The organism is Aeromonas sp. ANP5 (assembly GCF_963870295.1).
In the GTDB taxonomy this organism is placed as follows: domain Bacteria; phylum Pseudomonadota; class Gammaproteobacteria; order Enterobacterales; family Aeromonadaceae; genus Aeromonas; species Aeromonas veronii.
The window spans coordinates 1-56,283 of sequence record NZ_CAWMRY010000008.1 but is presented as its reverse complement, the minus strand read 5'-3'; the positions used below and the strand labels follow the sequence as shown (position 1 = coordinate 56,283).

53 protein-coding genes and 3 tRNA genes (1 of these 56 only partly in view) are annotated in these 56,283 nt (G+C 58.8%); 44 read left to right on the top strand and 12 right to left on the bottom strand.

Features of this window, described 5'->3' with window-relative positions:
- Positions 1–760, top strand: the 3' portion of a protein-coding gene (locus AACT07_RS06665; RefSeq protein WP_069526983.1) for a CoA-disulfide reductase. It extends 569 nt beyond the left edge of the window; the window shows 760 of its 1,329 coding nt (coding positions 570–1,329); its start codon lies beyond the left edge, outside the window; its stop codon occupies positions 758–760.
- Positions 761–909: 149 nt separating this feature from the next.
- On the opposite strand, the gene AACT07_RS06660 is transcribed toward AACT07_RS06665, so the two are convergent.
- On the bottom strand, positions 910–1,665 hold the full coding sequence (locus AACT07_RS06660; RefSeq protein WP_005339769.1) for an outer membrane protein assembly factor BamD: 756 nt from the start codon (positions 1,663–1,665) through the stop codon (positions 910–912).
- Between the two features lie 117 nt (positions 1,666–1,782).
- On the opposite strand from AACT07_RS06660, the gene rluD reads away from it, so the two are divergent.
- The 3 genes from rluD to clpB all read left to right on the top strand — a co-directional run bounded on the left by rluD (position 1,783) and on the right by clpB (position 6,361).
- Complete coding sequence (gene rluD, locus AACT07_RS06655; RefSeq protein WP_069526982.1) at positions 1,783–2,763, top strand: 23S rRNA pseudouridine(1911/1915/1917) synthase RluD; 981 nt, start codon at positions 1,783–1,785, stop codon at positions 2,761–2,763.
- Between the two features lie 112 nt (positions 2,764–2,875).
- A complete protein-coding gene (gene pgeF, locus AACT07_RS06650; RefSeq protein ID WP_069526981.1) occupies positions 2,876–3,613 on the top strand; it encodes a peptidoglycan editing factor PgeF in 738 nt (245 codons plus the stop codon).
- Positions 3,614–3,787: 174 nt separating this feature from the next.
- Positions 3,788–6,361, top strand: coding sequence for an ATP-dependent chaperone ClpB (clpB, locus tag AACT07_RS06645; protein WP_069526980.1), 2,574 nt, complete (start codon positions 3,788–3,790; stop codon positions 6,359–6,361).
- Between the two features lie 288 nt (positions 6,362–6,649).
- Here clpB and asnA read toward each other — a convergent pair whose 3' ends face one another.
- On the bottom strand, positions 6,650–7,642 hold the full coding sequence (gene asnA, locus AACT07_RS06640) for an aspartate--ammonia ligase (protein ID WP_069526979.1): 993 nt from the start codon (positions 7,640–7,642) through the stop codon (positions 6,650–6,652).
- 154 nt (positions 7,643–7,796) lie between these two features.
- On the opposite strand from asnA, the gene asnC reads away from it, so the two are divergent.
- Positions 7,797–8,258, top strand: a complete 462-nt coding sequence (gene asnC, locus AACT07_RS06635; RefSeq protein ID WP_005339783.1) for a transcriptional regulator AsnC — start codon at positions 7,797–7,799, stop codon at positions 8,256–8,258.
- 63 nt (positions 8,259–8,321) lie between these two features.
- On the opposite strand, the gene AACT07_RS06630 is transcribed toward asnC, so the two are convergent.
- The gene (locus AACT07_RS06630; protein WP_069526978.1) at positions 8,322–9,086 is read right to left on the bottom strand and encodes a substrate-binding periplasmic protein; all 765 of its coding nucleotides are present in this window, start codon (positions 9,084–9,086) and stop codon (positions 8,322–8,324) included.
- Between the two features lie 87 nt (positions 9,087–9,173).
- Here AACT07_RS06630 and AACT07_RS06625 point away from each other — a divergent pair, with 87 nt between their 5' ends.
- Positions 9,174–9,710 carry a DUF2301 domain-containing membrane protein gene (locus AACT07_RS06625; RefSeq protein WP_047440355.1) on the top strand — a complete coding sequence of 179 codons (537 nt, stop codon included), beginning with the start codon at positions 9,174–9,176 and terminating at the stop codon, positions 9,708–9,710.
- Here AACT07_RS06625 and AACT07_RS06620 read toward each other — a convergent pair.
- Positions 9,707–10,111 carry a CBS domain-containing protein gene (locus AACT07_RS06620; protein ID WP_069526977.1) on the bottom strand — a complete coding sequence of 135 codons (405 nt, stop codon included), beginning with the start codon at positions 10,109–10,111 and terminating at the stop codon, positions 9,707–9,709. The genes AACT07_RS06625 and AACT07_RS06620 overlap by 4 nt on opposite strands.
- A gap of 162 nt (positions 10,112–10,273) precedes the next feature.
- On the opposite strand from AACT07_RS06620, the gene AACT07_RS06615 reads away from it, so the two are divergent.
- Positions 10,274–10,978, top strand: coding sequence for an SDR family oxidoreductase (locus AACT07_RS06615; RefSeq protein ID WP_069526976.1), 705 nt, complete (start codon positions 10,274–10,276; stop codon positions 10,976–10,978).
- On the opposite strand, the gene AACT07_RS06610 is transcribed toward AACT07_RS06615, so the two are convergent.
- Positions 10,904–11,479, bottom strand: coding sequence for a 2-amino-4-hydroxy-6-hydroxymethyldihydropteridine diphosphokinase (locus AACT07_RS06610; protein WP_069526975.1), 576 nt, complete (start codon positions 11,477–11,479; stop codon positions 10,904–10,906). The genes AACT07_RS06615 and AACT07_RS06610 overlap by 75 nt on opposite strands.
- Positions 11,480–11,603: 124 nt before the next feature.
- Here AACT07_RS06610 and cydH point away from each other — a divergent pair, with 124 nt between their 5' ends.
- From cydH to AACT07_RS06590, 4 genes are all read left to right on the top strand, one after another.
- Entirely contained in the window at positions 11,604–11,696 is a 93-nt protein-coding gene (gene cydH, locus AACT07_RS06605; RefSeq protein WP_005339800.1) for a cytochrome bd-I oxidase subunit CydH, read from the top strand.
- A 103-nt stretch (positions 11,697–11,799) separates the two neighbouring features.
- On the top strand, positions 11,800–13,200 hold the full coding sequence (locus tag AACT07_RS06600) for a sensor histidine kinase (protein WP_069527025.1): 1,401 nt from the start codon (positions 11,800–11,802) through the stop codon (positions 13,198–13,200).
- Positions 13,197–13,724, top strand: a complete 528-nt coding sequence (locus tag AACT07_RS06595) for a hypothetical protein (RefSeq protein ID WP_005356347.1) — start codon at positions 13,197–13,199, stop codon at positions 13,722–13,724. The genes AACT07_RS06600 and AACT07_RS06595 overlap by 4 nt, the downstream gene beginning before the upstream one ends.
- Positions 13,721–15,001, top strand: coding sequence for a sigma 54-interacting transcriptional regulator (locus tag AACT07_RS06590; protein WP_005339807.1), 1,281 nt, complete (start codon positions 13,721–13,723; stop codon positions 14,999–15,001). The genes AACT07_RS06595 and AACT07_RS06590 overlap by 4 nt, the downstream gene beginning before the upstream one ends.
- Before the next feature lies 1 nt (position 15,002).
- Here AACT07_RS06590 and AACT07_RS06585 read toward each other — a convergent pair whose 3' ends face one another.
- Positions 15,003–15,485, bottom strand: coding sequence for a DUF1097 domain-containing protein (locus AACT07_RS06585; RefSeq protein ID WP_005339809.1), 483 nt, complete (start codon positions 15,483–15,485; stop codon positions 15,003–15,005).
- Positions 15,486–15,853: 368 nt separating this feature from the next.
- Between AACT07_RS06585 and msrP the strand changes: the two genes are divergently transcribed.
- Both msrP and msrQ read left to right on the top strand, forming a co-directional pair.
- Entirely contained in the window at positions 15,854–16,855 is a 1,002-nt protein-coding gene (msrP, locus tag AACT07_RS06580) for a protein-methionine-sulfoxide reductase catalytic subunit MsrP (protein ID WP_069526974.1), read from the top strand.
- A complete protein-coding gene (msrQ, locus tag AACT07_RS06575) occupies positions 16,846–17,472 on the top strand; it encodes a protein-methionine-sulfoxide reductase heme-binding subunit MsrQ (RefSeq protein WP_069526973.1) in 627 nt (208 codons plus the stop codon). The genes msrP and msrQ overlap by 10 nt, the downstream gene beginning before the upstream one ends.
- On the opposite strand, the gene AACT07_RS06570 is transcribed toward msrQ, so the two are convergent.
- Complete coding sequence (locus AACT07_RS06570; RefSeq protein ID WP_013724184.1) at positions 17,469–17,717, bottom strand: PepSY domain-containing protein; 249 nt, start codon at positions 17,715–17,717, stop codon at positions 17,469–17,471. The two genes, msrQ and AACT07_RS06570, sit on opposite strands and share 4 nt — an antisense overlap.
- 63 nt (positions 17,718–17,780) lie before the next feature.
- Here AACT07_RS06570 and AACT07_RS06565 point away from each other — a divergent pair, with 63 nt between their 5' ends.
- From AACT07_RS06565 to AACT07_RS06550, 4 genes are read left to right on the top strand one after another with little or no spacing between them, the layout of a single operon-like run.
- Entirely contained in the window at positions 17,781–18,119 is a 339-nt protein-coding gene (locus AACT07_RS06565) for a PepSY domain-containing protein (RefSeq protein WP_069526972.1), read from the top strand.
- Positions 18,120–18,140: 21 nt separating this feature from the next.
- Positions 18,141–18,797, top strand: a complete 657-nt coding sequence (locus AACT07_RS06560; RefSeq protein ID WP_005339826.1) for a response regulator transcription factor — start codon at positions 18,141–18,143, stop codon at positions 18,795–18,797.
- Entirely contained in the window at positions 18,794–20,143 is a 1,350-nt protein-coding gene (locus AACT07_RS06555) for a sensor histidine kinase (protein ID WP_069526971.1), read from the top strand. The genes AACT07_RS06560 and AACT07_RS06555 overlap by 4 nt, the downstream gene beginning before the upstream one ends.
- A gap of 41 nt (positions 20,144–20,184) precedes the next feature.
- Positions 20,185–20,646 carry a hypothetical protein gene (locus tag AACT07_RS06550; RefSeq protein WP_005339830.1) on the top strand — a complete coding sequence of 154 codons (462 nt, stop codon included), beginning with the start codon at positions 20,185–20,187 and terminating at the stop codon, positions 20,644–20,646.
- 85 nt (positions 20,647–20,731) lie between these two features.
- Here AACT07_RS06550 and torA read toward each other — a convergent pair whose 3' ends face one another.
- Positions 20,732–23,212, bottom strand: a complete 2,481-nt coding sequence (torA, locus tag AACT07_RS06545; protein ID WP_069526970.1) for a trimethylamine-N-oxide reductase TorA — start codon at positions 23,210–23,212, stop codon at positions 20,732–20,734.
- Between the two features lie 23 nt (positions 23,213–23,235).
- On the bottom strand, positions 23,236–24,366 hold the full coding sequence (locus AACT07_RS06540; protein WP_069526969.1) for a NapC/NirT family cytochrome c: 1,131 nt from the start codon (positions 24,364–24,366) through the stop codon (positions 23,236–23,238).
- 276 nt (positions 24,367–24,642) lie between these two features.
- Here AACT07_RS06540 and AACT07_RS06535 point away from each other — a divergent pair, with 276 nt between their 5' ends.
- The 3 genes from AACT07_RS06535 to AACT07_RS06525 all read left to right on the top strand — a co-directional run bounded on the left by AACT07_RS06535 (position 24,643) and on the right by AACT07_RS06525 (position 29,234).
- A complete protein-coding gene (locus AACT07_RS06535; protein ID WP_069526968.1) occupies positions 24,643–26,610 on the top strand; it encodes an ATP-binding protein in 1,968 nt (655 codons plus the stop codon).
- A gap of 55 nt (positions 26,611–26,665) precedes the next feature.
- Positions 26,666–27,163 (top strand): response regulator, encoded by a 498-nt coding sequence (locus tag AACT07_RS06530; protein ID WP_005341867.1) that lies wholly within the window; start codon positions 26,666–26,668, stop codon positions 27,161–27,163.
- A gap of 67 nt (positions 27,164–27,230) precedes the next feature.
- A complete protein-coding gene (locus AACT07_RS06525; protein ID WP_069526967.1) occupies positions 27,231–29,234 on the top strand; it encodes a DNA topoisomerase III in 2,004 nt (667 codons plus the stop codon).
- A 65-nt stretch (positions 29,235–29,299) separates the two neighbouring features.
- On the opposite strand, the gene AACT07_RS06520 is transcribed toward AACT07_RS06525, so the two are convergent.
- A complete protein-coding gene (locus AACT07_RS06520) occupies positions 29,300–30,655 on the bottom strand; it encodes a TrkH family potassium uptake protein (RefSeq protein WP_042082855.1) in 1,356 nt (451 codons plus the stop codon).
- A complete protein-coding gene (locus AACT07_RS06515) occupies positions 30,652–31,305 on the bottom strand; it encodes a potassium channel family protein (RefSeq protein ID WP_005339863.1) in 654 nt (217 codons plus the stop codon). Before AACT07_RS06515 ends, AACT07_RS06520 begins: the two co-directional genes overlap by 4 nt.
- 127 nt (positions 31,306–31,432) lie before the next feature.
- On the opposite strand from AACT07_RS06515, the gene murB reads away from it, so the two are divergent.
- On the top strand, positions 31,433–32,470 hold the full coding sequence (gene murB / locus AACT07_RS06510) for a UDP-N-acetylmuramate dehydrogenase (protein WP_069526966.1): 1,038 nt from the start codon (positions 31,433–31,435) through the stop codon (positions 32,468–32,470).
- The gene (gene birA / locus AACT07_RS06505) at positions 32,467–33,432 is read left to right on the top strand and encodes a bifunctional biotin--[acetyl-CoA-carboxylase] ligase/biotin operon repressor BirA (protein WP_069526965.1); all 966 of its coding nucleotides are present in this window, start codon (positions 32,467–32,469) and stop codon (positions 33,430–33,432) included. The genes murB and birA overlap by 4 nt, the downstream gene beginning before the upstream one ends.
- A gap of 81 nt (positions 33,433–33,513) precedes the next feature.
- Here the strand turns inward: birA and coaA are convergent, their stop codons facing one another.
- Positions 33,514–34,452, bottom strand: a complete 939-nt coding sequence (gene coaA / locus AACT07_RS06500) for a type I pantothenate kinase (protein WP_005339877.1) — start codon at positions 34,450–34,452, stop codon at positions 33,514–33,516.
- Positions 34,453–34,715: 263 nt separating this feature from the next.
- On the opposite strand from coaA, the gene AACT07_RS06495 reads away from it, so the two are divergent.
- The 22 genes from AACT07_RS06495 (at position 34,716) to gmhB (ending at position 56,125) form a co-directional block, all read left to right on the top strand.
- Positions 34,716–34,800 (top strand) — tRNA-Tyr (locus AACT07_RS06495).
- A gap of 38 nt (positions 34,801–34,838) precedes the next feature.
- A tRNA-Gly gene (locus AACT07_RS06490) sits at positions 34,839–34,913 on the top strand.
- Positions 34,914–35,081: 168 nt separating this feature from the next.
- Positions 35,082–36,266: an elongation factor Tu gene (gene tuf / locus AACT07_RS06485; RefSeq protein WP_005341825.1), complete on the top strand. Its 1,185-nt coding sequence runs from the start codon at positions 35,082–35,084 to the stop codon at positions 36,264–36,266.
- A 53-nt stretch (positions 36,267–36,319) separates the two neighbouring features.
- Positions 36,320–36,396: transfer RNA gene (locus tag AACT07_RS06480), tRNA-Trp, on the top strand.
- A gap of 60 nt (positions 36,397–36,456) precedes the next feature.
- Positions 36,457–36,828, top strand: a complete 372-nt coding sequence (gene secE, locus AACT07_RS06475; protein WP_069526964.1) for a preprotein translocase subunit SecE — start codon at positions 36,457–36,459, stop codon at positions 36,826–36,828.
- Between the two features lie 9 nt (positions 36,829–36,837).
- On the top strand, positions 36,838–37,389 hold the full coding sequence (gene nusG / locus AACT07_RS06470; RefSeq protein ID WP_005306318.1) for a transcription termination/antitermination protein NusG: 552 nt from the start codon (positions 36,838–36,840) through the stop codon (positions 37,387–37,389).
- Positions 37,390–37,523: 134 nt separating this feature from the next.
- Entirely contained in the window at positions 37,524–37,952 is a 429-nt protein-coding gene (gene rplK / locus AACT07_RS06465; protein WP_005339887.1) for a 50S ribosomal protein L11, read from the top strand.
- Positions 37,953–37,956: 4 nt separating this feature from the next.
- Positions 37,957–38,658: a 50S ribosomal protein L1 gene (rplA, locus tag AACT07_RS06460; RefSeq protein ID WP_005339888.1), complete on the top strand. Its 702-nt coding sequence runs from the start codon at positions 37,957–37,959 to the stop codon at positions 38,656–38,658.
- A 256-nt stretch (positions 38,659–38,914) separates the two neighbouring features.
- A complete protein-coding gene (rplJ, locus tag AACT07_RS06455) occupies positions 38,915–39,415 on the top strand; it encodes a 50S ribosomal protein L10 (RefSeq protein ID WP_005339895.1) in 501 nt (166 codons plus the stop codon).
- A gap of 51 nt (positions 39,416–39,466) precedes the next feature.
- On the top strand, positions 39,467–39,832 hold the full coding sequence (gene rplL / locus AACT07_RS06450) for a 50S ribosomal protein L7/L12 (protein ID WP_005306304.1): 366 nt from the start codon (positions 39,467–39,469) through the stop codon (positions 39,830–39,832).
- A gap of 224 nt (positions 39,833–40,056) precedes the next feature.
- Entirely contained in the window at positions 40,057–44,085 is a 4,029-nt protein-coding gene (gene rpoB, locus AACT07_RS06445) for a DNA-directed RNA polymerase subunit beta (protein ID WP_005339897.1), read from the top strand.
- Between the two features lie 91 nt (positions 44,086–44,176).
- Entirely contained in the window at positions 44,177–48,481 is a 4,305-nt protein-coding gene (gene rpoC / locus AACT07_RS06440) for a DNA-directed RNA polymerase subunit beta' (RefSeq protein ID WP_069526963.1), read from the top strand.
- A 194-nt stretch (positions 48,482–48,675) separates the two neighbouring features.
- Complete coding sequence (locus AACT07_RS06435; protein WP_064338927.1) at positions 48,676–49,392, top strand: helix-turn-helix transcriptional regulator; 717 nt, start codon at positions 48,676–48,678, stop codon at positions 49,390–49,392.
- Between the two features lie 24 nt (positions 49,393–49,416).
- Positions 49,417–49,797, top strand: coding sequence for a RidA family protein (locus AACT07_RS06430; RefSeq protein WP_005339904.1), 381 nt, complete (start codon positions 49,417–49,419; stop codon positions 49,795–49,797).
- Between the two features lie 84 nt (positions 49,798–49,881).
- Positions 49,882–50,274 (top strand): sulfurtransferase complex subunit TusD, encoded by a 393-nt coding sequence (tusD, locus tag AACT07_RS06425; RefSeq protein ID WP_069526962.1) that lies wholly within the window; start codon positions 49,882–49,884, stop codon positions 50,272–50,274.
- A gap of 8 nt (positions 50,275–50,282) precedes the next feature.
- Positions 50,283–50,642 (top strand): sulfurtransferase complex subunit TusC, encoded by a 360-nt coding sequence (gene tusC / locus AACT07_RS06420; protein ID WP_021229316.1) that lies wholly within the window; start codon positions 50,283–50,285, stop codon positions 50,640–50,642.
- Positions 50,643–50,649: 7 nt separating this feature from the next.
- A complete protein-coding gene (gene tusB, locus AACT07_RS06415) occupies positions 50,650–50,928 on the top strand; it encodes a sulfurtransferase complex subunit TusB (RefSeq protein WP_058056195.1) in 279 nt (92 codons plus the stop codon).
- 182 nt (positions 50,929–51,110) lie between these two features.
- Positions 51,111–51,485 (top strand): 30S ribosomal protein S12, encoded by a 375-nt coding sequence (gene rpsL, locus AACT07_RS06410; protein WP_005306278.1) that lies wholly within the window; start codon positions 51,111–51,113, stop codon positions 51,483–51,485.
- Between the two features lie 93 nt (positions 51,486–51,578).
- On the top strand, positions 51,579–52,049 hold the full coding sequence (gene rpsG / locus AACT07_RS06405) for a 30S ribosomal protein S7 (RefSeq protein ID WP_005339911.1): 471 nt from the start codon (positions 51,579–51,581) through the stop codon (positions 52,047–52,049).
- 75 nt (positions 52,050–52,124) lie between these two features.
- On the top strand, positions 52,125–54,230 hold the full coding sequence (gene fusA / locus AACT07_RS06400) for an elongation factor G (protein ID WP_021229318.1): 2,106 nt from the start codon (positions 52,125–52,127) through the stop codon (positions 54,228–54,230).
- 54 nt (positions 54,231–54,284) lie between these two features.
- Positions 54,285–55,469 carry an elongation factor Tu gene (tuf, locus tag AACT07_RS06395; RefSeq protein ID WP_005339879.1) on the top strand — a complete coding sequence of 395 codons (1,185 nt, stop codon included), beginning with the start codon at positions 54,285–54,287 and terminating at the stop codon, positions 55,467–55,469.
- Between the two features lie 113 nt (positions 55,470–55,582).
- Complete coding sequence (gene gmhB / locus AACT07_RS06390) at positions 55,583–56,125, top strand: D-glycero-beta-D-manno-heptose 1,7-bisphosphate 7-phosphatase (protein WP_069526961.1); 543 nt, start codon at positions 55,583–55,585, stop codon at positions 56,123–56,125.
- Positions 56,126–56,283 lie beyond the last annotated feature (158 nt).

The window sequence follows — 56,283 nt, the reverse complement described above, 5'->3', positions numbered from 1 at the left end:
GATCACCCAGCACATCGAAACCGAACTGCGCGAGCAGGGGGTCTCTCTCCATCTGGGTGAGCGAGTTGAAGCACTGCTGGGGGATGGTCGGGTGACCGGCGTGCGCACCAGCCAGGGCGAGTACGAGGCCGATATCGTGGTGGTCTGCACCGGGGTCAAGCCCAATACCGAGTTTCTGGCCGATACCGGCATCGAGCGGCTCGGTAACGGCGCCATCAAGGTGGATCGCCAGGGGCGCAGCTCGCTGGCCAACGTCTGGTCGGCCGGCGACTGTGCCAGCGTCTGGCACAGCGTGAAGCAGCAGCAGGTCTATGTACCGCTCGCCACCATCGCCAACAAGCTGGGGCGCATGGTAGGCGAGAACCTGGCGGGTGCCGAGCAGGAGTTCCCGGGCACCCTCGGCTCTGCCGCGCTCAAGGTGCTGGGGCTGGAGGCGGGCCGAGCCGGTCTTTCCGAGCAGGAAGCCAAGGCGATGGGCATCGACTATCGCACCGTGGTGATCAAGGACAAGTGCCACACCAACTACTGCCCGGGTCAGTCCGACATTCACGTCAAGCTGGTCTACGAGGCGGGCAGCAAGCGGCTGCTGGGTGGCCAGATCCTCGGTCGCAAGGGGGCGGTCCACCGCATCGACGCGCTGGCGGTGGCCATCACCATGGGGGTGACCACCGAGCAGCTCGGCATGCTGGACTTTGCCTACGCGCCGCCCTTCTCCCGCACCTGGGATGCCCTGAACGTGGCGGGTAACGTCGCGAAGTAAGCGTTGCGATGACGGACGGCGTTGGGATGGCGCCGTCACGCTGCCCCAGCTCTGCAGAGCCCCTGCGGGTAATAGCTGAGGGTAAATTGCAGCGATAAAAAAACCGATGCCAAGGCATCGGTTTTTTGTTACCGGTTTATCCGTATCACTCAGCCACGGCCGAGGCGGTTTTCCGGGTAGTTCTTGGCCAGCACTTCGCGGGCATGCTTGGCCAACTGCGGCATCTTCAGAGCGTCGTAAGACTCGACCATGATCTCCAGCGCCTTCTCGGTTTCGGCTGTGTCGGGGTAGGTTTCGACAATCAGCTTGGCCCGGTTGGCGGCCGCGACCAGTGCATCACGCTTCACGTAATACTCGGCCACGCTCAGGTCATATCGGGCCAGACGATTCTTCAGGCCAATCATGCGGGCGCGGGCATCGGCGGCATAGACGCTGTTGGGGTAGTTTTGCAGCAGAGTCTTGAAGTCCTGGAATGCTTGACGGGCATAAGCCGGGTCTTTGTCGTCACGACCGATACCGAACAGGCTCTGGAAGAAGTTGTAATCCGCCGCCATGTTGGTCAGGCCGCGCATATAGAAGACGTAATCGATATTTTTATGCGCCGGATTGAGGCGGATAAAACGGTCGATATTGGCGATCGCCTGAGCGGTATCATCCTGCTTGTAGTAGGCATAGATGAGGTCAAGCTGCACCTGGTTGGAGTAGGCGCCGAACGGGTAGCGAGAGTCCAAAGCCTCCAGCAATTCAGTGGCTTGCACGTAATTGCCAACATCCAGTTTGAGGCGTGCTTTCTGGTACAGGGTCTCCGGCGGTTCGTCGGGTACCTTGGGTTTGGTGCTGGAACAGCCTGTGATCAAGGTAGCGACCAAGGCGAGCGACATCAGCAGGTGAGACTTCTTTCCCATCAACAACATCCGGTCCATTTCCACGAAATTGGCAAAGTATCCGTTATGCTTGGCTAAAAGAAAAGCTAGAATACTCGGATTATTTCGAATTGATACCCCCCGCTCAAGAGACCATACATGAGCCAGCATATTGAACTGACAGGCGAATTCCAGGATCACCAATTCGGGCAGCGACTCGACCAGGCCCTGGCCGAATTGTTTCCAGACTACTCCCGCACCCGCATCAAGGAGTGGATTTTACAGGACAGAGTGACCCTGGACGGTCAGGTTGCCAACACCCCGCGCGAGAAGATTCTGGCCGGGCAGCAGGTGCATGTGAATGTCGAGCTGGAAGATGATACTCGCTGGGATGCCCAGGATATCGAGCTCAACATCGTTTATGAAGATGAACACATTCTGGTGATCGACAAACCGGCCGGTCTGGTGGTTCACCCGGGCGCAGGTACGCCGGATGGCACCATCCTCAACGCCCTGCTGCACCGCTACCCCGGCATTGCCGAGGTGCCCCGCGCCGGTATCGTGCACCGTCTGGATAAAGACACCACAGGTTTGATGGTGGTTGCCAAAACCGTACCCGCCCAGACCCATCTGGTGGAAGCGTTGCAGGCGCGCCAGATCACCCGTGAGTACGAAGCGATCGCCATCGGTCACATGACCGCAGGTGGCACCGTCGATGCGCCCATCGGCCGTCACCCGTCCCAGCGTACCCATATGGCCGTGGTGCCCAATGGTCGTCCTTCTGTGACCCACTACCGGGTGCACGAGAAGTTCCGTGGCCACACCCGTCTGCGTCTGCGTCTGGAGACCGGCCGTACCCACCAGATCCGTGTCCACATGGCGCACATCAAACACCCGCTGGTGGGCGATCCCGCTTACGGTGGCCGTCTGCGCCCGCTGCGCAACGCGACCCCCGAGCTGACCCAGGCACTGCGTAACTTCAACCGTCAGGCGCTGCATGCCACCATGCTGCAACTGGCTCACCCCATCACGGGGGAAGTGATGCAGTGGCACTCAGCTACACCACAAGACATGGTGGAGCTGATGGAAGTGCTGCGCGCGGATACCCTCGCCAATCCGGATGATCTGGTCTGGAACTGATGTGATAGGGCCTGCTGCGTCGGTTTCTGGCGTCATCCGGCCCGAATAGATGCCAATCGGGGTTCCCTTGCAGGAGCCCCGTTTTTATATCGGTGAATTGAAGGAGTCACAGATGAAATGGATCGAACCCGACTGGCCAGCCCCGGCGAGTGTCAGGGCGTTGTCGACCACCCGGGATAGCGGCGTCAGTGAAGGGGTCTTTGCCGGTCTCAATCTGGGGGCCCACGTGGGTGACGAACCGGCGCGAGTCGAGTCTAACCGCGCCCGCTTGCAGCAGGCGGCCGCCATCCCGGGGTCCCTCAACTGGCTTAATCAGGTGCATGGCACCGTGGTTCATCCGGTCAGCAGCCATTATCAGCAGGCGCCGGATGCTGATGCCGCCTGCGCCCATGAGGCGGAGCTGGCCTGCATCGTGATGACTGCTGACTGTCTGCCGGTGCTGTTTTGCGATCGGGCAGGCACAGTGGTGGCCGCCGCCCACGCTGGCTGGCGTGGACTGAAAGAGGGCGTGCTGGAGGCGAGCATCGCCGCCATGGGCTGCGAGCCGGGCGAGATCCTGGCCTGGCTGGGCCCAGCCATTGGCCCCACTGCATTTGAAGTGGGGGGAGAGGTGCGCGAGGCCTTTATGGCTGAGCAGGCTGAAGCGGTCGCGGCTTTCGTGCCTTCCGCCAACGACGGCAAATGGTTGGCGGATATCTACCAGCTGGCGCGGTTGCGCCTCGCCCGTGCCGGCGTTACCGCCGTCTATGGCGGCGAATACTGTACCTTCAGCGACAGCGAGCAGTTCTACTCTTATCGTCGCAACGGCCAGACCGGCCGGATGGCCTCCATCATCTGGTTGGCGTCCTGATGAAGCTCCCCGCCCTGCATCTGGCAAGGGCGGGGATCCTGCTCTCGCCCCCTCTTGCAGAAAAAATAACCAGTCCATGCCCTTGAAATAGCCCGTACGGGCCTCATCTTTCATCTCAGAAAGTTATGTTGTTTGCCGCGCAAGCGGCGTCTGCCTGTTTGAAGGGGGAGTGCAATGCGCCTCGATCGCCTTACCAGCAAATTCCAGATTGCTATTTCCGATGCCCAGTCTCTTGCGCTGGGTCGTGACCACCAATTCATCGAACCCGTTCACCTGATGACCGCGTTGGTCAATCAGGATGGCGGCTCCATCCGTCCGTTGCTCACCCTGACCGGGATGGATATCAACGCTCTGCGCTCCCGTCTCGGTGAGGAGCTGGATCGTCTGCCGCGCGTCAGCGGCGTGGAAGGGGACGTGCAGCTCTCCAACGGCCTCGGCCGCCTGCTCAACGTCTGCGACAAACTGGCCCAGCAGCGCAAGGATCAGTTCATCTCCTCCGAACTGTTCGTGCTGGCTGCCCTCGACGACAAGGGGACGCTGGGTGAGCTGCTGCGCGCCCAGGGGCTGACCAAGGAGAAACTCGAAGCGGCCATCGACAAGGTGCGTGGCGGCAAGAAGGTGGAGGATGCCAACGCCGAGGAGAACCGCCAGGCGCTGGAGAAGTACACCATCGATCTGACCGAGCGGGCCGAAATCGGCAAGCTCGACCCGGTGATTGGCCGCGATGACGAGATCCGCCGTACCATTCAGGTGCTGCAACGCCGCACCAAGAACAACCCGGTGCTGATCGGTGCCCCCGGTGTCGGTAAAACCGCCATCGTCGAGGGGTTGGCTCAGCGCATCATCAATGGCGAAGTGCCGGAAGGGCTGAAGAACAAGCGGGTGCTGTCGCTGGACATGGGGGCGCTGGTGGCCGGTGCCAAGTATCGCGGTGAGTTTGAAGAGCGGCTCAAAGCCGTGCTGAACGATCTCGCCAAGGAGGAGGGCAACGTCATCCTCTTTATCGACGAGCTGCACACCATGGTCGGCGCCGGCAAGGGCGAAGGGGCCATGGATGCGGGCAACATGCTCAAGCCTGCGCTGGCGCGGGGCGAGCTGCATTGCGTCGGTGCCACCACCCTGGACGAGTATCGCCAGTTCATCGAGAAGGATGCTGCGCTGGAGCGCCGCTTCCAGAAGGTGCTGGTGGAAGAGCCGACAGTCGAAGATACCATCGCCATCCTGCGCGGCCTGAAAGAGCGTTACGAGCTGCACCACCATGTGCAGATCACCGACCCCGCCATCGTTGCAGCGGCCCAGCTGTCCCACCGCTACATTGCGGATCGCCAGCTGCCGGACAAGGCCATCGATCTCATCGACGAGGCGGCGGCCAGCATCCGGCTGCAGATCGACTCCAAGCCCGAGGCGCTCGATCGTCTCGAGCGGCGCATCATCCAGCTCAAGCTGGAGCAGCAGGCGCTGATGAAGGAGGACGATGACGCCAGCCGCAAGCGTCTGGAGCTGATCAATCAGGAGATTGGCGAAAAAGATCGGGAATACAACGAGCTGGACGAGGTGTGGAAGGCCGAGAAGGCTGCCCTCGCCGGCACCCAGCATATCAAGGCCGCGCTGGAGCAGGCCCGTCAGGATCTCGACGTGGCACGCCGCGCAGGCGACCTGGGCCGGATGTCCGAGCTGCAGTACGGCCGCATTCCCGAGCTGGAGAAACAGCTGGATCTCGCCACCCAAGCCGAGATGCAGGAGACCAGTCTGCTGCGCAACCGGGTCACCGACGTGGAGATTGCAGACGTCTTGGCACGCTGGACCGGGATTCCGGTCGCCCGCATGCTGGAAGGTGAACGCGACAAGCTGCTGCGGATGGAAGATCAGCTGCACAGCCGGGTGATTGGTCAGGAGGAGGCGGTCGATGCGGTCTCCAACGCCATTCGTCGCTCCCGTGCCGGACTCTCCGACCCGAATCGCCCCATCGGCTCCTTCCTGTTCCTGGGGCCCACCGGGGTGGGCAAGACCGAGCTGTGCAAGGCGCTGGCCGAGTTCCTGTTCGATACCCAGGATGCCATGGTGCGGATCGACATGTCCGAGTTCATGGAGAAACACAGCGTGGCCCGTTTGGTGGGGGCGCCTCCCGGATACGTGGGTTATGAAGAGGGTGGTTATCTGACCGAGGCGGTGCGCCGTCGTCCCTACTCGGTGATCCTGCTGGACGAGGTGGAGAAGGCGCATCCGGATGTGTTCAACATCCTGTTGCAGGTGCTTGATGATGGCCGCCTGACCGATGGTCAGGGCCGCACAGTCGATTTCCGCAACTCGGTGGTGATTATGACCTCCAACCTCGGGTCGGATCTGATTCAGGAGCACCACTCCGAGAAGGATTACGACGAGATGAAGGCCATGTTGATGGATGTGCTGACCCGCAGCTTCCGGCCGGAATTTATCAACCGGATCGACGAGACCGTGGTGTTCCATCCGCTCGGCGAGGAGCACATCAAGTCCATCGCCCGCATCCAGCTCAAGAGCCTGATGGGCCGACTGGAGGCTCAGGGCTACGAGGTGGAGGTGAGCGAAGCGCTGCTCGAGAAGCTGGTGCATGCCGGGTTCGACCCTGTCTACGGGGCGCGGCCTCTCAAACGGGCGATCCAGCAGAAGGTGGAGAACCCGCTGGCGCAGGCCCTGCTCTCCGGTCGCATCGTGCCGGGCAAAAAACTGCTGCTGGGAGCCGACAGCAACGGCCTCACCATGACCCAGTAACCGATCTCGTGTCGATGTTTGCAACGCCAGCCTTCGGGCTGGCGTTGTCATATTTGGTGGCGGGGATTCGGGCGCAAAAAAAAACGGCAATCCGAAGATTGCCGGGAGGAATGTAGTGACGCGACCTGACGTGGGTTGAGCGGGTCGCAGGGGTAAGCCCCCGATTGCGAAGCGCGGCCACTGCTGACCTCGCCTCTTACAGCCTGCCGGGGATGCGCTCGCTCAACCCCGACGGCCATCTGCCTGTTGCAATGCTGGCTGAGATGGCGCCGGCATGGCCTTCATTCGTTACAGCATGCCTTGCACGGCAGCTTTCATCTCGGCTGGCCAGACACCAACCTGTACCTGACCAATATGCTCTTTTTGCAGCAGCAGCATGGCCAGACGGGATTGGCCGATGCCACCGCCGATGGTTTGCGGCATCCGTGCGGCCAGCAGATCCTGGTGCCAGTCGTACTGCAGGCGATCCTCGTCGCCTGTGATAGCCAGCTGGCGGCGCAGCGCCTCGGCGTCGACCCGGATCCCCATGGAGGAGATCTCGAAGCTGTCTTGCAGCACCGGGTTCCACACCAGAATGTCACCGTTCAGGCCTGTCAGTCCCAGCTCGCTGTGGCTGCTCCAGTCGTCGTAGTCCGGGGCACGCACATCGTGGCGCTCGCCGTGGGAGAGGGCACCGCCGATGCCGATCAGGAACACGGCCCCCAGCTCTTTGGCGATGGCACGCTCGCGCCCCTTGGCATCGAGGTCCGGGTAACGGGCCAGCAGCTCTTCGCTGTGCAGGAACTGGATCTCGGCTGGCAGGAAGGGGGTCAGCTCATGTTCGGTGCAGACTGCGCGCTCGGTGGCCTTGATGGCGGCCCAGATGCCGCGCACGGTTTCCTGCAGATAGGCCAGATCGCGGCGCTCGCTCGGCATCACCTTCTCCCAGTCCCACTGATCCACGTAGACCGAGTGGATGGGGGTGAGCTTGTCTTCATCCGGACGCAGCGCCTTCATGTGGGTGTAGATCCCTTCGCCCGGGCCGAAGCCGAAGCGACCCAGGGTCTGGCGCTTCCACTTGGCCAGTGAATGGACCACTTCGTAGCTGTGCTCCGGCAGGGTTTTTACTTTGACCTGCACTGCATTCTCATGGCCAGAGAGGTTGTCCTGAGTGCCATCACCGACCCGGCTCAGAATGGGGGCTTGCACCTCCATCAGACCCAGTTGTTGGGCGAGTTGGCGGGAGAACATCTCTTTGACGAAGCTAATCTGCTGTTGGCTGCGAATGTAGTGCTGTTTCATGCTGAATTCCTGTTTCAAACCCCGTTGGATGTGGTGATTCTTCAACGGAATGCTAACTAAATTCAATATTCGATAATAGAAATAGGCTTTGTGTATTTTTTTTTTCAAAATAAGCCGTTCTTTAATGAGGTATCGTCAACGGGAGTACAAAAAAATGCCGGAAAATTACCGGATCGATAATCTCGATCAGGCCATCCTCACCGCTCTGATGGAGAATGCGCGGATCCCTTACGCCGAACTTGCGAAACAACTGGCGGTCAGCCCGGGCACCATCCATGTGCGGGTGGAGAAGATGAAACAGGCGGGGATCATCGAGGGGACACGGGTGCAGGTTAACCCCAAGAAGCTGGGTTACGACGTCTGCTGCTTTATCGGGATTAATCTGAAGAGTGCCAAGGATTACCCCTCGGCACTGGCCAAGCTGCAGGCGCTGGACGAGGTGGTGGAAGCCTACTACACCACCGGCCATTACAGCATCTTCATGAAGGTGATGACCCGCTCCATCGACGAGCTGCAGATAGTGCTGATCAACAAGATCCAGACCATCGACGAGATCCAGTCCACTGAAACCCTGATTTCGCTGCAGAATCCGATCCTGCGGGACGTGAAGCCTTGAGGTGGGTTGTATAAGGGGTAGGGTGTAGAGATCCATCTCCCGTGCGAAACCCTGACCCCTTGATCAGGGTTCGATATAGGGGATGGCGTACTTGTCGTAGAGGGCCTTGAGGCTGCCGTTGCGCTTCATGCGTAGCAGTTCGGCATCGTAGGCCGCCATCAGGGCGGGGGTCTGTGCATCCGCTCGTGCGCGGGCCCAGGTGTTGAAGTAGGGGCTGCTCTTGAGCGGTTTGGGCAGGTAATCGATCTTTCCCGTCAGCCCCTCCTCCTTGATCTGGGTGAAGGCGGTGACAAGCGGCATGGGCACGGTATCGATGCGTCCGGCCAGCAGTTTGCGCAGTTGCAGCTGGTTCATGGTGATCTCCTGGAACTGATAGGCCGGGTCGGTCATCGCCACTGCCAGTTCAGGGGTGTAGGAGAAATCCTTGGTCACGCCGATGCGCCAGGGTTTGAGATCGGCCAGCGTTTCGTAGCGGATCTTCATCAGGTCCGCCTTGCGCACGAAGAAGTGCCAGCTGTGGCGAAGATGGGCCTGTTGGGGATAGATGAGATAACTCTCCCGCTCTGCCTTGTAGGAGTGGGTCATCACCAGATCGCAGGCGCCGGTTTCGGCATTGCGGGTGAGGCGGGCACCGGAGTCGGCCAGCTCGATCCGAAAGGGCGTCTCCAGCTTGTCGAAGATGGCGGTGACGATGTCGATATCGAGTCCGCGGGGTTTCTGATCGGCATCGAGATACTTGAGCGGGGGCTCCATGGTGCCGCAGATCACCAGCTCTTTGGCGGGCAATCCGAGTGGAAACAGCAACCAAAACAGGGGGATCACACGCAAACTACGTCTCCTGAGCCCGTTTGAAGATATTCCAAGACCTGATTCCAGTATATTGGATGGCACCTGATCCGTTAGAAGCGACTGTTTATGGCAAATCCTGAAATCGAGAGCCCGCTGGACGGGATCGACAAGTTGACCGTCTCGCTCTACCGCCTTGGCTTGAGTGCGGCAGCCTTGTTGCTGCTTTGCCGCGGTGCGGCGCTGCTGAGCGGGATGGCACTGCTCCCGTCGGCACAATGGTTGATGTCACTTGCAGTGGCAAGCGCAATCTGCGGCTTCTCGCTGCATATCTACGACAAGCGGATTCGCCTGATTCTGCAGGGGTTTGGTTGGGGCGCACTGGCCCTGGCTGCGGTAGGGGCGCCGGATGCGCTGGTGCTGGGAGCTGCGTTGGCGACCCTCTCCGGGCTGGCGTTCAAGGAGCAGTTTTGCTTCGCCATTCCCGGCATCAAGCTGGTGCCCATTTTGTTGCCGGCGTTATGGCTGCTGGAGTGGTTGCGGGTGGAGTGGGCCGCCGCATTGGTGGCGCTGGTCTGCGGCGCCCTGTTGACCTTGCTGGCGCTGGCCAAGTGGCGGATGCCCCTGCACTTCGATATCGGTGACAAGGGGCGTTACCAGATCTAGGTCTGCTGGCACACCTTCATATGCTGGTTGAGGGCTTGCATCACCTGACGGCGGCTGATGATGCCGATCACCTTGCCCTGTTGCAGCACCGGGTAGATCTTGGGCTTGGCATCGGCCATCTGGCGAGCCAGCTCCAGAATGCTCTCATCCGGCCCGACCGAGAGGGGCGAGCGGTTCATCAGATCCTCCACCCGGGTGCGGGTATCGCAGTGGTAGCTGCCGGTGAGCAGGCTGGGGATGCAGTCTTGTTCGGAAAGAAAGCCGATCAGCCGTTTCTGCTCATCCAGCACCGGCAGGCCGCCAAGACCCGATTGATGCAGGCGATCCAGCGCTTCTGCCAGGCCGAGTCCGGCAGTGAGGGAGTGGGTCAGGCGACCCATGTGGTGGTGTACTTTCAGCATGGCGGTGACTCCGCAAGAGGGGGATACCGCCACTATGACGCGGGTGGGTGGCCCGCGACCAATGGCTTGTGCCGCAGGGATTGATAGGCACAAGCCATCGGCGGTGATCCGCTGGCAGGCGGGCTTCGTTCATGCAAGACCATGAAAGGGAAAGGAGATCGTATGCGTGCATTGGTTACGGGCTGCGGCCGTCGACTCGGATTTTATCTCTGTGAACAGCTGGTGGCAGCGGGCTGGCAGGTGACGGGCAGTTATCGCAGCGAGCGGCCGGAGCTGGCCACGCTGGCGGCACTGGGGGTCGAGCTGGTGCAGGCGGATTTTGGTCGGGAAGAGGACGTTGGCAAGCTGATCGATGTGCTGGCTGCCCATCAGGATCTGGCGCTGGTGATCCACAATGCTTCGGCCTTCGAGCCGCAGGCAACTGATCCGGCGGCGCAACTGGCCCAGTTCGAGCAGTTCTACCGGGTACACATGGCGGCCCCCTTCCAGCTCAACCGGGCGCTGGCCCCCCGGCTGGCCAGCAATCCCAACGCCAGCATCATTCATATCACCGATATCTATATTCATGCCCCGGCCCCCCGTTTTGCCAGCTATGTGGCCACCAAGGCGGGAGCCCATTCGCTGGCCATGAGTTTTGCACGGGAGCTGGCGCCTGCGGTGCGAGTCAACACCATAGAGCCGGGCCCCATTCTGTTTCTCGACGAGCATGACGAGGCATGGCGCCAGCAGGTGTTGGCGAAAACACCGCTGGCGCGGGAGGGGGGACTTGAGCCCATCTGGCAGGCGGTGCAGTTACTGATGGGGAACAGTTATATGACGGGGGCCTGCATCAAGGTAGATGGCGGGCGCGCGCTGGCCACTCTCTGAAGATTTGCCAAGCACCAGCGGCTCCAGCCCGACCTGCCGGGTCAGCAAGCCCTTGCCGGGTTTGAGCTTGCCCGACGGGGCGGGGAGCGTCACTTGCAGCGCCACCTTGGGGTCATGCACCTCGCCATGGCCATAGAGCTCGGCCAGCAGCTCCGCCAGATAGGAATCGACCTCTGCCGAGGCAAAGTCACCGCTCCTGTTGCTGGCCAGAATATCGATGTCGAGCGGCCGATCGTGCACCTTGCAGAGCGGATCGTTGCGATCCCGGCCGTGCGCCACCTCGAGGGTGACAAAGTGCTGCTTGAGGCGGGTGGCATCGAGCGGGCTCTCCACCACCAGCAGGCAGTTGAGAAAGTCGTGGCTGGAGTGCATTCCCACCGGCTTGGTGCGGATCACCGAACTCAGCCGCAGGGGGCCGACGTTCGCAAACAGCTCGGCCAGCACCCGGCTGACATGGATGTGCGGGTCAAGATTGGAACCAATGCTACACAGATAGAACATGCTCACCTTCCCTGGGTTGGGCTCATCTGAAATGTATACGCAGCTCACGGTTATCGGATTAACTATGGCTTAACATTGTCTTATCTATTGTGATCCGGCACTGATTGGCAGAAAGGAGGTTTGCATGAGTGTGGAGCTGAAATGGGCGCTGTTGACCGCCTCGGGCGCGCTGGCGATGATCATGATTATCTGTCTGGCCTCTGTCGCGTTGGCGTGAATCACCACAATCCAGATAATACAAACCGGCCTGTTGGCCGGTTTTGTTTTTTGGGGCGGTGCGGCTATGCTGGCGCACCGGTGAGAATGCAAGAGAAGAGATGATGACCAAGGTTCGCCCACGCTCCCTGCTGCAGGTGGTATTGATGGGATTTGTGCTGGTGTTGATGCCGCTGGGCGGCATGATCTGGCACAACAGCACCTCCCTTGCCCACCTCAGTCAGCTCACCAGCGACGAGATGGAGCGGGCGGTCAAGGATACCCGCCGCGCTACCCTGCTGACGGCGCAAGCCATCGATATCGAACGCACCTTGCGCCGTTTCGCGGTGCTGGGGGATCGCCGCAGTCTCACCAGCTACCAGCAGCAACTCGACGGGTATCGGGTGTTGCTGGCGGAACACCGCAACTCCATCACCGACGGCCAGCTCTACAGCGGGCTCGATCAGGGGCTGGCCTGGCTCGATAGCCTGCAGGATGCCGCGTTGGCCCGGGCGGCGGCAGCGGGGGACAAGCTCGAGCAGTTCAACGATGCTAACAAGCAGCTCGAAATAGTTACCCGCAGCCGGGTTGACGAACACATGGATCGGGTGCAGTTCACCATCGCCGGACTGACCAGCGAGCTCTGGTGGGTGAGCGGTGCGGTGGCGGCGCTCAGCCTGCTGATGGTCTTTATCTTCACCTACCTCATCATCCACCCGGTACGACAGATTGAGTCGCGCATCTTGAGTCTGGGTGCCGGGGTCGAACCCGATCCCAAGCCGGTTGACGGCCCTGCCGAGCTGGTATTGCTGGGGGAGCGGATCGTCTGGCTGTACGACAAACTCAAGGAGCTGGAGCTGCAGAAATACCAGTTCCTGCGCCATGTTTCCCACGAGCTCAAGACCCCGCTGGCGGTGCTGCGGGAGGGGACGGATCTGCTCTGCGAGCAGCTGGTCGGGCCTTTGACGCCGGATCAGCTGGAGATCTGCCAGATGCTCGACGAGAACAGTCGGCGTTTGCAGACCCTGATCGAGCGGCTGCTCGACTTCAACCGGCTCAGTCAGCAGGAGGCCTTCGAACTGGAGCCCGTCCCCCTGCTGCCGATGTTGTCGGAACTTTCTGCCGAGTACCGGCTGGCATTGGAGTCCAAGCAGATCCGTGTACACTTGCCGACCGTGCCGGTTACCCTGTGGGCGGAGCCCTACCGGCTACGACTGATCCTCGATAACCTCTTCTCCAACGCCGTCAGTTACGGCGCCAGCGGAGGCAATATCTGGATCAGGGCAGGGCAGGATGAACAGATAAGCTGGCTGGAAGTGGCCAACGAGGGGCCCAAGATCCCCGTGGCCGATCAGCAACGCATTTTTGAACCCTTCGAGCAGGGCAGCACTGTGCGGCAAGGTCTCTTGAAAGGCTCGGGCATGGGCCTCTCCATCGCCCGCGAGTCTGCCAACAGCCTGGGGGGGGAACTGGTTCTGGTAGAGGATGAACAGGCGGATGTCTGTTTCAGGTTGACGTTGAAATGAGGACTATGAAGATACAACGCGTATTTCCAGCTCTGATGGCAGGGCTGCTCGCGGGTTGCTCCTTGCTGCCGCAACAGGCAGAGCGGGAGTCCTCCGATATCGCTTTTGCCAAGCGGATGGAGTTTGCCAACAAGGAGATGCAGGTGCGTCTGCAATACTCCGACTGGCTGCTGGCCAGTCACCCCCAGCAACGGGTGCAGGAGCGTCAGCGTCTGAAAGGGGCTGACGATCTGGAGAGCCGGGTCAGTCTGGCCATGGTGGACTCCCACCCCGCCGAATCGGTGGCCAATCGCACCGCCGGTCTGGCGCGCCTGAAGCAGATGTTGCCCGAACTGGGTCTCGATGCGCAGGCCTTTTTACGTAGCTGGATCGCCCTCGGCGAGCAGCTGCTGGCCCGCGACAGCCGTCGCGATGACCAGAGTCAGGAGATCCAGCGGCTGCGCCGCCAGATCGAGCAGCTGACCGCTATCGACGACCAGCTCAACCAGCGCAAGCTGAACGAGAATCGTGAGGTAATACCATGAGCCGGATCCTGTTGGTGGATGACGACGTCAGCTTGCTCAAACTGATGAGCATGCGGCTGCGCAGTCAGGGTTATGAAGTGGATACCGCCGACAGTGCGGAAGGGGCCCTCGACCGGTTGCGTCAGCAACGGGCTGATCTGGTGCTGAGCGATCTGCGGATGGCTGGCATGGACGGTCTGGCGCTGTTCGAGCGGATCCAAGCCCAGTGGCTGGGGTTGCCGGTGATCATCATGACCGCCCACGGCACCATCCCGGACGCCATTCAGGCGACCCGCTCCGGGGTCTTCAGCTTTCTGACCAAACCCATCAACAAGGATGAGCTGTTCGCCACCATCGAACATGCGTTGAGTCTGACGCGGCCGAAACAGCAGCAGGAGTGGCAGTCGCTGATCCTGACCCGCAATCCCCAGCTGGAACAGCTGCTGATCCAAGCCCATAGCATTGCGACCATGGAGGTGCCGGTGCTGATCATGGGGCCGTCAGGCTCCGGCAAGGGGGCGATGGCGCAGGCGCTGCATCAGGCCAGCCAGCGGCGCGACAAGCCGCTTCATACCATCAACTGTGCCGCCATTCCGTGGGCGTCACTCGACCTGCAGCTGTTTGGTGAAGATGGACAGTCCGGTCTGTTCGAGCAGGCCAAGGGGGCGACCCTGTTTCTCGACGAGATTGGCAGCCTCTCCGAATCCCTGCAGGCCAAGCTGCTGCAGGTGATGGAGGAGTATGGTCAGGGCACGCCGGAGGTGCGGGTACTCAGCTCCAGCCATCAGGATCTGGTCAAGGCGATGGAGGAGGGGCGCTTTCGGGAAGATCTCTTCTACCGTCTCAACGTCGCCAATATCACCTTGCCGTCTCTCAGTGCCCGCAGTGAGGATATCCCCCTGCTGGCCCGTCAGGCGCTCGATGACTACCGCAGCCGCCACAGCGACTGCGCCGCCATGGGTTTTTCGCCCGAGTCGCTGGCGATGCTGGCGGCCGCTGCCTGGCCTGGCAACGTGCGCCAGCTCTGCAACGTGGTGGAGCAGCTCGCCAGCCTCTGTTGCAGCCCGGTGATCGGGGTCTCCATGGTGGAGTCCGCCCTGAGCGGCGGTGGCGGCGGCATCCCCTCGTTCAACGAGGCGCGGGCCGAATTCGAGAAGGAGTATCTGATCCGTTTGCTGCGCACCACCGAGGGCAACGTGACCCTGGCGGCCAACATGGCGGGCAGAAACCGTACCGATTTCTACAAGTTATTGAATCGGCACGGCATTGAAGCAGCAAACTTCAAATCGAAGGGATAAATCAGGCGGGATCAACCACCGCCGGAGCGGCATCGGCTTTTTGAGTTTTATGGGAGAGCCAGAGGCCGCTCGCCTTCATCAGGTAACCGAACAAGGCGCCAATGATGAGGGAGGGCAGGATCAGCCGCCACTCGCCAGCCGCCCCGAAGGTGGCACAGCAACCGGCAAAGGTGCCGGGAATGTAGCCGAGCCACTGCTGCTTGGCCTGTACGCACATCAGGGTTGCGACCACCCCCGTCATCACATAACCCGCCACACCCGCTCCCCACAGACTGTCGCCATGGATCAGCAGCAGTGCCCACAGCATGCCACTGGTGTTGCAGAAGATGGTCTGCAGCAGCGCCTTGTAGCCACCGCTTGACGCGAAATAGCTGGTGCAGCCGAGAAAGCCGACCCAGGAGATAAGGCCGAACGCGACGGCAATCCAGCCCCAGACGGCGGAGAGAATTCCAGTGGTGATGGCGATGGCGATCAGTGGGCTCATGGGGCGACTCTTCAGTTGGCTTCGCAAAATGGGCAGCCTACCCCCGGCAATCGGGGCGGCAAGCGGGGGCCGAATTGTGTGTGATCTTCATCACCCTTTTCAACTCAGGAATACGCTTGCGCTCGCGAAAAAAATTCATTGGTGACCGGCCTGACAGTCGGCCATAGTTAGAGGCCCTGTCCTGCTCATGGAGTGAGTCTGATGGCGCCAAATGTGATCGTTCCCCTTCTGGTGTTCGTAGTCCTGTTTCTGGTCGGCACCATGGCCAAGGCACTGCCCCTGCACCACATGATGTAAATTTGTGTGAAATAAAAATCTGCCGGGGCGGGTCTTATCCATACTGCCTCACTCAGCCCCGGGAGTTTTTCATGTTGATCAAGCGTCGTACCGCCCACCCCCTTACCGAACAGGATGTCACCCCGGAAGCCGTCTATCAGGACCGCCGCCTTATTCTCAAAGGGCTGGGTCTGGGCGCAGCCACCCTGGCATTTCCCACTCAGGCCGGTGTACTCGATCTGCTGCGCGGTAAAGAGGATGCTCCCCAATTAGCCACTAGGCCGATCAACAGCAAGCCTGCGGAGCGCTCGGCCAATCTGGTGCTGACACCGGAAGAGAAGGCAACCAGTTACAACAACTTCTATGAGCTCGGAACCGACAAGTCCGACCCGGCTCGCAACGGCCATTACCTCAAGCCCGAACCCTGGACCCTCAAGGTGGAGGGGGAGGTGGCCAAGCCCTTTACCCTCGATGTGTGGGACCTCATCAACAAGAGCGAGCTGGAGGAGCGGATCTACCGACTGCGCTGTGTCGAAGCCTGGTCCATGGTGCTGCCCTGGAATGGCATCTCGCTGGCGGAGATTATCCGCCGTGCCGAGCCCACCAGTCGCGCCAAGTTTGTTGCCTTCGAAACCCTGTTTGATCCGAAACAGCTGCCGGGGCAGGCCTCCAGTTTGGGGGGCGGCATCGAGTATCCCTACGTCGAAGGGCTGCGTATCGACGAGGCGATACACCCTCTCTCTTTCCTTGCGATGGGGCTCTACGGCAAGACCCTGCCCGCCCAGAATGGCGCGCCGATCCGGTTGGTAGTGCCGTGGAAGTACGGCTTCAAGAGCATCAAGAGCATCGTCTCGATCCGGCTGGTGGAGGAGATGCCGCCGACCACCTGGAATCTGCTGGCTCCCAACGAATATGGCTTCTACGCCAACGTCAATCCGCAGGTGGATCATCCGCGCTGGAGTCAGGCCAGCGAGCGCTTTATCGGCGAGGGCGGGGTGTTTGGCGCCAAGCGTCAGCCGACCCTGATGTTCAATGGCTATGGTGACGAAGTCGCCTCGCTCTATCAGGGGATGGATCTGCGCCAATGGTACTGAGATTGAAACCAACCCATATCAGCGGCTTGCGGGCGCTGGTGCATCTGGGCTCCTTGGGTTTCCTGCTCTGGCTGGTTTTTGCCATTCCGGCAGGTCTGCTGGGGGGCGATCCGGTGCCCGAGCTTATCCACTACCTTGGCAAGGGGGCGCTCAATCTGCTGCTGCTCACCCTGCTGGTGTCGCCGCTGGCCAAGCGCTGGCGGCAGGGGCAGCTCATCAAGCTGCGCCGCCCCCTCGGGCTCTGGTGTTTTGCCTGGGCGCTGCTCCACTTCATGGCGTGGCTGGGGCTGGATCTGCAGTTTGACTGGGGCCTGATTGGCGGCGAGCTGGTCAAGCGCAGCTACATAGTGGTGGGGATGGTGGCATTGCTGCTGCTGGCCGCCCTCAGCATCACTTCGCTGCCCGCATTGCAGCGCCGCATGGGCGCCGCATGGCAGAAGCTGCACAACTGGGTCTATGCCATCGCCTTGCTGGTGCCGGTGCACTACTGGTGGTCGCTCAAGAGTGGTTGGGGGGAGCCCCTCATCTACCTGCTGCTGTCCTGCGCCCTGCTCTGGCCGAGACGGGAGAAACTGCTGCGCCCCATGCGGGGGCGCTGGAATGCAAAAGAGGCCTAATCGGCCTCTTGTTGTTTGATCTCGCCAGTGTAGGCATCGACGATGAGATGCACCTTCTGATCCTGGCGATTGAGGGTTTTGACCTCGAATTTGTCCCCTTCCAGCTCCACTTCCCGAATGTCGTGATACCCTTGCGCCAGCAGGAGTTTGACCAGCCCGGCCATGTCGAGACGGCTCTGGGCCGCCCAGCTTGTGGCACTCAACAGGCAAAGGATCAGCAGGAAACTGCGCGGGATCATATTCATTCCGGATTCATGGCTGGCAGACTATAAACGCCATTATGTTAGGTTTTTGGAGATGAATCATCCATGAATAGAGCGCTCCCTCTGCTTGGGTTATTGCTGCCGTTGCTGGCACAGGCGGTCACGCCTGATGAAGCCATGCTGCAGCAAGCTGTCCATGAGGGACGGGTTCGGCCCTTCCATGAAATGATGGAGATGGCGGCCAGATTGCCGGTGCGGGTGTTGCGGGTGGATCTGGGGGAAGAGGATGGTATCTGGCTCTATGAACTGCGAGTCATCGATCGGGAAAACAGCGTGATCAAGGTAGCCTATCGGGCCGACAACCTTGAGCTGGTGTGGGCCAAGGGCCACCATCTGGAGCGGCTGTTCGAACCGCCAAAGCCCCCGGTCGAGGATGATGAATAACCCCTGTGTGGAAGCCTGTTCATGCGAATTCTGATTGTTGAAGACGAAAAAATTCTGGCTGGCCAGCTGGCCGAACAGCTGCGCCTCTCCGGCTTTGTCACCGACCTCTGCCACGATGGCAACGAGGCCGGTTTCCTCGGTGAGACCGAACCCTATGACGCCATCATTCTCGACCTCGGCCTGCCGGGGCGCGATGGCCTGAGCGTGCTGAAAGAGTGGCGCAGCAAGGGGATCGATACCCCTGTGCTGGTGCTGACCGCCCGTGGTCAGCTGCACGAGAAGATCGAGGGGCTCAACGCCGGTGCCGATGACTACCTTACCAAGCCGTTCCAGGTGGCCGAGCTGGTAGCGCGGGTCCATGCGCTGGTGCGCCGGGCGGCGGGTAACGCCAGCTCCATTCTGGAGATTGGCGGAGTGCGGCTCGACATGGCGGCGTCGCAGGTGTGGTACGAAGGGACTCCCATCAAACTGACCGCCCACGAGTTCCGCGTGCTGGGTTATCTGATGCAGCACCGGGGCAAGGTGGTATCGCGCAGCGAGCTGATCGACCACATCTATGCTCAGGATTTTGACCGTGACTCCAATACCGTGGAGGTGTTCATCGGCCGGATCCGCAAGAAAACCAATCCAGACCTGATTGAAACAGTGCGCGGCCTCGGGTACCGGATCAACGAATGAGGCTGGTCAGAACCCTGCGGGGGCGACTGGTCGCCATCGCGCTGGTGTGGTGCGGGCTGTTTCTGTTCGCCACCGGTTTCAGTCTGCAGACCATGATGCGCAACTACTGGCAGGAGGCGGAGGCCGACGGCCTTCGCCTGCAGCTTTATGATCTGCTCTCCCGGCTGGAAGTGGCCAAAACCGGCCTGCCGGTGGTCACCGGCTCCCTCTCCGATCCCCGCTTCAATCAACCCTACTCCGGCTACTATTGGCAGCTGGAGTTGGGCCGCGATGTGGTGGGGCGCTCCCGTTCCCTATGGGATACCAACCTGAAGAGCGATGGCCTCAAGTCGGCGTTTGGCGATCCCGACCTCTTCGTCGGCAAGGGGCCCAACAAGGAGCCGCTGCTGATCATGACCCGTACCGTGCTGCTGCCAGGTTCTGATCGGGTCTTCACTCTGGTGATGGCCAAGGACAGCAGCGCCCTGACCCAAACCCTCAACAAGACCCGCATCAGCCTGTTCCTCGGCCTCGGCTTTGCCGCCGCCGGTCTGGTGCTCGGCTTCATGTTCCAGATCGTCTACGGCTTGCGGCCGCTGCACCTGCTGCGCCGTGAACTGGGGCGGGTTCACGAGGGTCATCAGGAGGGGTTCCGGTTGCGCTATCCGCTGGAGATCCAGCCGCTGGTGGAGGATATCAACCGGCTGCTGCACCACTACGGCGAGCTGCTGCAGCGGGCGCGATCCCACACCGGCAATCTGGCCCACGCCCTCAAGACGCCGCTAAGCATCATGCGCAATCAGGTGGCCCAGTTGCCGCCGGAGGATCAGGCCACCATCGGCGAGCAGCTCGACCAGATCCAGCGCCATATCGATTACCACCTCGGCAAGGCGCGGGTGACTGGCGCAGCCAAGATCCTCGGGGTCTCGACCCCGGTGCGGGCGCGGGTGGAGTATATCTGCCGCGCCTTCTCCCGCCTCTATCCGGGCAAGACGGTGGACCTGCAGGTGCCCGCCAATCTGGCGGTCGGGGTGGAGGAGCAGGATTTCGACGAGATGGTGGGCAACCTGCTGGAGAACGCCTTCAAGTGGTCTGCCAGCGAGCTGCGCATCTCCAGCGCCGAGCTGGGGGGCTGGATCACCTTGCGTATCGAGGATGACGGCCCTGGCATGAGCGAGGATCAGATTGCCAAGGCGGTGCTGCGCGGGGTGCGGCTCGACGAGAAGGTGCCGGGCTCGGGCCTGGGCCTCAATATCGTCTCCGATCTGGCGGAAGCCTATCGGGGCAGTTTCATCATGGGCCGTGCCGAACTGGGCGGTCTGGCCGCCTCCCTCTCGTTGCCCAAGGTGGCAAGAGTCGAGAGCTAGGCATAACATATGGCATTTGTTTTAGCCTGAGGAAGAGAAGCATGACCGACGATCCGTGGGCACTGTGTCACCTTGACGATTCGTTTGATGCCTCTGTGCTGGGGGTCAAGGGCGCCCAGATCCAGTGGTTTGAAGACAGGGATGGCCTGATCGCGTTCCTTCTGGAAGATTTTGTCGACTTGCTGGCCGATGTGGGCGAGCTGGACGAGGAGCAGACCGAGCAGGCGCGCGAGCGCTTCACCCTGCTGGTGGAGCAGAGCTTTGACGATCGCACCCTGATGGATGCCATCAACGATCTCGCCTCCGGCCTGCGCCGCATCGCCTGGTTGGGGCCGCTCTCGGAGCTGGCCGAGATCAGCGACGAGTTTGCCTCCGGTCTGCGCCGCTACTTCTGGAGCCAGTACGACGGGGATGAAGATGACCCGGACGCCTGGGTGCCGGAAGAGCTGTGGCCGCAGCTGGTTGAATGCGCGCAGGAGTATATGGAGGAAGGGGAGTTCTAAACCCGTCCCGACCATGCCTGCGCTTTGGCAGACAGATAAAGAAACGGCGCCTTGATGGCGCCGTTTTTATTGGGTGGCAATCGCCTTAGCCGTTGGCCGGTACCGCGTGGGCGGTGTTGGCCAGCACAGGGCCTGTGTACTTCTCGATCTGCAGCTGGGCCATGTGGCCGCAGTTGCCTTGCGCCAGACTGGACGAGCCCTCGTCGAAGGTGAGGCAGTTGACGTTGCCGTTTTTGCAGATGCTGCCCGCTTCGCCCGGCTTGGCCGGGTCATACCAGCCCCCTTCGCAGATCCGCACCACGCCTTGGCGCACATCTTCGGAGAGCAGGGCGCCCACCAGGATCTGGCCGCGCTCGTTGAAGGCACGCACCAGATCCCCCTGGGCGATGCCGCGAGCCTTGGCGTCGGCGGGATGGATCATGATCGCCTCGCGGTCTGCGATGGCGAACTTGTCCCGCAGCGGGGTGTTGTCGAGCTGGGAGTGCAGCCGCTGGGTCGGGTGGGAGGTGTTGAGGGACAGCGGATAGCGCGCCGCCACCTCGCTCTGCACCCACTCCTTGGGCTCATACCACTTGGGATGGCCGGCACAGTCGGCATAACCCATCCCCGCCACCGTGTTGGAGAAGATCTCGATCTTGCCGGACGGGGTGCCGAGCGGGTTGAGCAGCGGGTTCTCGCGAAAATCGGCGTGACGGATCCACTGGCGGTTGGCCTCGGGGATCGGGAAGCGGATGTAGTTGTTGGACTCCCAGAACATGTTGAACGGCGGCAGCGCCACGCGGGCGCCGCGGGCCTGCGCCGCCATGCCGTCGTACATCTGCTTGAGCCACAGCATCTCGTCTTTGCCTTCGGTGTACTGCTCCTGCACGCCCAGCTTGGCGGCGATGGCGCTGAAGATATCGAAGTCATTGCGGGACTCGTGCTGGGGCGGCACGCACTGGTGCATCGGGAACACATAGCGCTGGGAGTAGTCGCCCCCCATCTCCAGATCATTGCGCTCGTAGCTGGTGGTGACCGGCAGCACGATATCGGCGTGCTTGGCAGTCGCCGTCCAGTAGGGCTCGTGCACGATCACGGTCTGCGGCTTGCGCCACGCCTGCAGCAGGTTGTTGGTGTCCTGATGGTGGTGGAAGGGGTTGCCGCCCGCCACGTAGACCAGCTTGATGTCCGGATAGGTCACCTTGCGGCCGTTGAAGTCGATGGTCTTGCCCGGGTTGGCGAGACAGTCGGCGATGCGGGCCACCGGGATCGGGGCCGGGCTGTTCTTCGGTGCATTGCCGGCGGAGATCCCCGCGAGAATGCCGCCCTTGGCAGTGGGGCTGCCACCGGAGGAGTAGTGGTAGCTGAAGCCGTAGCCGCCGCCCGGCAGGCCGATCTGGCCCAGCATGGAGGCCAGCGTCACCAGCATCCAGTTCGGCTGTTCGCCGTGCTGCTGACGCTGCATCCCCCAACCGGCCATGATCATGGTGCGTTTGGCGGCCATGTCGAGAGCCAGCTGGCGGATCACCTTGGCATCGACGCCGCAGACGGTGCTCGCCCATTCGGCGCTCTTCGGTTGGCCGTCATCCTTGCCGAGCAGGTAGTTCAGGAACTTGTCGAAGCCGACGGTGTAGCGATCGAGGAAAGCCTGATCGTGCTTCTTCTCGCTGTAGAGGGTGTGGGCCACCCCCAGCATCATGGCCACATCGGTGTAGGCGTTCGGCGCAATCCACTCGGCGCCGACCAGCTTGGCGGTTTCGTTGTAGATGGGGTCGATGCTGATGACGCGGGTGCCCTTCTCCTTGAGGGCCATAAAGCCGGCCTGACCTTCGTGATCCGGCATATTCCAGCTGTTCTTCAGGGTCACTTGAGCGTTGACCCCCCACAGCACCACCAGTTCGGCGTTCTCTACCACGTTGGGCCAGGCGGTCTGCTGCTCGTACACCTCGATGGAGCCCATCACGTGGGACATGATCACCTGAGCCGCGCCGGTGGAGTAGTCACCGGCATAACCGGTAAAGCCGCCGGAGAGGTTCATCAGGCGGTGCAGCAGGGTGCGGCTGTTGTGGAACATGCCGACGCTCTTCCAGCCGTAGGAACCGGCGTGGATCGCCTGCGGGCCGAAGTCACTCTGCACCCGCTGGATTTCACCGGCCACCAGTTCGATCGCCTTGTCCCAGCTCACTCGCACCCACTCGTCGGCACCGCGTAGCTCGGGTTTGGCGCCCGGGCCGTGCTCCAGCCAACTCTTGCGTACCATGGGGTACTTGATGCGGTTCTTGGCGTGCACCTGGAACGGCGCCATGTCGATGAGATCGTTTGGCGACGGATCATCGGCCACCGGCTGAACGCGCACCATGCGGCCATCCTCGACGAGCGCCTCGAAAGCCCCCCAGTGGGCGCCGGTCAGAATGCCCTTCTGGGCGGGCACCAGAGTCGGGAATTGGCTCAATGCGGTGCTGATGGCTTGCGCCAGCGCACTCTTGGGAAAAATGCCGCCGAGCAGGGGCAGGGCTGCGCAGGCGCCGAGCCCCTTGAGCAGGTTGCGGCGGGACAGATTGGTCTTCTTGTCATTGAAAAAAGTCATAACGGTTTTCCTCTGTGCCAGCCTTAGTGGGCCGCGCTCATGTCACTGGCGTGTTTCTGGACATACTGGGTCAACATGCGAGCCTGTTCCGGGGTCAGGGAGGTACGAGATTCCATCCCCTTGATGACGCCGATCCACTGGTTGGCATTAAAGTGATCCAGCGCGGTGAGGCCGTGGCAGCCGGTACAGTTGTTGGACATCAGGGTGGAGGCGTATTGCCACAGCTTGCCCTGATCGCCGATAAGCTGGCTCTGGTCGACCCAGGCGGTCAGCTTGACCTGATGCCAGGTGAGGTTGGTGGCGCTGTCGGTTTCGCTCTGGCCGGTGACCAGCGCTTTCTTGGCGGCATCGCCGACCAGTACGCTAAGGATCCGTTTGCCCGGTGCGGCGTAGAATACTTCGCTCACACCATCCTGTTGCCAGCCTTCGATCTGCACCTTGGCGCGGCCATTTTCGTTGGCCAGCACTTCCACCTTGGTGGAGGGCATCAGGGTACCTTCGTCGGTCTTGGCTTCAGCATCAAGGAACAGCGGGGTGGTGGCGATGGCGTAGCGGGTGGTGACATTGGCCGGGGTCTGGGCCGCAGCCTGCGCCAGCTCGCTGGCACCGGCGGCAGCCAGACCGCTCATGTCAGGCATGATGTGGGCGACACCGCGGTGGCAGTCGATACAGGTCTGGCCTTCCTTGATGGCGACCGGGTGCTCGGCACGGGCATTGGGGCGCTGGGCCAGAATGTCCATCGCCTCGTAGCTGTGGCAGCTGCGGCAGGTGGCGGAGTCGTTGGCTTTCAGCTCGTCCCAGACGGATTGGGCCATCCGCAGCTTGTGGGCTTCATATTTCTCAGGCGTGTCGAGCGTGCCGATCGCCTCGTGATAGATATCCTTCACGGCGCGGATCTTGGTCCACAGGTAGGAGGTGGGGTCGCCCGGGATGTGGCAGTCGGCGCACTCGGCGCGGATCCCCTTGGTGTTCTGGAAGTGGACACTGCCCTGATACTCGGCGAGCGGAGTCTGCATGGAGTGGCAGGAGACGCAGAATTCGGTGGAGCTGGTCTTGTGCAGCACGGTTACGGTGACTCCCAGTGCCGCGACACCCAGCAGGGCCCCGAGCAGCAGGAGCCAGAACCAGGTTTTTCTTATCAGTTTTCCAATCATGGCGGCGTTTTCCTACGGTCAATAATTACCTACATAGTACTAGTCCAATAGTAGTAGTAATGATAGGGATAAGGCGTTGACCTCCATCATGGTTTATATTTTTGATTGTTGTCACATTTTGTCTTTTGTTTTGTTATTGACAGATTTGTCGAATTAAATTCAGTTGTTTTCTGTTTTATCTATTTGTGCACTTTCCGCGACAGCTGTTAGCCCCCTCGCAAAACCCCACAAGATTCGCTGATATAGTGAGCAGTGAGCCTCAACGGAGTGTCGCTGATGAGCCCTTTCTCACTGCTGTGTGTCGCCGCCAAAGTGCAACTGCTGGCCGAATTCGAACAGGAGTTGGCTCCGCTGCTCGGCCATTTCGCGTTGGTGGTGGTGGTCGGTCAGGGGTCGGCGGAGCTGGCCTTGGACGAGCTGGATCGCAAGGGGCAGCCACCCGCCGTGGTGGTGTGTGACAGCGAGCTGGGGGATGGGAGAGGGGCCGATTTTCTGATCAGCCTCGGCAGTCGTCACGAGGCGTGCCGCAAGATCCTGCTGGGCAGCCAGCCGGAGATGAAATCAATCATCGAGGCGGTCAACCTCGGTCGTCTCGACTACTACCTGCAACGCCCCTGGCGCGATGGCAGCCTGCGCCGGGCGGTGATCGAGCAGGCGAGCCACTTTGTATTGCAGCGTCCCGAGGCGGATCTGCTGAGCTATGCCGCCGTGCTCGACAACCAGAAGCTGCTGCGAGCCCATGTCGATCGCCAGTTGGCAGCCTATCGGCAGGGCTTTATGGATTACACCCACTGCAGCGATGAAGAGCTGTCGCGGGTGGTGATCGACGGTCTCTACCAGTTTTTCGAGGGCAATGACGAGGAGCGGGTCTGCCGCCACTACAGCCCGGGCCATGTGCTGACCCGCGAGGGGGAGCCCAACAGCTTCCTCTGGTTTATCGCCAAGGGGGAGGTGGTGCTGCGCAAGCGGGACGAGCAGGGGATCGATCAGGAGGTGGTGCACTACCGTACCGGCTCGCTGGTGGGGGGCATGTCCTTTGTGACTGGCGAACCCGCCTTCACCACCGGCGTGACCCTGACCGGTGCCGAGGTGATCAAGCTCGACAAGCTGCAATTCTCCCGGGTGATGCAGGCGCGCAGCGAACTGCTCCCCTCCTTTACCAACCTGCTGCTGCGCCACTTCAACCGTCGCCTGCAAAACAGCATCCGCACCGAGATGCGGCTGCAACAGACCCTCAACTCCCTTGATGCCGCTCACGCCCAGCTGGTGGAGAGCGAAAAAATGGCGATGCTGGGTCAGTTGGTAGCCGGTGTCGCCCACGAGCTGAACAATCCGGTGGCGGCCATTATCCGTGGCAGCGAGACCCTGCGGGCCGCCATCCCCGATCTGGTCAATCTCGAGCTGCCACCCCCCATCAAGGGGTTGGGCAACCAGACCCTCTGTCAGGCGCTCTCCTCCCAGCCGGTCTCGACCAGCGAGATCCGTGACAAGACCCGGCAGGCGGAGGGGCGCTTTGGCGATCGTCAGCAGGCGCGGCTGGCGGTGCAGATGAATCTGGATGACGAGCTGAACTGGCAGCGCTGGTTTGCCAGCCGCACTGCCGACGAGCGGGAGGCGCTGCTCTCCCGGCTGGAGCTGTTCCAGCAGACCGGCAGCTTCCTGCGCAATATCGAAGTGTGTGCCCGTCGCATCGGCGATCTGGTCAAGAGCCTCAAGCAGTATGCCCGGCAGGATCGGGCCGAGCCCTCGCTGGTAGACCTGCACGAGGGGCTGGAAGATACCCTGATGATTTTCGAAAACCGCCTCAAGCATCATGAGCTTTGCAAGGAGTACCAGCCGTTGCCGCTGGTACGCTGTCACCCTATCGCCCTGCAACAGGTGTGGACCAACCTGATCGCCAACAGTCTGGATGCCATGAGCGGCCCGGGGCGACTCACCATTCGCACCGGGTTGCTGGATCCCGAGTGGGTCATGGTAGAGATAGAGGATAGCGGTTGCGGCATCGAACCCGAGTTGTGGCAGCGGATCTTCGATCTCAACTTCACCACCAAGCGGGAGGGACATTTCGGCCTCGGGATTGGTCTGAGCGTTTCGCTGCAGATAGTTCAGCAGCACCACGGCCGGATCGAGGTGGCCTCCGAACCGGGCCGTTACACCCGGATGCGGGTCTGTCTGCCGCTGGACGGCATGGGGCAGGCCGGTTACGGGGGCGAACCTCAAAACAACAAGGAGCATGCGGCCTGAGCCGTCGCCAGCATCAATCGCGCGGCGTGCCAAACCATGTCGCCAAGGAGGAGCAATGAACAAACACTATCTGATCCTGTGTGTGGACGATGAGCGGGAGGTGCTGGATGCGGTGATCCACGATCTCGCCCCGTTCCGTTCCCACTTCGAGCTGGAGGCTGCCGAGAGTGTCGATGAGGCGCGAGCGGTGGTGGAGGAGTGGGAGCGCGACGGTAACAAGCTGGCGCTGATCCTCTGTGACCACATCATGCCGGGAACCCTGGGGGTCGATTTTCTGGTGGAGCTGAACCGGCGAGCCTCCACCCGTGCCAGCCGCAAATTGCTGCTGACCGGACAAGCGGGGCTGGAGGCCACCGTCGAAGCGGTCAATCGCGGCGGGTTGCACTACTACCTCGCCAAGCCGTGGAAGCTGGAGACCCTGCAAGAGGCGGTGCGCGAACAGCTGACCGACTACCTGCTGGCGGAAGATGGCGAAAATGCCTTCCACTATGCGCCGCTGCTCAATCAGGCGCGGCTGTTTGCCGCCATCCACGATCACCCGTTCGACGAGTAGGGGCAGTTGGGCTTTCGTGGTGGCAGTTGTATACTGTCTGCATATACAGTATTGCAGGTAGCCACCGATGCGACTCTTTATCGCCGAGAAGCCCACGCTGGGCCGCGCCATTGCCGATGCCCTGCCCAAGCCCCACAAGAAGGGCGACGGTTTTATCGAAACAGCCCAGGGGGATGTGGTCACCTGGTGCATCGGCCATCTGCTGGAGCAGGCCGAGCCCGATGCCTATGACGCCACCTTCAAGCAGTGGCGGATGGAGCATCTCCCCATCATCCCCGCCCAGTGGCAGCTGGTGGCCAAACCCAAGACCAAAACCCAGCTCACCGTCATCAAGCGGTTGATCAAGCAGGCGGACTGTGTGGTCAACGCCGGTGACCCGGATAGGGAAGGGCAACTGCTGGTGGACGAGGTGATCGACTTTCTCGGCTACCCGAAAACCAAGCCGGTGCAGCGCTGCCTCATCAGCGATCTCAACCCGCCTGCGGTGCGCCGCGCTCTCGAGAAGCTGAGGGACAACAAGGAATTCGTACCGCTGGCGGTTTCCGCACTGGCCCGCAGTCGGGCCGACTGGCTCTACGGCATCAACATGACCCGCGCCTATACCCTGCTCGGGCGCAAGGCGGGTTGCAGCGAGCTGCTCTCGGTCGGTCGGGTGCAGACCCCGCTGCTGGGGCTGGTGGTGCGGCGGGATCTCGAGATCGAGGCCTTCGTGCCCAAACCCTTCTACGAGGTGCTGGCCCATCTGCTGACCGACGGCAACGAGCGCTTCACCGCCAAGTGGCTGCCATCGGAAGCCTGCCTGCCGTGGCAGGATGAGGAGGGGCGGGTGCTCAATCGGGCGCTGGCCGACAAGGTGGTGAGCCGGATCAACGGCCAGCCCGCTCAGGTCGAATCGGTGGAGGAGCAGGCCCGCAAGCAGGCGGCGCCGCTGCCCTACAACCTCTCCAGCCTGCAGATCGATGCCGCCAAACGCTTCGGCATGGATGCCAAGCGAGTGCTCGACATCTGCCAGAGCCTCTACGAGCGCCACAAGCTCATCACCTACCCGCGCTCCGACAGCCGTTATCTGCCGACCGACCATTTCAAGCGGGCCGAGCAGGTGCGCGGTGCCATCGCCGCCACAGCGCCTGCGCTGGCCAAGGCGGTGAGCGAGGCAGACGGCAAGATCCGCAGCAAGGCGTGGAACGACAGCAAGGTGGATGCCCACCACGCCATCATCCCCACCGAGAAGCAGGGCAACCCCGCCACGCTGGGGGCCGACGAGGCGAAGCTCTATGGCCTGATTGCCCGCCAGTATCTGCTGCAGTTCTATCCCCCGTTCGAATACAACGACAGCAAGGTGCTGCTGCGCATCGCCGGTGGTCTGTTTCAGGCCAAGGCGCGGCGCATTCTCAAAGCGGGCTGGAAGGCACTGCTCGGGGTAGAAGAGGATGACGACGAAGAGAAAGCGGGCACGCTGCCTGCCCTGAAAGAGGGAGAGCAACTGCTGTGCGAGCGGGGCGAACTGCAGGAGAAGATGACCCAGCCGCCCAAGTCGTTCACCGATGCGACTCTGCTGGCGGCCATGACCGGCATCGCCCGCTATGTGCAGGATCCCGAGATCCGCAAGACCCTGCGCAACACAGACGGCCTCGGCACCGAAGCGACCCGGGCAGGCATTATCGACCTGCTGTTCAAGCGCCGCTTTCTGGTGCGTCAGGGCAAGAGCATCAAGGCGACCCCGACCGGGCGGGCGCTGGTTCAGGCGTTGCCAGCCACCGCTACCACGCCGGATATGACTGCGCTGTGGGAGCAGAGCCTTGGCCAGATCGCCGAGCGCCACGGCAGCTACCAGCAGTTTATGGGGCCGCTCACCGAGCAGCTCAACGGTCTGATTGAAGGGGCGCGACAGGATTCCGGCGCCAGCTTCAGCGCCCTGCCCAAGGAGGCGCCGGGTGCCGGCAAGCGGCGTTTTACCAGGCGCAAGAGCGGAGCTTCAGCAGCTAAAAAGGGCAAAAAACAAGCCACATTAGCCCCTTCTAAACCGGTAGGCCGCGAATTGGTATCAAGATGGGAAAAAATGGTGAAGTAATGGATTTCAGTGTGATTAGTAGAAAAAGAGCGGCAATTTTGCCGCTCTTTTCATTGTTTTTGTAATCATCCGGTATAGACGTTCTCTTCCGGATAACGGATGCGGGTCTCGACCGGGCGGGCCAGCATAAAGGCCAGGGTCAGGGGGCCGAGACGGCCGCAGATCATCACCAGTACCAGGATCAGCTTGCCCGGCTCGCTCAGGGAGGCGGTGATGCCGGTGGAGAGGCCGACGGTGGCAAATGCCGAGATGGTCTCGAACATGATTTTGTCGAACGGCAGATCCTCGGTCACCATCAGCAGGAACATCGCCAGCATCAGCACCATGGTGCTGACGATGATGATGGCTAGCGATCGGGTCACGATCTGGGGCGACAGGGTGCGGCCAAAAGCGGTGACATGAGGTCGTTTGGTCAGAAACGCCTTGGTCGCCAGTAGCACCACGGCGAAGGTGGTGACTTTGATACCACCACCGGTCGAGGTGGCACCGGCACCGATAAACATCAGCATCATCAGAAACAGCAGCGCCGCCGGGGTCATCAGCCCGATATCTATGGTATTGAAACCGGCGGTACGGGCACTGGCAGACTGGAAGAAGGCAGCCAGCAGCTGGCCACCGACACCGGCCTTGCCGAGGGTGCCGGGGTTGTTGTGTTCCAGCAGCCAGAACATCAGGGTACCGGCCAGCAGCAGCGCCGGGGTCATCAGCAGCATCAGCTTGCTGTGCAGCTTCAGCTTGCGCCAGCGGCGGTTGCGCACCAGATCGACGATGACGGTAAAGCCGATCCCCCCCAGGATCAGCAGACCGGCGATGGTCAGGCTGATGATGGGGTCGTCCCTATAGTCCATGAGGTTGTTGGCAAACAGCGAAAATCCGGCGTTGTTGAAGGCTGATACCGCGTGGAAGAAGCTGACATAGAGGCCGTGCACCCAACCCATCTCGGGCACCCAGCGGATCGCCATGATGCCGGTACCAATCAGCTGGGCGATAAAGGCGAACAGCACGATCCGTTTGACCAGCTGAATGATGTTGACCGAGCCCTCCTGTCCCAGCGCCTCCTTGGCCAGTACCTGCTGGCGCAGACCGACCCGCTTGCTGAAGATGGCGATCAGCAGCAGGGTCATGGTCATCTGGCCCAGACCGCCGATCTCCATCAGCATCAGCAGGAAAATCTGTCCCTGCAGGGTGAAGGCGGTGCCGGTATCCACCACGCCAAGACCTGTCACGCTGATGGCCGAGGTGGCGGTAAACAGGGCGTTGACGAAGGTAACCTCGCCATTGTGGCTGGAGGGTTGCACCAGAAAGATGGTGCCAATCAGCAGAATGATCAGAAAGCTGCCGAGGATCAGCCGGGCTTCGCTCCAGCGAGAGTCCTGCTCCCGATGGAGGGCGAAGGCGTAGCTGCTGCGCCAGTTGATCATAGGGTTTCGAGCCAGTGGTCGATGGCGTGCTTGTTGCCCGCCAGGATCAGGATGTCGCCCAGTTGCAGCTCCATCTTGCCGGTCAGTACGTTGTGCAGCACATCACCACGCTTGATGGCGAGCAGCTGGAAATCGCTCTGTTGCAGCAGATGGAAGTCGCCCAGTTCTCGGCCGTTCTGTTGTAGGCCAATCACGAACTCGGTCAGCACCATGTCGTGGCCCAGCTCCAGATAGTCGAACAGCCGGTTGTCCAGCATGCTCTGGGCGACCCGGCGGCCCATGTCCCACTCCGGGTTGATCACCTTGTCGGCGCCCACTTTCTGCAGGATCTTGGCGTGGAACTTGTCGCGCGCCTTGACCCACACCTTTTTCACGCCCGCCTCTTTCAAGACGAGGGTGGTGAGGATGCTGGTCTCCAGGTTGTCACCGATGGCAACGAAGACGATATCGAAATTGGCCAGTCCCAGCTCGGCCACGGTGGCCTCGTCGGTGGCATCCGCCACGATGACGTGATTGCAGAGGGCGGCGATTTGCCGGGTCTTGCTCTCGTCGATATCGATGGCCAGTACTTCGGCATCTTGCCGTTGCAGCTCTTCGCACAGCGCGCTGCCAAACAGGCCCAGGCCGATGACGGCAAACTGGTTGTTCATGAGTTGTTCCTCAGCAGTTGAAGTCGCCTACTCTAAACCACTGCTATTCCCCCGAAAAGGGCTCGGGTTTTTCGTCATGGGGTAACTTGAGGTAGACTGCGCCCTTGCACCAAGCCGGGATAGACCGATGAAACTGAATGCCAACGCCTCCTTGTTGAAGCTCAACACCCTTGCCCTCGATGCGTACTGCCTCTGGCTGGCCGAGGTGGAGCAGGTTGCCGATCTGGCGACCCTGCGTGCCGATCCACAGTTCAACCAACTGCCGCGCCTCAATCTGGGCGGCGGCAGCAACATGCTCTTCACCACCGATTTTCTCGGCCTGGTGGTGCTCAACCGGCTCAAGGGGATTACCGCTGAAGATGGTGGCGATCACTGGTTGCTCCATGTGGCGGCCGGTGAAGATTGGCATCAGCTGGTGCGCCATACCTTGCAACAGGGCTGGTTCGGGCTGGAGAATCTGGCGCTCATTCCCGGTACGGTCGGTGCAGCGCCGGTGCAGAACATCGGTGCCTATGGCGTTGAGCTGGCCGACTTCTGCGCCTATGTCGAGGCGTTCAACTGGCAGAGTGGCGAGATTGAACGGATCGCGGCGGCAGAGTGCCGCTTCGGTTATCGCGACAGCATCTTCAAACACGAGTATCAGGATTCCCACCAGATCACCGCCGTCGGGCTCAAACTACCCAAGGCGTGGCAACCGGTGCAGGGCTATGGCCCGCTGGCGGCGCTCGGTGACGCGCCTTCGGCGCAGGCCATCTTCGATACCGTCTGTGCCACCCGCATGGCCAAGCTGCCGGATCCCGCCGTACTCGGCAATGCCGGCAGCTTCTTCAAAAATCCGGTGGTGCCTGCCGCGCTGGCGGAGAATCTCAAGGCGCGCTATCCGCAGATGCCCTGCTATCCGGCCGGAGAAGGGCAGGCCAAGCTGGCGGCAGGCTGGCTCATCGATCAGTGCGGGCTGAAAGGTTTCTCCATTGGCCGCGCCGCCGTTCATCAGGAGCAGGCGCTGGTGCTGGTCAATCTGGGGGGCGCCAGTGCCATGGAGCTGATCGCGCTGGCGGCTCATGTCCGTGACAGCGTGGAGCAGACATTTGGCGTGGTGCTGGAGCACGAGGTGCGCTTTATGGGGGCGCACGGTGAAACCTGGCTCGACGAGGTGCTCTCATGACGTTGACTCCCATCAGACAGACCCTGATCACCCTGCTTAGCGACGGCCAGTTTCACTCCGGCGAACAGCTGGGTGAGCAGCTCGGCATCAGCCGGGCGGCGGTGAGCAAACACATGGCGGCGCTCAAGGAGCTGGGGCTGGATCTCTTTAGCCTGACCGGCAAGGGCTACCGGCTGGCGGTGCCGATGGCGCTCTATGATCAGGCTACCTTGCAGGCACTGGCCCCGATGGCACCGGTGCACTGTTTTCCGGTCATTGGCTCGACCAATCAACACCTGCTGGATCGGGTCAATGAGCTGCGCTCCGGCGAGAGCTGTCTGGCCGAGTGTCAGACCGCCGGGCGCGGTCGTCGTGGCAAACCCTGGATTTCGCCGTTTGGTTGCCAGCTGATCCTCAGCATGTACTGGCGACTCGAACAAGGCATGGCGGCAGCCATGGGGCTGAGTCTGGCGGTCGGCGTGGCAGTGGTTGAGGCGTTGGAGTCCCTTGGTTATCAGGGGGTCGAGCTCAAGTGGCCGAACGACCTCTACTATCAGGGCCGCAAGCTGGCGGGAATACTGGTGGAGATGAGCGGTAGCGCCGGGGCCAGCTGTCATCTGGTGATCGGCATCGGCCTCAATCTGGCGATGCCTGCCCGCGAAGGTGAGAAGATTGATCAGGCCTGGGCCGAGCTGCGCCACATCAATCCGGAACTGGTGGATCGCAATCAGTTGGCGGCCCGGATGATCGTCCATCTGCAGCGGGCGCTGCAAACCTTTGAGCAGCAGGGGTTGGCAAGCTTTGTCGATGAGTGGAACCGGCTCGATCACTTTGCCGGTCGCCCGGTGCGCCTGCTGATGGGAGATCAGGAGATCCGCGGCATCGCTCGTGGCATCGACGATCGCGGCGCCCTGCGACTGGATACGGAGGAGGGCACCAAGTTCTATCTGGGTGGTGAACTCTCCCTGCGCCGGGGCGACTGAGGGTCAGTAAGGCCGCTCATGATGCCAAACAAGAAGAGGGGGCCCGCGGGCCCCCTCTTCGTTATCCGGCAACCGCCGTCATCATTTGCGCAGCTTGATTTGCTCGATGGCGTGCTCATGGCCCTTGGTCATGATCAGGTTGGCTCGCTCACGCGTTGGCAGGATATTTTCTTGCAAATTCAGATAGTTGATATCTTGCCAGATGTTGCTGGCGATCTGGGTCGCCTCACTCTCCGCCAGCTTGGCGTAGTTATGGAAGTAGGAGTCGGGATCCGAGAAGGCGCCGCTGCGGAATTTCAGGAAGCGTTCGATATACCAGGTACGCAGCAGTTCTGCATCGGCATCCACATAGATGGAGAAGTCGACGAAGTCCGACACGAAGACCCGATGGGGCTCCTGAGGGTAGTCCATGCCGCTTTGTAGTACATTGAGCCCTTCCAGGATCAGGATGTCCGGCTGCTCCACCACCTTCTTCTCATCGGGAATGATGTCGTAGATAAGGTGGGAGTAAACCGGCGCTTCGACCTTCTCGTGACCGGCGCGGATATTGGCGACAAATTCCACCAGATGGCGGATATCGTAGGACTCAGGGAACCCCTTGCGGCGCATCAAGCCGCGCTCTTCCAGTACCTTGTTGGGATAGAGGAAGCCGTCGGTGGTGACCAGCTCCACCCGCGGGTGTTCCGGCCAGCGCTCCAGCAGGGCCTGCAGAATACGGGCCGTGGTGCTTTTGCCCCCCGCCACGCTGCCAGCAATGCTGATGATATAGGTGCCCTTGCCGCGGGACTGGCCGAGGAACTGCTCCAGCACCCGGCTGCGACGTTGTTTGGCTTTGACATAGAGATTGAGCAGGCGGGAGAGAGGCAGATATATCTCTTCCACTTCCCGCAATGACACCTTCTCGTTGATCCCGCGCAGGGTCTGCAGATCGTGTTCGGTCAGGGTCAGGGGGACCGAATCGCGCAATAACGCCCATTGTTCGCGGGTGAATTGCAGATAGGGGTTATGCTCTGTCGTCATGGTGTCATCACTGTTTCTTGGGCACGGCGACCATACACCAAGGGTGGGGGAGCGACAAGGGACGCAGCAGGATTGGCTTGTTTGCCCCCGCTTTTTTGCAAACTTCCCAGCAATAAAGCATATTTTGCCGGGTTCAATGGTTGCATCCCCCAAAACCTTACAATAAAATGCGCGACGCTTGACTGTCTGTCGTCTATTTGCCGTGCAAAAGCGATAAACACAACGGGTGCAAGCAGAATTACCGTTGTGACAATCTGGCGTCTGGAGGGGTTCCCGAGCGGCCAAAGGGATCAGACTGTAAATCTGACGGCTCTGCCTTCGAAGGTTCGAATCCTTCTCCCTCCACCATATTTCTCTGCGGTTTGAGTTCTTTGGGTTAGAGAAATGCGGGCATCGTATAATGGCTATTACCTCAGCCTTCCAAGCTGATGATGCGGGTTCGATTCCCGCTGCCCGCTCCAAGATGCTGATATGGCTCAGGCGTTAGCAGAGCCGCACCCTAGGGTGAGTTCGGCAAGCGAACCAGCCATCAGTACCTCTCTCTTTCCCACCAGATTCAAATCCATCATATAAACTGTTCTGTGGTTAGCTTGCCACCGCGTACTCAGCGTTAGTTTAGAGGGACGATCATGTCTAAAGAAAAATTTGAGCGTAATAAACCGCACGTTAACGTGGGTACCATCGGCCACGTTGACCACGGTAAAACCACCCTGACTGCAGCTATCACCAACGTGCTGGCCAAGCACTTCGGTGGTAAAGCTTTCGCCTTTGACCAGATCGACAAGGCACCGGAAGAGCGTGAGCGTGGTATCACCATCAACACCTCCCACGTAGAATACGACACCGCTACCCGTCACTACGCCCACGTAGATTGCCCGGGTCACGCCGACTACGTTAAAAACATGATCACCGGTGCTGCCCAGATGGACGGCGCGATCCTGGTAGTAGCAGCGACTGACGGCCCGATGCCGCAGACTCGTGAGCACATCCTGCTGGGTCGTCAGGTAGGCGTTCCGTACATCATCGTGTTCATGAACAAGTGTGACATGGTAGATGACGAAGAGCTGCTGGAACTGGTCGAGATGGAAGTTCGTGAACTGCTGTCCGAGTACGACTTCCCGGGTGATGACCTGCCGGTAGTTCGTGGTTCTGCACTGAAAGCGCTGGAAGGCGAAGCTCAGTGGGAAGAGAAGATCCTGGAACTGGCTGGCCACCTGGACAGCTACATTCCGGAGCCGGAGCGTGCGATTGACCAGCCGTTCCTGATGCCGATCGAAGACGTATTCTCTATCGCTGGCCGTGGTACTGTAGTTACCGGTCGTGTAGAGCGCGGTATCGTTAAAGTAGGTGAGACCGTAGAAATCGTTGGTATCAAAGATACCGTTTCTACCACCTGTACTGGTGTTGAAATGTTCCGCAAGCTGCTGGACGAAGGTCGTGCAGGCGAGAACATCGGCGCCCTGCTGCGTGGCGTGAAGCGTGAAGAAGTTGAGCGTGGTCAGGTACTGGCCAAGCCGGGCACCATCAAGCCGCACACCAAGTTTGAATCTGAAGTGTACGTGCTGTCCAAAGAAGAAGGTGGTCGTCATACCCCGTTCTTCAAAGGCTACCGTCCGCAGTTCTACTTCCGTACTACCGACGTGACCGGTACCATCGAACTGCCGGAAGGCGTAGAGATGGTAATGCCGGGCGACAACATCAAGATGGTTGTTACCCTGATTGCGCCGATCGCGATGGACGACGGCCTGCGTTTCGCTATCCGTGAAGGTGGCCGTACCGTAGGTGCTGGTGTTGTAGCTAAAGTTATCGCTTAATCTTTGGCTTACATAAATAAAGCAAAGCCCCTATAATAGGGGCTTTCTTGTGTAGGGGCGTAGTTCGAATTGGTAGAACAGCGGTCTCCAAAACCGATGGTTGCGGGTTCGAGTCCTGCCGCCCCTGCCATATACCTCGTCTCGTACGGGGCTTTTGTGTCTTTGGTTACGTCAGATACAGGTGGGTTGTATGAGTGTAAGTTCTGAGAGCCAGGGCGGAAGCAAGGATACCCTGCTTTGGGGCCTGGTTTTCATTATCCTGGCGGCCGCTGTAGTGGGTAATTACCTGCTCAACGATGTTGTCGCTGCCGTCCGCGCCCTGGGTGTGGTCGTTGTCATTGCTGCTGCTGGTGCAGTAGCCCTGCAAACCACCAAGGGAAAGTCAACACTGGCATTCGCCCGTGAGTCTCGCCTGGAAGTCCGCAAGGTCGTATGGCCGACCCGTCAGGAAGCCATTCAGACAACCCTGATTGTGCTGGCGGTGACCGCCGTGATGGGGCTGCTGCTGTTCGTTCTGGACGGTGCCTTGGTCTGGTTGGTCAACCTGATTACCGGTGTGTAAGGATAAGCCATGACTGAACAACGTGAACAACGTATGAGATGGTATGTCGTGCAGGCTTTTTCCGGCTATGAAGGCCGTGTAGCCAAGTCCCTGCGTGAACATATCAAGATGCATGGCATGGAAGACATGTTCGGTGAAGTACTGGTCCCGACCGAAGAAGTGGTCGAGATGCGTGCTGGCCAGAAGCGCAAGAGTGAGCGCAAGTTTTTCCCGGGTTATGTCCTGGTCCAGATGATCATGGATGAAACCACATGGCACCTGGTGCGTAATGTACCGCGTGTCATGGGCTTCATCGGCGGTACTTCCGACCGTCCGGCACCGATCTCCGACAAAGAGGCCGATGCCATCCTGAACCGTCTGCAGGATGCCCACGACAAGCCGCGTCCGAAAACCCTGTTTGAACCGGGTGAAATGGTGCGGGTTGCTGATGGTCCGTTTGCCGACTTCAACGGTACCGTTGAAGAGGTCGATTATGAGAAGAGCCGCGTGAAGGTCTCTGTACTGATCTTCGGTCGTTCTACTCCTGTTGAACTGGATTTTGGTCAGGTCGAAAAAGGCTGATTGAATTCTGTACGTTTAACGGTTGTCAGGGGCAGCGAATATCTCTATAATTCGCTGCCCCTTTATTAGTTGGGGAGCCGTTTGCAGGAGCATGTCTCCGAGGCGCTAGAACCCATATTTGAGGTAATTTCCTAATGGCTAAGAAAGTCACAGCTTATATCAAGCTGCAGGTTGCTGCTGGTGCAGCCAACCCGTCTCCTCCCGTTGGTCCTGCACTGGGTCAACACGGTGTTAACATCATGGAATTCTGTAAGGCGTTCAACGCTCGTACAGAGAAGCTGGAAAAAGGTTCACCGACTCCGGTCGTGATCACCGTTTACAGCGACCGTTCCTTCACCTTCGAAACCAAGACTCCGCCTGCTTCCTTCCTGCTGAAGAAAGCTGCTGGCATCAAGTCTGGTTCTTCCAAGCCGAACAAAGACAAGGTTGGTAAGGTGACCGTTGCCCAGCTGCAAGAAATCGCCAAGACCAAAGAGCCGGATATGACTGGTGCCGATCTGGATGCAAAAGTACGTTGCATCGCAGGCTCCGCTCGTTCCATGGGTCTGGTAGTGGAGGATTAAGACAATGGCTAAACTTTCCAAGCGTATGCGCGTTATTCGCGAAAAAGTTGACGGTACCAAAGAGTACTCCATCAACGAAGCCATTGCCCTGCTGAAAGAACTGGCTACCGCCAAGTTCGTTGAAAGCGTTGACGTTGCTGTCAACCTGGGTATCGACGCTCGTAAATCTGACCAGAACGTACGTGGTGCTACTGTACTGCCGCACGGTACCGGTCGTGATGTACGCGTTGCCGTATTTACCCAAGGTGCCAACGCCGAAGCAGCTAAAGCTGCCGGTGCTGACCTGGTAGGTATGGATGACCTGGCCGATCTGGTTAAGAAAGGCGAGATGAACTTCGACGTAGTTATCGCATCCCCGGATGCCATGCGCGTTGTTGGTCAACTGGGTCAAATCCTGGGCCCGCGCGGCCTGATGCCGAACCCGAAAGTTGGTACTGTAACTCCTAACGTTGCCGAAGCTGTCAAGAACGCCAAGGCTGGTCAGGTTCGTTACCGTAACGACAAGAATGGTATCATCCATACCACTCTGGGTAAGGTTTCTTTCAACGAAGTTCAGCTGAAAGAAAACTTGGAAGCTCTGCTGGTTGCCCTGAAAAAAGGCAAGCCCTCTTCCGCCAAAGGTCAATTCATCAAGAAAGTCAGCATCTCCACCACCATGGGTGCCGGTGTTGCCGTAGACCAAGCTTCTCTGGAAGCTCAGGCCTAATTGATGGGTTTTACAAGGCGCAAAATTTAATCTATAATTTTGCGCCTTGATTGGTTGGGGGTTTCGACCTCCGTCCAAGACCGCAGGAGGCTGCAAAGCCTTAATGTTTCCTGCGTAGACGGTGCCGGAAACCCAGCGAGAAAGATTCTTTCTCTTCTGGAATCCTGCTACCGCATCGTTCCCCTCTGTTGTAAAGGTAGGGGGGATGTGTCAGTACTGGGTCAATAGACCCGGATTCAATCCAGGAGTTAAGCCAATGGCATTGGGACTCGAAGACAAAAAGGCAATTGTTGCTGAAGTCAACGAAGCTGCCAAAGGCGCTCTTTCTGCAGTTGTTGCCGATTCTCGCGGTGTAACTGTAGACAAGATGACCGTCCTGCGTAAAACCGCTCGTGAAGCCGGTGTGTACATGCGCGTTGTGCGTAACACCCTGCTGCGTCGCGCGGTAGAAGGTACCGAATACGAGTGCCTGAACGACGCATTTACCGGTCCTACCTTGATTGCTTTCTCTAACGAACACCCGGGCGCTGCTGCTCGTCTGTTCAAAGAGTTTGCCAAAGCGAACCAAAAGTTCGAAATCAAGGCTGGCGCTTTTAACGGTGAGTTTATCGCCGCAGCACAAATTGATCGTCTGGCCACGCTGCCGACTTACGAAGAAGCAATTGCGAAGTTGATGGCGACTATGAAAGAAGCCTCTGCTGGCAAGCTGGTTCGTACTATCGCTGCTGTTCGCGACCAGAAACAAGCTGCTGCTTGATTCTCGCCTATTTAGGCTGTTTGAGTTTATTCAACATCAGGAATTTTTGTCATGTCTATCACTAAAGACCAAATCATCGAAGCCGTTGCTTCCATGTCCGTAATGGAAGTTGTTGAGCTGATCGAAGCTATGGAAGAGAAGTTCGGTGTTTCTGCCGCTGCTGCCGTAATGGCTGGCCCGGCTGCTGCTGAAGCAGTAGAAGAGAAGACCGAGTTCGACGTAGTTCTGACTGCTGCTGGCGCCAACAAAGTTGCCGTTATCAAAGCCGTTCGTGGCGCTACCGGTCTGGGCCTGAAAGAAGCCAAAGATCTGGTAGAAGCTGCTCCGGCTAACCTGAAGGAAGGCGTGTCCAAGGACGAAGCTGAAGCTCTGAAGAAAGAGCTGGAAGCTGCCGGTGCTTCTGTTGAGATCAAATAATCTGCATTTATGTAGATTAGCCTGATAAAACAGGCTAGGGCTGGTGAATTTTTGTTCACCAGCCTTTTTGCGCTGTAGACTGAGAGCATTTCACACCGTTTACGACTCTCGGTGCACCAGCAATCCGGACTGTCTTCTTTCGTCCGGGCCAACACAAAACGGTGTTGAGACAGAGCTGTCCCGCGGGACAGAGTGGGTCACTTATCAGCGAGCTGAGGAACCCTATGGTTTACTCTTATACCGAAAAAAAACGCATTCGTAAGGACTTCGGTAAGCGAGACCAGGTACTGGACACGCCTTATCTGTTGTCCATTCAGCTGGACTCCTTCAAGCAGTTCATCGAGGCTGACCCGGAAGGTGAATATGGCCTAGAGGCCGCTTTCCGTAGCGTTTTCCCGATCACCAGTTACTCCGGTAGTGCTGAGCTTCAGTATGTCAGCTATCGCCTGGGTGAGCCGGTATTTGACGTAAAAGAATGCCAGATCCGTGGAGTGACCTACTCCGCGCCGCTGCGTGTCAAGCTTCGTATGGTTCTGTACGACCGTGAAGCAGCTGCCGGCACCGTCAAAGACATCAAGGAACAAGAAGTATACATGGGCGAAATTCCGCTCATGACCGAGAACGGCACCTTTGTTATCAATGGTACCGAGCGGGTTATCGTCTCCCAGCTGCACCGCAGCCCGGGCGTCTTCTTCGACCACGATAAAGGCAAAACTCATTCATCCGGTAAGGTACTGTATAACGCTCGCGTTATCCCCTACCGTGGCTCCTGGCTGGACTTCGAGTTTGATGCGAAAGACAACCTGTTTGTCCGTATCGACCGTCGTCGCAAACTGCCAGCATCCATTATTCTGCGCGCCCTGGACTTCACTTCCGAACAAATCCTGGCCACCTTCTTCGAGACCATCGGTTTTGAAGTAAAAGATGGCAAGTTGATGATGGATCTGGTGCCGGAGCGTCTGCGTGGTGAAACTGCGACCTTTGACATCGTGGCCAATGGCGCCGTGGTGGTTGAGACCGGTCGTCGTGTGACTGCGCGTCACATCCGTCAGTTGGAAAAAGACGCCGTTACCCAGATTGAGGTTCCGGTTGAGTATGTTGTTGGCAAAGTTGCTGCCAAGGACTACGCACATCCGCAAACTGGCGAGATGGTCGTGACCGCCAACCAGGCGCTGAGCCTGGAAGCGATCGCCAACCTGTCCCAAGCCGGCTTCAAGCATTTCGAGGTTCTGTTCACCAACGAACTGGATCACGGTGCCTACATGTCCGAGACCCTGCGTGTCGACTCCAGCTCCAACCGTTTGGAAGCGCTGGTCGAGATCTATCGCATGATGCGTCCGGGCGAGCCGCCTACTCGCGAAGCTGCAGAACAGCTGTTCGAAAACCTGTTCTTCTCCGCCGAGCGTTACGACCTGTCTACCGTAGGTCGGATGAAGTTCAACCGCCGTCTGGGTCGTGAAGACGAGACTGGCGCTGGTGTACTGACCAAAGACGACATCGTCGATGTGATGAAGCGCCTGATCGACATCCGTAACGGTAACGACGAAGTGGACGATATCGACCACTTGGGTAACCGTCGTATCCGTTCTGTCGGTGAAATGGCTGAAAACCAGTTCCGCGTCGGTCTGGTGCGTGTCGAGCGTGCGGTCAAGGAGCGTCTCTCCCTGGGCGACCTGGACACCCTGATGCCGCAGGATCTGATCAACGCCAAGCCGATCTCCGCCGCAGTCAAAGAGTTCTTTGGTTCCAGCCAGCTATCCCAGTTTATGGACCAGAACAACCCGCTCTCCGAAGTGACCCACAAGCGTCGTATTTCCGCGCTGGGCCCGGGCGGTTTGACTCGTGAGCGTGCCGGCTTTGAAGTCCGAGACGTACACCCGACCCACTACGGTCGTCTGTGCCCTATCGAGACTCCTGAAGGTCCGAACATCGGTCTGATCAACTCTCTGTCCGTGTACTCTCGTACCAACGAGTACGGTTTCCTCGAGACCCCGTACCGTAAGGTCATTGACGGTGTGATTACCGACGAAGTGGACTACCTGTCTGCTATTGAAGAAGGCAAGTACGTGATCGCACAGGCTAACGCCGCGACCACCGAAGATGGCCGTCTGAAAGATGAATTGATCCCGTGCCGTCACAAAGGTGAATCCACCTTTATGAACGCCGACCAGATCCAGTATATGGACGTGAGCCCGCAGCAGATCGTATCTGTGGCAGCTGCTCTGATCCCGTTCCTGGAACACGATGACGCGAACCGCGCATTGATGGGTTCAAACATGCAACGTCAGGCTGTACCGACTCTGCGTGCTGACAAGCCGCTGGTAGGTACCGGTATGGAACGCGCTGTGGCCGTTGACTCCGGTGTAACCGTAGTAGCCAAGCGTGGTGGTGTAATCGACTATGTCGATGCCTCCCGTATCGTCCTGAAGGTCAATGAAGATGAGCTGATGCCAGGCGAAGCCGGTATCGACATCTACAACCTGACCAAATACACCCGTTCCAACCAGAACACCTGTATCAACCAGCGTCCTTGCGTGATGTTGGGTGAGCCGGTCATGGCTGGCGACGTACTGGCTGACGGCCCGTCCACCGATCTGGGTGAACTGGCGCTGGGTCAGAACATGCGCGTCGCGTTCATGCCGTGGAACGGTTACAACTTCGAAGACTCGATCCTGGTGAACGAGCGTGTTGTTCAGGAAGATCGCCTGACCACCATCCATATCCAGGAACTGGCCTGTATCTCCCGTGACACCAAGCTGGGTCCGGAAGAGATCACTGCTGACATCCCGAACGTGGGTGAAGCCGCTCTGTCCAAGCTGGACGAGTCCGGTATCGTCTACGTGGGTGCCGAAGTGAAGGGCGGCGACATTCTGGTCGGTAAGGTAACACCGAAAGGTGAAACCCAGCTGACGCCGGAAGAGAAGCTGCTGCGCGCCATCTTCGGTGAGAAGGCGTCCGACGTGAAGGACTCCTCCCTGCGTGTACCGAACGGTGTGTACGGTACCGTGGTTGACGTGCAAGTCTTTACCCGCGATGGCGTGGAAAAAGACAAGCGCGCCAAAGAAATCGAAGAGATGCAGCTGAAGGAAGCGAAGAAGGACTTGACCGAAGAGTTCAAGATCCTGGAAGACGGCATTTTCGGCCGCTCCCGCAACCTGCTGCTGGCCGCCGGTTACAGCGAAGATCGTCTGAACAAGCTCGATCGCTCCAAGTGGTTTGAACTGGCCATCGAAGACGAAGGCAAGCAGACCGAACTGGAACAGATCGCTGAACAGCACGTTGAGCTGAAAGCCGAGTTCGACAAGAAATTCGAGAACAAGCGTCGCAAGATTATCCAGGGTGATGATCTGGCGCCGGGCGTACTGAAAATCGTCAAGGTTTATCTGGCAGTCAAGCGTCGCATCCAGCCGGGTGACAAGATGGCGGGCCGTCACGGTAACAAGGGTGTTATCTCCAAGATCTGTCCGGTCGAGGATATGCCTCATGACGAGTTCGGCCGTCCGGTCGACATCGTACTGAACCCGCTGGGCGTACCATCCCGTATGAACATCGGTCAGATCCTCGAAGTGCACCTGGGCCTTGCGGCCAAGGGTATCGGCGAGAAGATCGATCGCATGGTCAAAGAGCAGCGCGAGCTGCACGAGATGCGAAACTTCCTGCAACAGGTCTATGACCTGGGCGAGAAGGACACCCAGCAAGTGAACATCGCCGAACTGTCTGATGACGACGTACGTACCCTGGTGGGTAACCTGCGTAAGGGTCTGCCGGTTGCTACTCCAGTCTTTGATGGTGCCAAAGAGCGCGAAATCAAAGCCCTGCTGAAGCTGGCTGATCTGCCGGAATCCGGTCAGATTGATCTGTTCGATGGCCGTACCGGTAACCGCTTCGAGCGTAAAGTAACCGTTGGTTACATGTACATGCTCAAGCTGAACCACTTGGTCGACGACAAGATGCACGCGCGTTCTACCGGTTCTTACAGCCTGGTTACCCAGCAGCCGCTGGGTGGTAAGGCTCAGTTCGGTGGTCAGCGTTTCGGTGAGATGGAAGTGTGGGCCCTGGAGGCTTACGGTGCGGCATATACCCTGCAGGAAATGCTGACCGTCAAGTCTGACGATGTGAATGGCCGTACCAAGATGTATAAGAACATCGTGGATGGCGACCACCGTATGGAGCCGGGCATGCCCGAATCCTTCAACGTATTGCTGAAGGAAATCCGCTCTCTGGGTATCAACATCGAGCTGGACGAAGAGTAAGAGCTCGCTCTTATTGTTCGAGAATTGACGTGGGCGCCCCGCTGTTTTGGCAGCCGGGGCGCCGAGGTTAGACTCCTGACAGGGGAAACACGTGAAAGACTTACTCAAGTTTTTGAAGGCTCAGACCAAGACCGAAGAGTTTGACAGTATCAAGATCGGTCTGGCCTCTCCTGACATGATCCGCTCCTGGTCATTCGGTGAGGTCAAAAAGCCTGAGACCATCAACTACCGGACTTTCAAGCCGGAGCGTGATGGTCTGTTCTGCGCCCGTATCTTCGGACCGGTGAAGGACTACGAGTGTCTGTGCGGCAAGTACAAGCGCCTGAAACACCGTGGTGTGATCTGTGAGAAGTGCGGCGTTGAAGTGACCCAGACCAAGGTCCGTCGTGAGCGTATGGGCCACATCGAGCTGGCCAGCCCGACTGCCCACATCTGGTTCCTGAAGTCCCTGCCGTCCCGTATCGGTCTGCTGCTGGACATGACCCTGCGCGACATCGAGCGCGTGCTCTACTTCGAATCTTTCGTCGTAATCGAGCCGGGCATGACCAACCTCGAACGCAGCCAGATGCTCTCTGAAGAGCAGTACCTGGATGCGCTGGAAGAGTGGGGCGACGAATTTGACGCCAAGATGGGTGCCGAAGCAATCCTGGCATTGCTGCGCGCTATCGATCTGGAAGGTGAAGTCAAAACCATGCGTGAGGAGCTGGATCAAACCAACTCCGAGACCAAGCGCAAGAAGACTACCAAGCGTCTGAAGCTGATGGAAGCTTTCCTGCAGTCCGGCAACAAGCCGGAGTGGATGATCATGACAGTGCTGCCTGTGCTGCCGCCGGACCTGCGTCCGCTGGTACCGCTGGACGGCGGCCGTTTCGCGACTTCCGATCTGAACGATCTGTACCGTCGCGTGATCAACCGTAACAACCGCTTGAAGCGTCTGCTGGATCTGGCTGCTCCGGACATCATCGTGCGCAACGAAAAGCGTATGCTGCAAGAGTCCGTCGATGCACTGCTGGATAACGGCCGTCGCGGTCGTGCCATCACAGGTTCCAACAAGCGCCCGCTGAAATCCCTGGCCGACATGATCAAGGGTAAGCAGGGTCGTTTCCGTCAGAACTTGCTCGGTAAGCGTGTCGACTACTCCGGTCGTTCCGTTATCACCGTAGGCCCGACTCTGCGTCTGCATCAGTGCGGTCTGCCGAAGAAGATGGCGCTGGAACTGTTCAAGCCGTTCATCTATGGCAAGCTGGAAACCCGCGGTCTGGCGACCACTATCAAGGCCGCCAAGAAGATGGTGGAGCGTGAGGAAGCTGTCGTTTGGGATATCCTGGACGAAGTGATCCGCGAACACCCGGTTCTGTTGAACCGTGCACCGACTCTGCACCGTCTGGGTATCCAGGCATTCGAACCGACTCTGGTCGAAGGCAAGGCAATCCAGCTGCACCCGCTGGTTTGTGCTGCGTATAACGCGGACTTCGATGGTGACCAGATGGCGGTCCACGTACCGCTGACCCTGGAAGCCCAGCTGGAAGCGCGTGCGCTGATGATGTCTACCAACAACATCCTGTCGCCTGCCTCCGGTGAGCCGATCATCGTTCCTTCTCAGGACGTGGTCTTGGGTCTGTACTACATGACCCGTGCCCGTATCAACGCCAAAGGCGAAGGTATGGTGCTGGCCGGCCCGAAAGAAGCCGAGAAAGTATATCGTGCCGGTCTGGCCGATCTGCATGCTCGTGTGAAAGTACGCATTACCGAATACCTGCGTCAGGAAGACGGTTCTCTGCGTGAACACACCGAGATGAAGAACACCACCGTTGGTCGTGCGATCCTGAGCCTGATCCTGCCGAAAGGCATGGAATACGCCCTGATCGACGAGCCGAAGGTGCTGACTGCTGCAGAACAGGCTGATCTGGATGCCAATCCGCAGAACTGGATCAAATGCGTATCCAACAAGGCGCTGGGCAAAAAGCTCATCTCCCGTCTGCTGAACACCTGCTATCGCAAGCAGGGCCTGAAGGACACCGTTATCTTCGCTGACCAGCTGATGTATACCGGTTTCCACTACGCGGCCCTGTCCGGTGCTTCCGTTGGTATCGATGACATGGTCATCCCGGATGCCAAGAAAGACATCATCGCGGCAGCCGAAGCCGAAGTTGCCGAGATTCAGGACCAGTTCCTGTCAGGTCTGGTAACTGCGGGCGAGCGTTACAACAAGGTTATCGATATCTGGGCCAGCGCCAACGAGCGCGTCTCCAAGGCCATGATGGAGAACTTGTCCAAAGAGCGTAACGTCAACTCGCTGGGTGAAGAAGAAGAGCAGGCCTCGTTCAACAGCATCTTTATGATGGCCGACTCTGGTGCGCGTGGTTCCGCCGCCCAGATCCGTCAGCTGGCCGGTATGCGTGGCCTGATGGCCAAGCCGGATGGCTCCATCATCGAGACCCCGATCATCGCGAACTTCCGCGAAGGTCTGAACGTACTGCAGTACTTTATCTCTACCCACGGTGCTCGTAAGGGTCTGGCGGATACCGCACTGAAGACTGCGAACTCCGGTTACCTGACTCGTCGTCTGGTAGACGTGGCGCAGGACATGGTGATCACCGAGGACGATTGCGGCACTACCGACGGTCTGTGGATGACTCCGCTGATCGAGGGTGGCGACGTGGTCGAGCCGCTGCGTGAGCGCGTGCTGGGTCGTGTGGTGGCAGAAGATGTCATCAAGCCGGGTACCGAGGACGAGATCCTGGTCGCTCGCAACACCCTGCTCGACGAGCAGCTGTGTGACCTGTTGGAGCGTAACTCCGTTGACCGTGTGAAGGTACGTTCTGCCATCACCTGTGAAACCGACTTCGGTAACTGTGCTCACTGCTACGGCCGTGATCTGGCCCGTGGTCACCTGGTTAACAAGGGTGAGGCAGTCGGTGTTATCGCCGCCCAGTCCATCGGTGAACCGGGTACCCAGCTGACGATGCGTACTTTCCACATCGGTGGTGCTGCATCTCGTGCCGCTGCTGAAAGCAGCATCCAGGTCAAGAACACCGGTAGCATCAAACTGCAGAACGCCAAGTTCGTTCACAACAGCGATGACAAACTGGTTATCACCTCACGTTCTACCGAACTGACCATCATGGACGACATGGGCCGTACCAAGGAAAGCCACAAGCTGCCTTACGGTTCCGTGCTGGAAGTGAAGGACGGCCAGGCCGTGAGTGCTGGAGAGACCGTTGCTAACTGGGATCCGCACACCCACCCGATCATCACCGAAGTGGCAGGTCGCCTGCAGTTCGAACACATGATCGATGGCGTGACCATCACTCGTCAGACCGACGAGCTGACCGGTCTCTCTTCTATCGTTGTTCTGGACGTCAACGAGCGTCCGAGCGCCGGTAAAGAGATGCGTCCGACCGTTAAACTGGTCGACCTGAACGGCAAAGACGTGATGATCCCGGGTACCGATGTAGCCGCCCAGTACTTCCTGCCGGGCAAGGCGATCGTGAACCTGGAAGATGGTGCCAACGTGGGCGTGGGTGACGCGGTAGCGCGTATCCCGCAAGAGTCCGGCGGTACCAAGGACATCACCGGTGGTCTGCCGCGCGTTGCGGATCTGTTCGAAGCACGTCAACCGAAGGAACCGGCAATTCTGGCCGAGATCTCCGGTACCATCTCCTTCGGGAAAGAGACCAAGGGCAAACGCCGTCTGGTCATCACCCCGACCGATGGTGGCAACGTCTACGAAGAGATGATTCCGAAGTGGCGTAACCTGAACGTGTTCGAAGGTGAAAAAGTTGAGAAGGGTGAAGTGCTGGCGGACGGTCCTGAGTCTGCTCACGACATCCTGCGTCTGCGCGGTATCAGCCCGGTCGCCAACTACATCGCCAACGAAGTGCAGGACGTTTACCGTCTGCAAGGCGTTAAGATCAACGACAAGCACATCGAAGTCATCGTTCGTCAGATGCTGCGCAAGTGCGAGATCCTGAGCGCTGGCGATACCGATCTGATCGAAGGCGAACAGGTCGAAGTGGCTCGTGTGAAGATTGCCAACCGTAAGCTGGTTGCCGAGGGCAAGACCCCTGCGACCTACCGTCATGTACTGATGGGTATTACCAAGGCATCTCTGAGCACCGAGTCCTTCATCTCCGCGGCTTCCTTCCAGGAAACCACTCGCGTTCTGACCGAAGCCGCCGTAGGTGGCAAGCGTGATGAACTGCGTGGTCTGAAAGAGAACGTCATCGTGGGTCGTCTGATCCCGGCTGGTACCGGCTTTGCCTACCACCATAGCCGGATCAACCAGCGTGCTGCCGCAGCTCGTGCTGTTGGTACCCCGCAGGTGACCGCTGATGAAGCGGAGCAGAACCTGGCGGATCTGCTGAACGCAGCCGGTAGCTTCGACGAAGAGTAACTCGTCATCCGTGATTGAAAAGGGCTCCTTCAAGGAGCCCTTTTTGTTGGCCAATTCCTCGGAAAAGGTAGACGCAGCGCGGGTTTCAGGATGATCCAGAGCAAAGTTGTAGAGTAAAAAATCAAAAAAAGTTGACTTTACTCCCCTGCAATTTAAAACTCGGGAAAGTTGAATGGTTATTACAGGGGTAGAACATGACTGTCGGTATCGAGGAAGCCATGCTTCCCGAAGAACAGCTGATCAGCCGCACTTTTACAGATGAAGACAGGGAATTGTTGCGCTCATACGATGGGCTCATCGATGGTTTGGCCGAGCTGTTCGGCAAGCATTGTGAAGTGGTACTCCACTCCCTGGAAAATCTGCACGAGTCGGTGATCAAGATCGCCAACGGCTTCAATACCGGACGCACCCTCGGGGCGCCCATCACCGATCTCGCCCTGCGCATGCTCAAGGACATCGAGAGCACCGGCCAGGATTACACCCAGAGCTATTTCGCTCGCAGCCGTACCGGCGCGCTGATGAAGTCGAGCACCATCGCCATTCGCAACCGCGAGCGACAAGTGGTGGGGCTTATCTGCATCAATCTACACATCAATGCGCCTTTCCACGAGTTCGTGGCCGAATTTTTCCCGACGCCCCAGCAGGCGGCGCGCCAGTCACCAGAGACCTTTGCCAACAGCGTGGAAGAGCTGGTTGCCCAGACGGTGGATAACACCATCGACGAGATCAATCGCGATCCCACCGTGGCCAACAATGCCAAGAATCGCTTCATCGTGACCCAGCTGTTCGAGAAGGGCATTTTTGACATCAAGGATTCGATCAATCTGGTGGCGGACAAACTCAATATTTCAAAACATACCGTTTATCTTTACATCCGACAGCGCAAGCAGGGTGAAGACGAGAACGAGTAACTCATTCCAGAAGGGGATAGATGAATGGCTAAAGAAGTGATTGCAACCGACAAGGCGCCTGCCGCGATTGGTCCGTATGTTCAGGCTACCAAGGTTGGCGAGATGATCTTCACCTCCGGGCAGATCCCGCTCGATCCTGCCACCATGGAAATCGTGGCTGGCGGCATTGAAGAGCAGGCCGAACGGGTGATGAAGAATCTGGTTGCCGTGTTGCACGCTGCCGGTGCCGATGCCAGCAAAGTGGTCAAAACCACCTGCTTCCTGAGCGACATGAACAACTTCGTTGCCTTCAACCAGGTCTATGCCCGCTACTTTGGCGATGCGGCACCAGCCCGCTCCTGCGTGGAGGTGGCTCGTCTGCCGAAAGATGTGCTGGTCGAGGTCGAGGCGATTGCCCATCTCTGATCAACAGATTGAATCAAGCCCCTCCTGGCAGGGGCTTTTTTGTTTTTGGCGTAAAATGGACCGGGTCAGCACAGGAGTCCTGCTATGAGTCTGAGTTTTGCCATCCTGGTCACGGGGCCTGCCTATGGCACCCAATCGGCCAGCACCGCCTATCGTTTTGCCCGCACCCTGTTGGCACAGGGGCATACCTTGTCCCACCTGTTCTTCTATCAAGATGGGGTCTGCAACGGCAACGGTTTGCATCTGCCTGCATCCGATGAGACTGACCTGGTGCGTCTGTGGCGAGATCTGGCAGAAGAGCAGGGGATCGGTATCGACGTTTGCGTCGCCGCCGCCATGCGACGCGGTGTGCTCGATGAACAGGAAGCCAAGGGGGCAGGGCAGGAGCACTTCAATCTGCAAGCGCCATTTTGCCTGAGCGGTCTGGGCCAGTTGGCCGAGGCTGCGCTCACCGCCGATCGGCTGGTTCAGTTCTAGGGGGAGTCATGAACAAGAAAATCGCCTTTATCTGCAGTCGTGGCCCCCATGGCCATGCCGCCGGCCGGGAAGGACTGGATGCCCTGCTGGCCACCTCGGCCATGACCGATGAGCTGGCGCTCTTCCTGATTGGGGACGGTGTGCTGCAACTGCTCAAGGAGCAGCAGCCTGCCGCCATTTTGCAGCGCCACTACGCGCCCACCTTCAAGATGCTGGAACTCTACGACATCGAAGAGGTCTATGTTTGTGCTGACTCGCTGGCAGAGCGTGGCGTGACAGTGGATGATCTGCTGATCCCCGTCGAGAGTCTGCCGCGCCAGGAACTGGCTCGGCGCTGGGCACAGTGTTCGACTCACATCAGCTTTTGAGGTCTCCATGTTGCATCTGATATTGAACTCCCCCTTTCAGAGTCAGGCTCTGGCAGAGGCGCTCTCATACCTTCAGCCCGAGGATGAGCTGGTACTGATGCAGGATGCCGTGATTGCGGCATCGGCTCCCCAGTGGAGCGCGCGGCTGGCGGGTATCCCGCTTTATGTGATGCAGGAAGACCTGCAAGCTCGCGGTTTGCAGCATCGGGTGGGCAATGTGCTCGATATGGCGGATCTGGTGGCACTGATTGCGCAAAAAGGTTCCCCGCGCACCTGGGGTGGCTGAGCAGCATATTTTCAAGAAAATTCAAGGCGATGCCGTGAAAGCAAACGGATCCGAATTGCCCTTTTGTGACGCAAATTGTATAAATCTTGACTCCCCAGACAACAGGGCATAAAATTTCGCGTCCCCGTATCTGCGGGGAGGATTTTCCACACGTTTATGAAGTCATTATCAGGAGCCTTTTGATGGCAACTATTAACCAGTTGGTTCGCAAGCCACGCATCAAGCTCGTTGTGAAAAGCAACGTGCCGGCGCTGGAAGCGTGCCCTCAGAAGCGTGGCGTATGCACTCGTGTATATACCACCACCCCGAAGAAGCCTAACTCTGCACTGCGTAAAGTGTGCCGTGTACGTCTGACCAACGGCTTCGAAGTCACCTCCTACATCGGCGGTGAAGGTCACAACCTGCAAGAGCACTCTGTTGTTCTGATCCGTGGCGGTCGTGTAAAAGACTTGCCAGGTGTTCGTTATCACACCGTTCGTGGTGCGTTGGACTGTGCCGGTGTTAAAGACCGTAAGCAGGCTCGCTCCAAGTATGGCGTGAAGCGTCCTAAAGCTTAATGGTTCTCCGTTAAGTAAGGCCAAACGTTAATTCGTTTCTAGTTAGATAGCTTTCTAGTTTTGGGTAATCCCTGAAGTTACGGAGAATTTGAAATGCCAAGACGTCGTGTTGTTGGTCAGCGTAAAATCCTGCCAGATCCCAAGTTCGGATCAGAGCTGCTGGCTAAATTTGTCAACGTAGTAATGGTTGACGGTAAGAAATCTGTTGCAGAAGCCATTGTTTATGGCGCCCTGGACATCATTGCCACCAAATCTGGCAAAGAGCACCTGGCCGTATTCGAAGAAGCTCTGGATAACATTCGTCCGGCGGTCGAGGTTAAATCTCGTCGCGTCGGTGGTGCAACCTATCAGGTGCCGGTAGAAGTTCGTCCGGTACGTCGCAATGCCCTGGCAATGCGCTGGTTGGTTGATGCCGCTCGTAAACGTGGTGAAAAATCAATGGCTCAGCGTCTGGCTGGCGAGCTGCTGGATGCCGCTGACAATAAGGGTTCGTCTGTCAAGAAACGTGAAGACGTTCACCGTATGGCTGAAGCGAACAAAGCCTTCGCTCACTTCCGCTGGTAATCCGCTTGCGCAGGGTCTTTTGACTCTGCGCACCTTTAATTATCTAGGGACAAGCGCCTTAGTAAGAGGATGACAATGGCTCGTACAACCCCCATTGAGCGTTATCGTAACATCGGTATCTCCGCTCACATTGACGCCGGTAAGACTACTACTACCGAGCGCGTACTGTTTTACACCGGTGTAAGTCACAAGATCGGTGAAGTTCACGATGGCGCTGCCACCATGGACTGGATGGAACAGGAACAAGAGCGTGGTATCACCATCACCTCCGCCGCGACCACCGCTTTCTGGTCCGGTATGGGTAAACAGTTCCAACCGCACCGTATCAACATCATCGATACCCCGGGCCACGTTGACTTTACTATCGAAGTAGAGCGTTCAATGCGTGTTCTGGACGGTGCCGTGATGGTGTACTGTGCCGTAGGTGGCGTACAGCCACAGTCTGAAACCGTATGGCGTCAGGCTAACAAGTACAAGGTTCCCCGTATCGCGTTCGTCAACAAGATGGACCGTACCGGCGCCAACTTCCTGCGCTGCGTTGAGCACATCAAGACCCGTCTGAAAGGTACTCCGGTTCCCCTTCAGCTGAACATCGGCTCTGAAGAGAACTTCAAGGGCGTTGTTGACCTGGTCAAGATGAAAGCCATCAACTGGAATGAAGCTGATCAGGGCGTATCCTTCGATTACGAAGACGTCCCGGCCGAGTTGCTGGAACAGGCGCAAGAAATGCGCATGAATCTGGTTGAAGCCGCTGCTGAAGCGTCTGAAGACCTGATGGAAAAATACCTGGGCGGCGAAGAGCTGACCGAGGAAGAGATCAAAGGTGCTCTGCGTCAGCGCGTGCTGAACAACGAAATCATCCTGGTAACCTGTGGCTCCGCGTTCAAGAACAAGGGCGTACAGGCAATGCTGGATGCCGTGATCGAGTACCTGCCGGCTCCGACCGACGTTGCTGCTATCGACGGCCTGAAAATGGACGGCGAGACCAAAGACGAGCGTCACGCTTCTGATGACGAGCCGTTCTCTGCTCTGGCGTTCAAGATCGCTACCGACCCGTTCGTTGGTAACCTGACCTTCTTCCGTGTCTACTCTGGCGTGATCAACTCCGGTGACACCGTGCTGAACTCCGTCAAGGACAAGCGCGAGCGTTTTGGCCGTATCGTTCAGATGCATGCCAACAAGCGTGAAGAGATCAAAGAAGTACGCGCTGGTGACATCGCTGCTGCTATCGGTCTGAAAGACGTGACCACTGGTGACACCCTGTGTGACCCGAACGCACCGATCATCCTCGAGCGTATGGAATTCCCGGAGCCGGTAATTTCTATCGCGGTTGAGCCGAAAACCAAGGCTGACCAGGAGAAGATGGGTCTGGCACTGGGCCGTCTGGCTCAGGAAGATCCGTCCTTCCGCGTATGGACTGACGAAGAGTCAGGTCAAACCATCATCGCTGGTATGGGTGAGCTGCACCTGGACATCATCGTTGACCGTATGCGTCGCGAGTTCAAGGTTGAAGCCAACGTAGGTAAGCCGCAGGTTGCCTACCGTGAAACCATCCGTACCACCGTTAAAGACATCGAAGGCAAGCATGCCAAGCAGTCTGGTGGTCGCGGTCAGTACGGTCATGTTGTTATCGACATGTACCCGCTGGAAGAAGGCAAAGCCTACGAATTCGTCAACGACATCAAAGGTGGTGTCATTCCTGGTGAATTCATCCCGGGTGTTGATAAAGGTATCCGTGAGCAGCTCAAATCTGGTCCGCTGGCTGGTTACCCGGTTATGGATCTGGGGGTGCGTCTGCACTTCGGTTCTTACCACGATGTCGACTCTTCCGAACTGGCGTTCAAAATCGCTGCTTCCATGGCCTTTAAGGCTGGCTTCATGAAAGCCAACCCGGTTCTGCTCGAGCCGATCATGAAAGTAGAAGTTGAAACTCCGGAAGATTACATGGGCGACGTTATCGGTGACCTGAACCGTCGTCGTGGCCTGATCGAAGGTATGGAAGATGGCCCGTCCGGCAAGATCGTACGTGCTCTGGTGCCGCTGGCCGAAATGTTCGGTTATGCAACTGCACTGCGTTCCGCTACCCAGGGTCGTGCTTCCTACGCCATGGAATTCGCCAAGTATCACGATGCACCGACCAACGTTGCACAAGCCGTGATCGAAGAGCGCAAATCCAAGTAATTTAAGATTCCCCGCCTACGACGGTAGGCGGGTTTAACCTAGAAGGACTACGTCGTGTCTAAAGAAAAATTTGAGCGTAATAAACCGCACGTAAACGTCGGCACCATCGGCCACGTTGACCACGGTAAAACCACCCTGACTGCAGCTATCACCAACGTGCTGGCCAAGCACTTCGGTGGTAAAGCTTTCGCCTTCGACCAGATCGACAAGGCACCGGAAGAGCGTGAGCGTGGTATCACCATCAACACCTCCCACGTAGAATACGACACCGCTACCCGTCACTACGCCCACGTAGACTGCCCGGGTCACGCCGACTACGTTAAAAACATGATCACCGGTGCTGCCCAGATGGACGGCGCGATCCTGGTAGTAGCAGCGACTGACGGCCCGATGCCGCAGACTCGTGAGCACATCCTGCTGGGTCGTCAGGTTGGTATCCCGTACATGATCGTGTTCATGAACAAGTGTGACATGGTTGATGACGAAGAGCTGCTCGAACTGGTAGAGATGGAAGTTCGTGAACTGCTGACCGAGTACGACTTCCCGGGTGATGACCTGCCGGTAGTTCGTGGTTCCGCACTGAAAGCGCTGGAAGGCGACGCTCAGTGGGAAGAGAAGATCATCGAGCTGGCTGGCCACCTGGATACCTACATCCCGGAGCCGGAGCGCGCGATTGACCAGCCGTTCCTGATGCCTATCGAAGACGTATTCTCTATCGCTGGCCGTGGTACCGTAGTTACCGGTCGTGTAGAGCGCGGTATCGTTAAAGTAGGTGAGACCGTAGAAATCGTTGGTATCAAAGATACCGTTTCTACCACCTGTACCGGTGTTGAAATGTTCCGTAAGCTGCTGGACGAAGGTCGTGCAGGCGAGAACATCGGCGCGCTGCTGCGTGGTGTTAAGCGTGAAGACGTAGAGCGTGGTCAGGTACTGGCCAAGCCGGGTTCTATCAAGCCGCACACCAAGTTTGAATCTGAAGTGTACGTACTGTCCAAAGAAGAAGGTGGTCGTCATACCCCGTTCTTCAAAGGCTACCGTCCGCAGTTCTACTTCCGTACTACCGACGTGACCGGTACCATTGAACTGCCGGAAGGCGTAGAGATGGTAATGCCGGGCGACAACATCAAAATGGTTGTTACCCTGATTGCTCCGATCGCGATGGACGACGGCCTGCGTTTCGCTATCCGTGAAGGTGGCCGTACCGTAGGTGCTGGTGTTGTAGCTAGCGTAATCGCCTAATCGATTCGTTATATACAAACATGAAAAGGGGTGGCTTCGGCCACCCCTTTTATTTTTGGGGCTATTTATGGCCTGTGAGATACTGGGCAAAACCATTGATAGAGGTAGTTTCCGTGAGCAACCCCGCCATTTTTCTGGATCGTGACGGTGTCATCAATGAAGACACTGGCTATGTCAGTCAGGTCGATGATTTCCATTTTCTGCCCGGAGTCATAGACGCTCTGCAGCTCCTCAAAAAGAAAGGCTATCTGCTGGTCGTCGTCACCAACCAGTCCGGAATCGCCCGCGGCTACTTCAGTGAAGATGACTTCATGAATCTGACTGAATGGATGGATTGGTCACTGGCTGATCGGGATGTGGATCTCGATGGCATCTACTTCTGCCCCCATCATCCGGATCACGGCGTCCCCTGTGATTGCCGCAAGCCGGAGCCAGGCATGCTGCTGTTGGCGCAACAGGAACTGGGGATCGACATGAGTCGTTCCTATATGGTGGGTGACAAGCCTTCCGATCTGAAAGCTGCCGTCAATGCTGGTGTCGGTCACAAGATCATGGTCAGAACCGGTAAGCCGGTGACCGAAACGGGTAGTGCGCTTGCCGATGCTCTCTATGACAGTCTGCACGATTTTGCCGTTGCGGTACCTGCGGTGAGCTGATTTCGTCGGTTTAATATGCCAATTGGTGGCTTTGTGAGCGAACGAACAGCGAAAGCCATCTTTTTGCAATTATCTGCTTGCCAGAAAGAATCTGTTCCCTATAATGCGCCTCCATCGACAGGGCAAGCGGCAACGCAAACAACCTCGTCGATAACCTC

Coding starts and splice junctions, on each gene's coding strand:
- AACT07_RS06615 (WP_069526976.1), top strand. CDS start 10,274: ATGCGTGCATTGGTTACGGGCTGCGGCCGTCGACTCGGATTTTATCTC.
- AACT07_RS06540 (WP_069526969.1), bottom strand. CDS start 24,366: ATGATTGGAAAACTGATAAGAAAAACCTGGTTCTGGCTCCTGCTGCTC.
- cydH (WP_005339800.1), top strand. CDS start 11,604: ATGAGTGTGGAGCTGAAATGGGCGCTGTTGACCGCCTCGGGCGCGCTG.
- AACT07_RS06610 (WP_069526975.1), bottom strand. CDS start 11,479: ATGTTCTATCTGTGTAGCATTGGTTCCAATCTTGACCCGCACATCCAT.
- AACT07_RS06535 (WP_069526968.1), top strand. CDS start 24,643: ATGAGCCCTTTCTCACTGCTGTGTGTCGCCGCCAAAGTGCAACTGCTG.
- AACT07_RS06515 (WP_005339863.1), bottom strand. CDS start 31,305: ATGAACAACCAGTTTGCCGTCATCGGCCTGGGCCTGTTTGGCAGCGCG.
- tusD (WP_069526962.1), top strand. CDS start 49,882: ATGAGTCTGAGTTTTGCCATCCTGGTCACGGGGCCTGCCTATGGCACC.
- coaA (WP_005339877.1), bottom strand. CDS start 34,452: ATGACGACAGAGCATAACCCCTATCTGCAATTCACCCGCGAACAATGG.
- asnC (WP_005339783.1), top strand. CDS start 7,797: ATGCCGGAAAATTACCGGATCGATAATCTCGATCAGGCCATCCTCACC.
- AACT07_RS06555 (WP_069526971.1), top strand. CDS start 18,794: ATGAGGCTGGTCAGAACCCTGCGGGGGCGACTGGTCGCCATCGCGCTG.
- clpB (WP_069526980.1), top strand. CDS start 3,788: ATGCGCCTCGATCGCCTTACCAGCAAATTCCAGATTGCTATTTCCGAT.
- torA (WP_069526970.1), bottom strand. CDS start 23,212: ATGACTTTTTTCAATGACAAGAAGACCAATCTGTCCCGCCGCAACCTG.
- msrP (WP_069526974.1), top strand. CDS start 15,854: ATGTTGATCAAGCGTCGTACCGCCCACCCCCTTACCGAACAGGATGTC.
- fusA (WP_021229318.1), top strand. CDS start 52,125: ATGGCTCGTACAACCCCCATTGAGCGTTATCGTAACATCGGTATCTCC.
- AACT07_RS06620 (WP_069526977.1), bottom strand. CDS start 10,111: ATGCTGAAAGTACACCACCACATGGGTCGCCTGACCCACTCCCTCACT.
- AACT07_RS06550 (WP_005339830.1), top strand. CDS start 20,185: ATGACCGACGATCCGTGGGCACTGTGTCACCTTGACGATTCGTTTGAT.
- rpsG (WP_005339911.1), top strand. CDS start 51,579: ATGCCAAGACGTCGTGTTGTTGGTCAGCGTAAAATCCTGCCAGATCCC.
- rplA (WP_005339888.1), top strand. CDS start 37,957: ATGGCTAAACTTTCCAAGCGTATGCGCGTTATTCGCGAAAAAGTTGAC.
- AACT07_RS06565 (WP_069526972.1), top strand. CDS start 17,781: ATGAATAGAGCGCTCCCTCTGCTTGGGTTATTGCTGCCGTTGCTGGCA.
- tusC (WP_021229316.1), top strand. CDS start 50,283: ATGAACAAGAAAATCGCCTTTATCTGCAGTCGTGGCCCCCATGGCCAT.
- AACT07_RS06595 (WP_005356347.1), top strand. CDS start 13,197: ATGAGGACTATGAAGATACAACGCGTATTTCCAGCTCTGATGGCAGGG.
- AACT07_RS06590 (WP_005339807.1), top strand. CDS start 13,721: ATGAGCCGGATCCTGTTGGTGGATGACGACGTCAGCTTGCTCAAACTG.
- AACT07_RS06520 (WP_042082855.1), bottom strand. CDS start 30,655: ATGATCAACTGGCGCAGCAGCTACGCCTTCGCCCTCCATCGGGAGCAG.
- AACT07_RS06600 (WP_069527025.1), top strand. CDS start 11,800: ATGACCAAGGTTCGCCCACGCTCCCTGCTGCAGGTGGTATTGATGGGA.
- birA (WP_069526965.1), top strand. CDS start 32,467: ATGACGTTGACTCCCATCAGACAGACCCTGATCACCCTGCTTAGCGAC.
- AACT07_RS06570 (WP_013724184.1), bottom strand. CDS start 17,717: ATGAATATGATCCCGCGCAGTTTCCTGCTGATCCTTTGCCTGTTGAGT.
- pgeF (WP_069526981.1), top strand. CDS start 2,876: ATGAAATGGATCGAACCCGACTGGCCAGCCCCGGCGAGTGTCAGGGCG.
- AACT07_RS06530 (WP_005341867.1), top strand. CDS start 26,666: ATGAACAAACACTATCTGATCCTGTGTGTGGACGATGAGCGGGAGGTG.
- rluD (WP_069526982.1), top strand. CDS start 1,783: ATGAGCCAGCATATTGAACTGACAGGCGAATTCCAGGATCACCAATTC.
- AACT07_RS06525 (WP_069526967.1), top strand. CDS start 27,231: ATGCGACTCTTTATCGCCGAGAAGCCCACGCTGGGCCGCGCCATTGCC.
- murB (WP_069526966.1), top strand. CDS start 31,433: ATGAAACTGAATGCCAACGCCTCCTTGTTGAAGCTCAACACCCTTGCC.
- AACT07_RS06435 (WP_064338927.1), top strand. CDS start 48,676: ATGACTGTCGGTATCGAGGAAGCCATGCTTCCCGAAGAACAGCTGATC.
- rplL (WP_005306304.1), top strand. CDS start 39,467: ATGTCTATCACTAAAGACCAAATCATCGAAGCCGTTGCTTCCATGTCC.
- rpsL (WP_005306278.1), top strand. CDS start 51,111: ATGGCAACTATTAACCAGTTGGTTCGCAAGCCACGCATCAAGCTCGTT.
- AACT07_RS06660 (WP_005339769.1), bottom strand. CDS start 1,665: ATGGGAAAGAAGTCTCACCTGCTGATGTCGCTCGCCTTGGTCGCTACC.
- secE (WP_069526964.1), top strand. CDS start 36,457: ATGAGTGTAAGTTCTGAGAGCCAGGGCGGAAGCAAGGATACCCTGCTT.
- tuf (WP_005341825.1), top strand. CDS start 35,082: ATGTCTAAAGAAAAATTTGAGCGTAATAAACCGCACGTTAACGTGGGT.
- msrQ (WP_069526973.1), top strand. CDS start 16,846: ATGGTACTGAGATTGAAACCAACCCATATCAGCGGCTTGCGGGCGCTG.
- AACT07_RS06625 (WP_047440355.1), top strand. CDS start 9,174: ATGGCAAATCCTGAAATCGAGAGCCCGCTGGACGGGATCGACAAGTTG.
- tusB (WP_058056195.1), top strand. CDS start 50,650: ATGTTGCATCTGATATTGAACTCCCCCTTTCAGAGTCAGGCTCTGGCA.
- rpoB (WP_005339897.1), top strand. CDS start 40,057: ATGGTTTACTCTTATACCGAAAAAAAACGCATTCGTAAGGACTTCGGT.
- AACT07_RS06585 (WP_005339809.1), bottom strand. CDS start 15,485: ATGAGCCCACTGATCGCCATCGCCATCACCACTGGAATTCTCTCCGCC.
- nusG (WP_005306318.1), top strand. CDS start 36,838: ATGACTGAACAACGTGAACAACGTATGAGATGGTATGTCGTGCAGGCT.
- AACT07_RS06560 (WP_005339826.1), top strand. CDS start 18,141: ATGCGAATTCTGATTGTTGAAGACGAAAAAATTCTGGCTGGCCAGCTG.
- asnA (WP_069526979.1), bottom strand. CDS start 7,642: ATGAAACAGCACTACATTCGCAGCCAACAGCAGATTAGCTTCGTCAAA.
- AACT07_RS06430 (WP_005339904.1), top strand. CDS start 49,417: ATGGCTAAAGAAGTGATTGCAACCGACAAGGCGCCTGCCGCGATTGGT.
- rplJ (WP_005339895.1), top strand. CDS start 38,915: ATGGCATTGGGACTCGAAGACAAAAAGGCAATTGTTGCTGAAGTCAAC.
- rplK (WP_005339887.1), top strand. CDS start 37,524: ATGGCTAAGAAAGTCACAGCTTATATCAAGCTGCAGGTTGCTGCTGGT.